This is a genomic window from Chryseobacterium phocaeense (assembly GCF_900169075.1).
GTDB classification, from domain to species: domain Bacteria; phylum Bacteroidota; class Bacteroidia; order Flavobacteriales; family Weeksellaceae; genus Chryseobacterium; species Chryseobacterium phocaeense.
In genome coordinates this window covers 3,286,168-3,343,838 of the sequence record NZ_LT827015.1, presented here as the reverse complement: position 1 = coordinate 3,343,838, position 57,671 = coordinate 3,286,168, and the positions used below count along the sequence as shown (strand labels likewise).

Here is a 57,671-nt window from a genome sequence, read left to right as displayed (position 1 = left end):
ATAACAGATAAAAGAACACTTGAGTTAAAAAAATCAAAGATTTTTGAATTTCCAAATAAAAAATATCCGGTATCATCTGTGTGAATCTGAGAAATGTGCGGTCAAAAAAAACAAAAATGCTTTCTATACATCGGTAGGAACGGGCTTTAGCCCATTTACTGAAAATAAAAACAATACCAATCGGCTTTAGCCAAAAACCTGTTATTCTTCAAAAATTACCTCCGGATCGCCTTCATTGTCTGATCAAACCCATACTGCCACTGTATTTCCATATCCTCTGTAAACTGCCTGTGGCTCTTGGGAAAAGAAAAATCTATTTCCAGCTTTTTCCAGTTGATTTCCTTTTTAAGGTAATGGCCTTTCAGATCTTCTTTGATATTTGAAGTGTCAATATGAATAGAAGCCGGAAGTTTCTCAATCTCTGAAAGTCTCTTGTTGCCGCTGAAACCCAGTACTGCACGGACCAATGCTTCTTCAGCTGAGCCGTACGACTGTTTTTTTTCGATGATGATTTCATCAGCAATATGCTGAGCCAGTTCAACAGGAATAAGATCAATAGCTCCTCCTGCAAAATATTTCCCCTCAAGAAAAACAGGTTCCACATAAAACATATCCGAAACGGAAATCCGGGTGCTTTCAAGCAGGGAAACATCTGTTCTAATCTCAATATTTTTTTCTACTGCTGAGTTTTTCAGGTTTTCAGATTGAAGTGTAATTTCTTCGGGAGTAATTTTCTCCGCCGTTTTTGAATCTGTAAAAATAATCTTCCGGTACAGTTTTCTGTCGTTCCTTTCCTGGCCTGCTTCTTTCGGATCAAAAAGGATTTCGGAACCGATGATCAGAGTAGGGATTCTTTCAGAAAATTGTACATTTTTTAACGAAGGAAAAACTTCAGTTAAATCCTGGGGCATTTCAACAAGATATCTGCTGAAAACGTCTTCGGCGAAGGGCGCATTTCTTTTGTCCAACAATTTTTTCAAAGTGAAAACACCTATGTTGGATAATTTTTTATGTCTTGTTAAAGTAGTATTCATTACAAACCTGAAATATTCCTCCGATTTCAGGTATTCTTTTCTGGAAACAGTATCTGGGAAAGCATTGATGACTGCTGCTGCAAATGCTCCGCCACAAGAGGCGATCAGTGCATCGGGCTTCCTGTCCATTTCCTCCAAAGCTGCAAACATCCCGAGATAGATCATCAGCCGGGTTCCGCCTCCTGAAAAAAGAACAGCTCTTTTAAATTTTTCGTTCATGATCTTACATTTTTAAAAGGAGAGGAAATATCCAGAAGAATAGTGGGGCATTAAAGATCAGGCTGTCCATTCGGTCAAGAAGGCCACCATGTCCGGGAAGAAGAGTTCCGGTATCTTTTATGTGGGCTTTTCTTTTCAGGTAAGACATGAAAACATCGCCGCAGAACCCTGACAGTCCAAGCAGGGTTCCTAAAACTGTATTGACAAGAATATCAGTCTTCAATAAAAAGAAACCCAGAATATTGCTTAATAGTATGGTGAGAAACACACCACCGATCAGTCCTTCCAAAGTCTTATTGGGACTGATCTGAGGGGTAATTTTATGCTTTCCGAAAAACTTACCGGAAAGGTATTGGAAAACATCGTTCAGTTCGGTCACAACAACAATGAAAACAATGGCATTCAAGCCTGAGACAGTTTCCCGGATGAATAATAAATGGGGGAATGCAAAAAGGCAGACCAGCAAAGCTATAATAATTCCATAAATCTGTTTTAACTGCGTTTTTAACAGAATAAAATATAGTAATATAAAGGCTGATATCGCACAGCTGTATAAAAAGTAATCTTCAATATTGAAAAAATGCAGCAGGAAAAACTGTGCAATTCCAATAAACAGGGAAGGAATTATTGTATTCGAACTTATTTTAAACAATTTTAAAAACTCTGAGAAGCCCTGAAAACTGATCCATGAAACAAAAATTTTCATAGCAAACGGATGTGAAATTCCTGCAGCAAAAACAATAATGATATAAATCCACGTTTTTACCCGCAGCGGAACATCTGCAAATTTATTTTCTTCAGGACTCATGCAGGGATTTTTTTAACCGGATATAAGTGCTGATGGTAAGCAGCAGGATGATTGCACTGAAAATATATTGTGATATTCCTGAAATATCTGCCCCGAAAAATACAGCAAGGCCATAAATTCCAAGAACGAGAGCCCGGTCGCTTTTTCCCATAGGTCCGTCATAACGGCGTTCTTTTCCTACAATTTTTCCCATCAGGCCTGCAAATTCATTGATGACACTCAGAATCATAAAAATAACGATCAGGTACAGGCTTTCCGGCTGGAATTTAAGGAGCGGAAAAAAGATGATCACATCAGAAACAATATCACCCACTTCATTGAGAACTTCTCCAAGTCTGCTGGTCTGGTTGAATTTCCTGGCCATCATCCCATCTAAGGCATTTAAAGCCATCCTAAGCAGAAGCCCTACCGGAAGACTCAGGAAAAACCACTTTGAAAGATCAGCATTCCAGAATAGTATTCCAATGATCACAGAAAGAGCAATTGAACCTACCGTAATCTGATTGGCCGTAATGTGGTTCCTGTGCAGAAATAATAAAACCGGGGTGAGCAGCTGCTGAAACCTGGGTTTTAATTTATATACCGAGATCATGATGGTTATCGCTTTTTATCATTGTTTATATCAAATATAGATAATTTTTTTAATCAGAATTGCACATTGGCGGAGAAGGGTTTTTCTATTTTCAAAATCTAAATAATTGCTTTGTATTTCTTTTTCCCCTAACTTTGCACAAACCTAATCTAATGAGTAAAAAGAATACAAAGTACATCTTTGTGACAGGAGGTGTAACTTCATCTTTGGGAAAAGGAATCGTGTCTGCTTCTCTGGGACTTTTGTTAAAATCACGTGGTTTTAACGTAACGATCCAAAAACTGGATCCTTATATCAACATCGACCCGGGAACACTGAATCCATATGAACACGGAGAATGCTATGTAACCGAAGATGGTGCAGAAACGGATCTGGATTTAGGTCACTACGAGCGTTATCTTGATGCTCCTACTTCCCAAAACAACAACGTTACTACAGGGAAAATCTATCAGACTGTTATTGAAAAAGAAAGAAAAGGAGATTTCTTAGGAAAAACAGTTCAGGTTATTCCTCATATCACCAATGAGATCAAGCGCAGAATCAAAATGCTTTCCAAGCAGAACTACGATATCATCATTACTGAGATCGGAGGAACTGTAGGGGATATTGAATCACTTCCATACATTGAAACAGTACGCCAGCTGAAGTGGGAACTGGGTGAGAAGAACTCTATGGTGATTCACCTTACGCTATTGCCTTATCTGGCTTCCAGCGGTGAGTTGAAAACAAAACCTTCGCAGCATTCGGTTCGTCAGTTGATGGAAAGCGGAATTATGGCAGATGTTTTAGTGTGCAGAACGGAACATAAGATCCCAAAAGATCAGAGAGCAAAACTGGCTCAGTTCTGTAATGTTCCATTAGATAATGTGATAGAATGTAAAGATCTTGAAACTATCTATGAAGTTCCAATCTATCTTCAGAAGCAGAATTTCGATGATGTGGTGCTGAAAGGTTTAGACCTTAAAAGCGATAAAGAAGCGGATATCAAAGAATGGAAAAGTTTCCTTAAAAAGTTCCAGAACCCTAAAAGAACGGTAGAAATTGCGTTGGTAGGAAAATATGTATCTCTTCAGGATTCCTATATTTCTATTGCTGAGTCGTTCAAACATGCCGGTGCAGACCTTGAAACAGAGGTGAAAGTAAGATGGGTGTACAGTGGAGATATCACTGCGGATAATATCAAAGATACCCTGAAAGGGGTAAACGGTATTCTGGTAGCACCCGGATTCGGAGACAGAGGGATTGAAGGAAAAGTACTTACGGCGCAATATGCAAGGGAGAATAAAATTCCAATGCTGGGAATCTGTCTGGGTATGCAGATCATGACGGTTGAATTTGCGAGAAATATTTTGGGACATACCAAAGCGAATTCAATGGAATTTGATACCGCAACCCCTGATCCTGTAATTTCATTGATGGAAGAGCAGAAGAATATTGTGGACAAAGGTGGAACCATGCGTCTTGGAGCATGGAAGTGTTCCCTTAAAAACGGGTCCAGATTAAACGAGATCTACGGAACTAAAAATATTACGGAAAGACACCGTCACCGTTATGAATTTAACAGTGATTATCTTCAGGAGTTTGAAAAGAACGGTTTCCTGGCCACGGGTACCAACCCTGAAACAGGTCTTGTAGAGGCGCTTGAGCTTCCTGGACACCCGTTCTATGTTGGGGTGCAGTATCACCCGGAATACAAAAGTACGGTAGCAACGCCGCATCCTCTTTTCAGAGCATTTATCAAGGCTTGCGAAACGAAATAAGGTAATTTACAACCATAAACGTCTTATCATAAACTCAGGCTGATTATTCTCAGCTTGAGTTTATTATATAGTAACATGGTAATGCATAGAGTTTTGATAAAAAAACAGTATTTTTGTCAGCTCAAATTACGGACACTGGTCCATATATTTTTAACAGGTAAAATTTTAATATAAAAATAAAATGCAACAAAACAAAGGAATCGATAAAAGTCAGATGATCAGTTTTGCCGTTTTATGTTTGGTTCTTTTCGGATTCATGTTCTATTTCCAGAACAAGCAGGCGAAGGAAGAGCAGGAAAAAGCTCAGCAACAGAAAACAGAGCAGGTAAAAAATGCTGTAAAACAGACTCAGGCAAGCAATATCAATCCAAATGTCACTCCGGGAGCTATTCAGACAGCCAGTTTGACCAACAAAGAACTGAATGTGGAATTCTCCAGTTTAGGAGGACAGGTTTCCAAAGTACAGCTTTCGGAATACAAAGCATATAATCATAAAACAGATAATGCAGACCTTCCGCTTTATCTGATCGATAAGAAAAACTCCAACTACGGTTTCCAGTTTAAAGACAAAACCGGAAAAGTAATCAATACCAAAGACCTGGTTTTTGCACCGGCTGTTAATGGTAATACGGTAACGATGACGGCCAACTATAACAGTGCTGTCATTCAGTTTGTCTATACATTGCTTCCAAAATATACCCTTGATTTTAAAGTAAGAACAAAAGGCTTGTCTGCGGTTACTGCAGATAACAAAGCAGACTTTATCTGGGATTACAGTGTAAGAAACCTTGAAAAAGGTAGAGCTCAGGAACAGTCTCACTCTGAATTCTCCTATGCTTTCAATAATTATAAAGATTATGATTATGATGGAAGAACGGATATGAGTGAGGAAAAAGAGACCCTGAACTGGATTGGGGTAAAGCAGCAGTTCTTCTCTTCCGTGATTGAAGCTAAAAACGGTTTCACACAGAGCAAAGGAAACCAGGAAACCATAGAAGAAGGGGAATATCTGAAGAAACTTAATTTTGAAGGATTCGTACAGATGACCGGAAGCGAGCTGAATCAGGATTTTACCTGGTATTTTATGCCGCTTGACTTACCTCTGTTAAAATCTTATGATAAAAACTTTGACGAAATTTTACCATTAGGATGGTCATTCATTGGATGGATGAACCGTTGGTTCTTCATGCCGATGTATAATATCATCGCAGAATGGGGACTTACTGCAGGTTGGGTAATTTTTCTAATGACGATCATTGTAAAACTGATTTTATCGCCGATTATGTATAAGCAGCATAAACTGAGTGCGATGATGAAAGTGATCCGTCCTGAGATAGATGAAGTAAATGCAAAGCTGAAGGATGCAGATCCAATGAAGAAACAGCAGGCTACGATGGAAATCTACCGTAAGGCGGGAGTAAACCAGATGGCAGGATGTCTGCCGGCATTGGTTCAGATTCCTATCTTCTATGCCTTGTTCCGTTTCTTCCCGAACTTTATTGACCTGAGAGGGAAAGGATTCTGGTTTGCAAAAGATTTAACGGCTTATGATGATTTGATTAAACTTCCGTTCAAAATTCCATTCCTGGGAGATCACTTAAGTGTTTTTGCATTGGCTTGTACGATTGTTATCTTGATTTATACCGTAATGACCTCAGGGAATATGCAGCAGCCTCAACAGGAGGGAATGCCTAATATGAAGGTGTTAATGTATATCTTCCCGATTACATTCCTGTTCTTCCTGAATACATCAGCATCCGGTCTTTCATGGTATTATTTTGTATCCAATGCGATCAACATTCTGATTATCCTTGTTATTAAATACTTAATCCTGGATGAAAAGAAAATCCATGCACAGATCCAGGCGAATAAAGAAAAGCCGAAAGCTGAAGGTAAGTTCCAGAAGAGAATGAGAGAAATGATGGAGAAGGCTCAGGAGCAGCAAAAGGTTCAGGAGCAGCAGAGAAAAAAGAAATAATTCAGAAATAATATATAAAAAGAGAAGCAAATTTTGCTTCTCTTTTTTATTTTGTCAACCCTGATTCCGTTAAGTCGCAGGAGTTAATCATATTTTAATCTGAAAGACTGCCGGTGGTGTTTTGTAGGACCATATTTTATTAAAGCCTGCTGGTGGGCTTTTGTGGCGTATCCAAAGTTGGTGTTCCAGCAATACTCAGGATGCTCTTCGTGAAGTTCTATCATTAATCTATCCCTGTAATTTTTTGCCAGAATAGAAGCTGCTGCAATAGACAGCACTTTTGAATCACCTTTGATGATGCATTGGTGAGGGATATAATTATAAGGATGAAATTTATTTCCGTCTACCAGAATCAGTTCAGGTATTATGGTTAATTGATCGAGAGCACGGTGCATGGCATGGATACTTGCATTAAGGATATTATGCTCGTCAATGAATGAGGGGGACAGTTCTGCAATGGCGTAATTTTTTACGTTGTCTTTGATATAACTGTCCAGGTCCATCCTTGTTTTAAATGTCAGCTTCTTGGAATCATTAACCAGATTTTGTTCAAAACTGTCATCCAGGATAACAGCTGCAGCAACTACAGGCCCGCTGAGGCAGCCTCTTCCCACTTCATCACATCCCGCTTCGATATACAGGTCTGTCCATTTGTGCAGTAAATCCATAGAATTCTTTAAATTATGCTATAAAAATACGGTAAAATTAGCAAAAGTTCATTTTCTTGAAAATATGTTCTTTTGATGGATATAATTGTTTTTATAAACATATTGTTTCCATATGAAGCAATAATTGTATTGTGTTTAAAATGGGGTATTTTTGGTATTTATTGATATATGTATTTTTTATTGAAGTATTTTTATGTATTTATGTTGTTTGTGTGAACTTATTCGTTAAATTAAATATTTTTAACGAAAAGTTTGGTGATTTTAAGAAAGTTTCACATATTTGCAATCGATAAAAAAAATAATCAATTTAAATATGAAGAAATTAACTACTAGTGTTTTAGCGGTCGTTCTTACTGCCTCTTTTGGGATGGTAAGTGCCCAAAATACGCAAGGTGATACTTTACAGGTTAATGACATCCGTGAGATTGTTGTTACAGGTGCACTCGGTCTTAAAAAAAGGCAGGATGCGGTTACATCTTCTAACCAGGTAGTGAATGCTGCCGAAATCACTCAGGCGAACAATCCAAACCCTGTTCTGGCTCTTACCGGAAAAGTTTCAGGACTTCAGATCAACACAACAAATACTTCTGTAAATTCTACGGCAAGAGTTGTTTTGAGAGGTCCAAGATCTATTTCGGGTAACAACCAGGCTTTGGTGGTTATTGATGGGGTGATCTCTACCATGGGGATCTACCAGAATTTACCTCCTGAGATTATAGAGAACGTCAACGTTATCAAAGGGATGCAGGGAGCAGCTCTTTACGGTGAAAAGGGTAGTAATGGTGTTTTAATTGTTACAACCAAAAGAGGATCCAGATCTGAAAAGCTGCAGTTTTCATTAACCAACTCAATTGATTTTTCTTCAGTATATAAACTTCCTTATTTCCAGGAACTGTATGGACAAGGGTGGCCTGGAGATGCTTTTGATATTACAGAGTATGGCGGAACAACCTGGACTCCTTACGAGAACTCGGCATGGGGGCCGGCTTATAACTCCGTATTGGGAGGGCAGGAATTGTTTGTAGGTCTTCCACAGGCTAACAACCAGTTTCTTAAAGATACTTTTTCTCCTAAAAAAGATCACGTAGCTAATTTCTTTAAAACAGGAATTCTAATTCAAAACGGGATTTCAGTTTCTGCCGGAGGATCTGATTCATATGTGTTTTTATCAGCCAACAGAACTCAGAATGATTTCGTTGTAGAAAATGATCAGCTTAAAAGAAATAACTTTATCTTAAAAGCAGGTAAGAAACTAGGAAAATTCAGAATCGATGGTAACGTTAATTACCTTGATCTGAGTACTTCGGAAACTTCTGCTGGTTTGTATGATCAGTTGCTTCAGACCCCAACGAACGTTGATATCAGAAAGTTCAGATACTCTCTTCCGGATGCGAGTCATTCAATTTATATCACAAACCCTTATTGGACCATCGATAATGAGAGATATAACAATAAGAGTAGAATATTTACAGGGCTAATTAATCTAGAATATAATTTAAATAAAAATATCTCCTTTACATACGCTGGAACAGTAGCATCAGGATCTTCTATTGCAGAAAGCCACCTGAATGCCTTTGCTTATGACAGAGTGTATTCAGGAACAGGAACTTATCTGGACGGACATTCTCCAAGTGATGGAGTTTTTGCCAGAGAGCCGATAGTTTCTAATTATTATAAATCCGTAGGTTCCACATTCAGATATTATGGAGATTTAATGGCTAATTTTGATTATGATCTTACGGATGATATCAATATGAAGCTTAACTTGGGGCATAATATTCAAGATAATACCAGCTCTACAACGCAGGTAGGAGGAACCAACCTAAAAATACCGGGATGGTATCATATTACCAACGTTCTGAATCCGGATCCGTTCTATAAACTTGATAACGGCAAAACACAGGTAAGATCTTACGCATGGTTTGCCAACCTGGATCTTGGTTATAAGGATTATTTATTCTTAAACTCTACATTCAGATATGAGAAAAGTTCACTGATCAGCTTAAATGCTAGAGATATTGATGGAAATGCATTGCCTTTTTCAAATAAAGGTTTTGCTTACTATTCAGTAGGGGGATCATTTATTCCTACAAAAGCATTTGAAAATATCAAAGGAAAAGTATTGAACTATGCTAAAGTGAGTTTATCATTCAGTAGAGTAGGTAACGTACAGACTATTCCTGTGTATGGTCTTGACCGTGTGGGGGCTTTCCCAACAGGATATCCTTTCGGTAATTTATCATCATCACTACCTACAGCTACATTCTACGCTCCGGACATTGAGCCTGAATTCTATAACTCTAAAGAAGCTGGTTTACAGTTAGGTTTCTTTAATGACCGTATTACTTTTGATGGGTCAGTATATAGAAATGATACCAGTAACCTGATCACATCGGTTACTACTTCTTCTGCTTCCGGAATCACTAGTATTCTTAATAATATTGGAGACAGCCGTAACGAAGGATTTGAATTGGACCTAGGTTTTACTCCGATCAAGACACAAAATTTTGAGTGGAAAATAAGAGGATCTTACTCTACATACAGAACAGAGATTCTTTCCTTGGCTGATGGTTCCAACGAAACTCCGTTGAACGTAATTTCAAGACCAACGGTAGGAATTTACGCAATAGTAGGAGAAGATTTCCCAATGATTAAAGGGACTAAATATCAAAGAGATCCTAACGGAAATATCATTGTTGATAGTAACGGGAATCCTTTAGCTACTTCTACTTTGGAAGTTTTAGGAAAAGTGAATCCTGATTACATCTTAGGTTTCAGTACTTCATTTAAGTTTAAAGGAATTACATTAAGCGCTGTTGCGGATTACAGAACTGGAAACAGCTTTGTACCACTTTCCAAAGAATTGCTGGCTTATGCAGGACACCTTGAGCAGACTGCAACCTTTGACAGAAGCCAGGGGTATGTAGTACCAAACTCAGTACAACTGGTGAACGGACAATATGTACCTAATACAACACCGGTAGGAGATGATGCTTCTTACTTTGGAACAAATGAATACTTTACCAATGGTAACTTCCGAAGAGTGGGTGAGGAACATGTAATTGATGGTACTGCGTTTAAAATAAGAGAAATTGCATTGAGCTATGATATTCCAAAATCTGTATTAAGAAGCACGTTTGTAAACTCATTAACCATAGGAGTGTATGCAAGAAATCCTATTGCGATTTATGCAAAGAGCAACAGGAACTATGCTGATCCGGAAACAGCTACAACCAGCGGAAATGGTGCCGGTCTAGCATCTACAGGACAGTATCCTACCATCAGAAACTTTGGTTTCAACTTAAACGTAACTTTCTAATTATTGAATAACATGAAAAAGAATAAATTTATAACAGCTTTGTCAATTGTGGCATTAAGTGTAGCGGCGACTTCCTGCTCAAACGATTATCTGGATGTCAATGATAACCCTAATGCGATACAGGCAGAAGCGATCACGCCGGACCTTATCCTTCCGGGAGCAGTGAGTACAGCTTACAGAACGCAAGCAAATACAATGGTACAGTTTGGAAATTTAATGATGAACAGCTGGGCCGGAAATACCTATAGCTTTGGAGGTGCGTTTTCCAGAGAATTTAATTTAGGATCCATAGACAATACTTTTTATACAGGTATCTGGGGGTTGTATCCTAGGATCGCCAACTTTGCTCAAATAGAAATCTATCCTAATGCTGATCATAAGCAGGATAATTATATTGCAATCGCAAAAGTTATGAAAGCCTATTATATGCAGTATATTGTTGACCTTTATGGCGATGCTCCTTATTCTGAAGCGTTCAAAGGAAGAGACAATATGACTCCGAAATATGATCAGGATTCAGAAATTTATAAAAAATTGATTACAAGCTTAGAAGAAGCAAACGCTATTATAGCGGCAGGAAATGCTAATGCTGAAGATCCGGGAGCTGCAGATATTGTTTTCCATGGCGATATGGAAAAATGGGAAAAATTATCCAATACCATTAAACTGAGAATGTTGGTTAGAATGTCTAAAGTTACTGGTGATCTGGCAACATACAGAGATGCTAAACTACAGACTCTTTCCGGTGCAGATTTTATCAATGAAGAGGTAGTGGTTAATCCTGGGTATACTGCTGCTAATGATGATCAAATGAATCCGTATATGTTAACGTGGGCTAGATTTTCTAGTGGAACTCAGGTTCAGAACTATGGGCTTATTGTAGCTTCCGAGCATATAGCAAACACTTTAGAAGGGAATGTAATATTAAATGATAGTAATTATTCTAAATTTACAGGATTGAAAGATCCTAGAAGAAGCAGATTATTTACTAACGTAACGTCTGTTGATTCTAACGGAAATGCATTTACAGGATTGAAAGGGATAAGACAGGGTGCGGTTCCTGGCCAGCCTGGAGCTCCTATCAGCAATACCAACACTTCAAAACTTGGTATTGGGAACTTTGCCGGATCTGCTGCTGTAGCTACCTGGAATGATGTTATTGATGTTAATAATACACGTGGGGGAGTATTGATGTCAAGTGCAGAAAGTAATTTTCTTCAGGCTGAAGCTGCTCTTAGATGGCCTTCTATCTTTGCATTTAGCCCACAAGCTAAATTTGAAGAAGCAATCAGATCTAATGCTGTTTGGTTAGGTGCAAATGCAGCTGCAACAACTACCTATATTGCGTCAGCTAATGCAAGACCTGGGTTAGGGTGGACAGGTTCTACTCAACAAAAGATTGAAGCGATTATGACGCAGAAGTGGATTGCTTTAACCAATGTGAATCCTACAGAAATGTTCATTGAGTATAACAGAACAGGATATCCATGGACGCCGTTGGCAGTTACAGCTCAGCAGGCTAATAAACCATACCGTTTGATTTATCCGTTCTCAGAATATGCAGCTAATGCAGCTAATGTTCCAAATATGTCAGCTGCTGATATTTTTGTTAAAAATCAGCTTACTCCTTTCTGGAACCAAAATTAATCCTACAGATTTTAATATATTTATTACCGCCTTCGGGCGGTTTTTTTATGTCAATACCTTTCAACTCGCGTTTTTAAGAAGAATAAAAATAATATGCATAGCATATTATTTTTTTCATTTGGAATCCTTATTTCTAATTTGGATCTATCATTTAATTGGTAATCAGTTCCTTATAGCTGTTTTGTGAGGGTTTTATGAAATCAGCATGATTTTCCTGAATTGAATAAAATAATATGTTAAAAAACGAATAATATGGTTTAATTTTTTCACATTATTTTGATTTAACGTTTATTTTAATCCAAATTACATTATTTGGTTGATTTTTAACATATTTTTAAGATTTTTTTTGTGTTTTTACCAAAGTTTTACAAATTTGTAGGGTTACATAAATAAAAATTAGATATGAAGAAATTAACAGCAGGTCTGCTTGTTTTGGTATTATCTTCATCCATTGCCGTAGTTCACGCACAGGAGAAGAAAGATACTTTAAAAACAAAAGAAATTGAGGGGGTAGTAGTAACCGCACTCGGAATTAAGAGGGAAAAGAAATCTCTTGGATATGCATCACAGGAAATCAAGGCAAGTGCTCTTTCCGACGGTACCACAAATACCGGTAACATTGCATCACAATTATCAGGAAAAGTGGCCGGTCTTAACGTTACTACCACCAACAATTTTGGAGGTTCGGCAAACTTACTGATAAGAGGGATTAAAACACTTGGAGGAGGAAATCCTCTAATTGTAATTGATGGTTCGCCCGTGAATAATATCTCTACACAGGAGAAAAATGTAGATTATGGGAATGCTTTGTCTGATATAAACCAGGAAGATATTGAGTCTATCAACGTTCTGAAAGGTGCAGCGGCCTCAGCTCTATATGGAGAAAGAGGTCTGAATGGAGTTATTGTAATAACCACTAAAAACGGAAAAGGAAAAGATGATGGATCCTGGGGAGTAACATTGTCATCTTCTATGCAGGTGGGCTTTATTGACAAATCTACATTTCCGGAATACCAGACACGCTATGGAGCCGGCTATTCACAAAAATTCGGAACGCAGGCCGCTGATGGTTTAAATAATGCCAACTTTAATGCTGATGCTTCCTGGGGACCAAAATTTGATCCCAATCTGTTGGTGTATCAATGGGACTCTTTTGACCCTACTTCACCTAACTATAAAAAAGCGACTCCTTGGGTAGCTGCTAAAAATGGGCCTATTGAATTTTTCAATAATCCTACTACATTTACCAATAGTATAACTTTAGAAAAAGGGCAGAAAGGAAAAAACATCAGTTTCACCTATGAAAATATGATGTCTGATGGTTTAATGCCTAATTCTGAGCTTACCAAAAATAATTTCTCTTTAAAGGTTAATTATGATCTGACTCCTAAGTTGCATTCTTCTTTCTATTCTACAATGACTCTGCAGGAAACTACAGGGAGAAGTATCACCGGGTATTCCAACAATACGGCAACAGGTTTCAGACAGTGGTGGCAAACCAACGTAGATGTTAAAGATCTGGAAAGAGCCTATTTTGCTAATGTTGATCCTGCTATTGCCAGTGCTGCCAATAATTATGGTAACGTGACATGGAATAGAAAAACAGCGGCAAACGGAGCACCGGCCTATTGGAATAACCCTTATTTCCAGGCTTATCAGAATTATACTTCTGATAGAAGATTCAGAAATTTCACCTACGGACAGTTGACTTATGATTTATTGGATAATATTTCAGTTACCGGAAAAGTTTCTTATGACAGGTCAAACCTTATCGCTGAAAACAGATTGGCTGTCGGATCTCTTCCACAGGCTTTCGGGCAATCAAATAACTCTATTGGTTCAGGCTATGCAAGACGTGATGTGTTAAGAACTGAAACGAATTATGACCTGATGGCTAATTATAAGTTCAATATTACAGACGATATCAATGTTTCCGGAGTAGTGGGTGGAAATATCCGCAGGAACTATGTAAATTCTATCTACGCTTCCACTGAAGGAGGATTGATTGTTGCGGGAATTTATGCGTTGTCTAATTCCAAAAAGACACCTTTAGCGCCGGATGAGATTGAATCTATTACGCAAACCAACTCAGGATACGTGACTGCTTCATTCGATTTCTTTAAAAAATTCTATCTTGATGGAACATGGAGAATAGATCAGAGTTCTACTTTACCTGCAGGAAACAATGTTTATAATTATCCTTCCATCACGGGAGCTGTAATTATGTCTGAAATACTGGATACTAAAAACTGGATGAATTTCTGGAAATTAAGAGCAAACTACGCCGAGGTAGGAGGTACTGCAGATCCTTACCAGTTGGCTAATAATTACAGATCAGCAGGAATCTTATCTGGTGTAGGAATATATAACCCGATTCTGACACAGTCTAATCCTAATCTGAAACCTCAAAGATCTAAAGAATTTGAAATAGGTACAGAAGCTCATTTCTTAAAAGACAGACTTACGATTGATGTTGCTTATTATAAAACTAAAACGATTGACCAGATTATTAACCTTCCGGTTTCTTCAGGGCTTGGGTACACCGCCAAAGTGATTAATGCCGGTAGAATTGATAATACCGGAGTTGAAGTACAGTTAGGTCTGGTGCCGATAAAATCAAAAGATTTCTCATGGAATATCGATGTGAACTGGTCAAAAAACAAAAATGAAGTGATCAGCCTTTATCCGGGAATTACCAATCTATTGCTGAATAGCTTCCAGGGTGGAGTTTCATTAAATGCAAGAGTGGGAGAAGCTTGGGGAACTTTGGTTGGAGCAGACTATACTTACCTGAATGGTCAAAAAGTGATCGATCCTAAGACCGGTAAATATCTTCAGAACGGAAACCAGATCATTGGTAATACAACACCGGACTGGATTGGAGGAATAAGAAACAGTATTAATTATAAAGGTTTCTCATTAAGCTTCCTGATTGATATGCGTAAAGGAGGGGATATATTCTCAACCGATATGTACTATGGTTTATCTTCAGGTTTATATAAAGAAACTGCGGAAGGAGATTACAGAGATAAAAATGTAATCATCCCGGGAGTTTTGCCGGATGGTTCTCCAAACAATATCTCTTTGTCACAGTTTGATAATGGATATTCTTACGGATATAAAACTCAACCTGCAAGAGAATTTGTTTATGACGGATCTTTCATTAAGCTGCGTGAAGCGAGTATCGGATATATGCTTCCTAAATCTTTACTGGAAGGAACTAAAATCTACGATGCTAAAATTTCCCTTGTAGGTAGAAATTTATGGATCATTCATAAAAATTTACCGTATGCCGATCCTGAAGCTATGGTAGGTGGAGGACTCAACTCTTATGGTTGGTCTATTGGTTCTATGCCGACTACGAGAGATTTCGGTGTTAACGTAACATTTAAATTCTAAATTAAATTAAAAATGAAAAATATTATAAAAATAGGCTTGGTATCTGCATGTGTTGGTTTAAGCTTAATCTCATGTCAAAGTGATCTAACTTCACTTAATGAAGATCCTAAGCACCCATCGGTACTGCCTTCTGAGAACTTATTAAGTACTGCGTTGTATCAGTCATCCTATTATATGGATAACCCTAATGTAAATTTCAATAATTACAGATTTTTTACGCAGCAGTGGGCTGAAACCCAGTATCCGGATGAGACGCAGTATAACCTGATTACCAGAAACCAGCCAAGGAACCACTTTAACAGAATGTATGTTTACAGTCTTAATAACCTGAGACAGGCAAAAGCCAATCTGAAAAGCGAAGTGGAGACTGAGGATGTAAGAGCAAATAAGCTGGCAACGCTGGAAATAGAAGAAATTTTTATTTGGGAAAACCTTGTGGATACGTACGGAGACATCCCTTATTCAGAAGCCTTCAAACCGGATGAGATTATCACTCCGAAGTATGACGATGCCAAAACAATTTATCTTGATTTAATTAAGAGAATCAATGATGTAATTGCAACCATTAAACCAAGTGTTAAAGGTTATTCCGGGGATTTGGTGTATGCAGGAGATATGGCAAAATGGACAAAATTTGCCAACTCTGTAAAATTAAGACTTGGGATGAACCTGGCTGATGTGGATCCTGTCTTATCAAAAGCTACTGTTGAATCTGCCATTGCCGGCGGTGTTATTTCTTCTGAAGCAGAAGCGTACAAGTTTAAATATGATGGGAATACATTTTCAAATCCTGTTTTTGACAATCTCGTAGCTTCCAATAGAAATGACTTTATACCGAGTGAAATAGTCGTTAATACGATGAAGAACTTATCAGACCCAAGGATGGATATGTGGTTTACAAAAGTGAACGGAGTTTATAAAGGTGGTGTTTTTGGAGAATTGAATGACCCTTATACTAACTTTTCGCAGCTGGGAGATTATTTCAGATCCGCTACCAGCGCATCTAACCTGTTAAGCTACGCAGAGGTAGCATTCCTTAAAGCTGAGGCGGCAGCCAGAAATTATTCTGTTGGAGGAACCGCGGAACAGCTTTATGCGGAAGCTGTTAAAGCATCAATGACTGAGAATGGAGTGAGTTCGGCAGCTGCAGCAGCCTACGTGATAGCTAATCCTTATAATGCTGCCAATTGGAAGCAGTCTATTGGAGTGCAGGCCTGGATCGCCATGTTTAATAAAGGTTTTGCCAGCTGGAATTTTACCAGACGTCTTGATAATCCTGTACTTATTAATCCTCCAAAATCTAATTTATCTTCTGTACCGTACAGAATGCCGTATTCTGACCAGGAGTACGTGCTGAATGGAGCAAATGTTAATGCAGCCGCCAGTAAAATTGGAGGTGATAAAGCAACAACAAAATTGTTCTGGGATAAATTTTAATAGGCTTATAGTTTAAGATTCGTACAAAAGCTGCCCAAGGGCGGCTTTTTTTTGTTTTTTTAGTAAAATATGGCCTCTACCTCTCTAAAATATCATATGCTTAGCATTGCTTATTGAAATTGACTATTTTAAAATTTTTCATTAAAACGTGAGTAATTGTTTTGATTATCAGTTGGTTAATGTGGTTTTTGTTAATATTTTATATAGAAAATATCAATTAAAATAAGTTGTGTTTTTCTGAAAAAAAATAATTATTAAATGATTTGTTTTTGTTAATTGTTTTGTTTTTAACTTAATTTGGTAATTTTTTTTATTTATTTTTTGAAATATAATGAATATTTGATATTTTTTTAAGATTTTGTTTTGTGTTTTTAAGAAAGTTTTACAAATTTGTACAGTCCACAAAATTAAAATTTGATATGAAGAAACTAACAACAAGTCTGCTTGTTTTGGTATTGTCCTCATCTGTTGCCATTGCCAATGCTCAACAGCAGAATGATACCGTAAAAACAAAAGAAATTGAGGGGGTAGTAGTAACTGCTCTCGGAATCAAAAGAGAAAAGAGATCTCTGGGTTATGCAACCCAGGAAGTGAAAGGGGATGCTGTCAATAAGAACCCCACCACTAACTTCTTAAATAACCTATCTGGTAAAGTAGCGGGGTTAGAAATCAAACAGAGTACCAACTTTGGTGGTTCTATCAATGTCGTTACGAGAGGATACAAATCTTTATTGGGTGATAACCAGGCACTTTTTGTGGTGGATGGTGTACCTATTATGAATAAAAATATCAACACTTCAAATCAGGCCACTGGTGGAGGAGGTTATGATTATGGAAACTCTGTATCTGATATCAACCCAAATGATATTGAAACCATTAACGTGCTTAAAGGAGCAGCTGCAACAGCTTTATATGGTTCCAGAGCGCAGAATGGTGCAATAATCATTACTACCAAAAGAGGTAAGAAAAATAAAGAAGGAATCGGAATGGAGTTCTCCTCTTCGATTACCATGTCTACAATAGATAAATCAACATTCCCGGAATATCAGACAGAATATGGACAAGGATATACCGGAAGAAGTTTCAGTGCAGCGCTGTATCAGGGAAGCCCGAGAGTAGCTTTTGGAAATGATGCTTCCTATGGTTCTCCTTATGATGGTTCAATGGTTTGGCAGTATGGAGCGTTCATTCCCGGCTCACCAACCGAAGGACAAAGAACACCATGGAAAATGGCTAAAAACGGGCCTATTGAGTTTTTCAATACGGGAGCAACTTATGTAAACAGTTTAGCATTTAGTGGAGGAAATGATCAGGCAACCTATCGTCTAAGTTATACCAACACAGATGCTTCCGATATCATGCCTAACAGTTCATTAAGCAAGAATAATTTTAGTGGAAATGCATCTTATAAGCTAACGGATAAATTAACTGCTAATTTATACGCCAATTATATTACTCAAAAGACCGTCGGAAGAAACAGTACCGGTTATAATGATAATATAATGACCAATTTCAGACAATGGTGGGCTACCAACGTAGATATTAAAGATCTGCAGCATCTGTATAATTCTTTCAGAAAGAATTATACATGGAACATGCAAAGTCCAACAAATTTGACCCCGGCTTTCTGGGATAATCCATATTTTCAGAGATATGAAAACTATCAGAATGACTCACGCGACAGATTCGCAGGAAACTTCAGCTTAAGCTATGACGTAAATAAAGACATTAACCTATTGGTAAGAATGGGTAGAGATGGATATACCATGATTACGGAAGATAGAAAGGCTGTTGGATCATATATTGGAAATGACTTTGGTTTAAACGGAACCGTTGACCAACCTTCAGGATATGCTACAAGTCAGTACAAGTTTTCTGAAACCAATTATGATTTCATTGGTACCTACAAGAAAAATATTACCGATGATTTTAATGTGAATGTATTATTAGGAGGGAATGTTAACGTACAAAAAACATATTCTAATCAACAATCAACTTCAGGGGGATTATATATTCCTGGAATTTATACAGTTGCCAACTCAAACTCTTCACCGGTTAGACCTTTAATTTCGGACGTTTCGAAATATGTTTACGGAGTTTTTGGTCAGATTTCCTTAGGGTATAAAAATACCTATTATTTGGAAGGAACATACAGAAGAGACCAGTCTACGGCGCTTCCTACGAATGATGCAGTATACTGGTATCCATCATTATCTGCCAGTGTTGTCTTCTCAAATTTACTGAAAGCAAACTGGCTGAACTTCGGTAAGATCAGGGCAGCATACGCAGAAGTAGGATCAGATACTGCAGCAGATCAGTTATTGAACAGATACTTCTCACAGCCTTCTTACGGAGATATCCCGATTTATGCATACAATACCACTTTGAGAAACTTTGAGCTTAAATCACAGGGGCTTAAAAATATAGAACTTGGTATTGAAGCAAGAATGTTTAACAACCGGGTAGGCTTTGATGTTGCCTGGTTCCAGAATAAAGCATTTGACCAGATATTACCGCTACCGGTTTCTTTCGCGAATGGTGCATTGGCTAAAACACAAAATGCCGGAGAGCTTACTACAAAAGGTTTTGAAGTATCCCTTAATGTAACGCCTATTAAAACAACCAATTTTTCCTGGGATCTGAGTTTAAACTGGTCTAATCCATGGACGAAAGTTACAGCACTTGCTCCTGGTATTGAGAATATTACAGTGGGTAGATCACAGGGAGGGGTTAGTATTAACGCGCCTCTTAATGGAGATTATGGTTCAATATGGACATCTGATTATGTATATGATTCAAACGGACAACGTATTGTTGGAGAAAACGGAGCTTATCTCGTAACAGATACTCCTACCTATAACCAGGGCAGCTTCCAGGCTGACTGGACTGCTGGTATGAATAACACCATCAATTATAAAAATTTATCATTAAGTTTCCTGATTGACTGGAGAAAAGGTGGAAAAGTATATTCTCTTGACCAGTTTTACGGCTATGGAACCGGGGTATATCCTGATTCAGTAGGGTATAACGATTTAGGAAATCCAATCAGAAATACTTTAGCCAACGGAGGAGGTGTGATTTTGCCGGGGGTAATGGAAAATCCAATGAGTCCGGGAACTTATATTCCGAATACAATCAGACTTGACAGATCACAATCCAGCCAGGTTTTAGGTACAGATCTTCCGGGAGCTGCTTATGTGTATGATGCAAGCTTCATCAAATTGAGAGAAGTAGCCATAACCTACAGATTCAGTAAAGAATTTTTTAATTCTAACTTTATACAGGGAATGTCTGTAAGTTTAATTGGGAATAACCTATGGATCATGCATAAAAACCTTCCTTACTCTGATCCGGAAGCAGGATTGTCTTCAGGAAATATTCAGGGATATCAGTCTGGTCCTATGCCGGCTACAAGAAACATTTCATTTAATGTAAAAATTAACTTCTAAAGAACATGAAAAAATATATAATAACATCAATATTAGCACTTTTGTTTGTAGGATGTTCAACGACTGACGATGTCAATCTGGATGACCATGCATTTTATAATACAACACAGGAGTCCCTGCTTACCTACGCACAGAAAGAGCTTAGTGATTATATGAACACGCCTAGTGTGAATGAAAATAACTTTAGGCTAACCATGCAATACTGGACGGAAACTATTTACGTAAATGAAAGTAACTATGACTTTACAAACAGAAATGTTTCTAACAATGTATGGACTGATAATTATGTGAATGTACTGAAAAATTTAGATCAGGCAGAGGGTATAATTAATGCTTATGTACCTGCTCCTTCAGAGCTTACTACATGGCCTGGTAAAAAGAAAAACCAGCTGGCTATAATTAGCATGATGAAAATCTACACCTATCAGGTTCTGGTAGATACGTTTGGTGATATACCTTACACTCAGGCATTAAATATAGACGCATATCCACTTCCGAAATATGATAAAGCTGCTGATATATATGCTGACTTAATTACTAAACTGAAAAAAAATATTTCAGATCTTGATTCGTCGCAAAAAGCCTTTGGTAGAGGCGATATCTTTTATTATGATCCTTCTCCGACTATCGATGGATCAGATATAGTTAAATGGGAACGTTTTGGAAATTCATTGCTTTTGAAATTAGGAATTGCATTAGCTGACGTTAATCCAGGTCTGGCCCAAACTACCGTAAATCAAGCTATAACAGGTGGTGTAATGACTTCATCAGGTGATAATTGCCAATTCAAATATTTAGGAGCTTCTCCAAATGAAAACCCTATGTTCCAGGAAACTGGTTCCAGAAATGACTTTATTGCTGGAAAGACCCTGGTTGATTTTATGAATACTAATAATGATGCAAGAATCAGTTCTTATTATACAGATATAGATGGAGATTATATCGGGCAGGTTATTGGAACCCCTGGAGAATTTGAGGAGTTCTCAAATGCAGGAGACTTCGCCTATACAGCTACTACACCTGGAATGATTCTGAGCTATACGGAAGTGCTATTCTATCGTGCTGAAGCTGCAGCAAGATGGGGCATTGGAGGCACTCCTGCTACATTATATGCTGATGCTATTACCTCATCTTTTACCCATTGGGGAGCTTCTGGTGCGGCTGCATATATTGCTGCACACCCATACAATGCTGCAAACTGGAAAAAATCCATTGGAGAGCAGGCTTGGGTTGCTATGTATAATCAGGCAATAACTTCATGGAATTTCTTCCGAAGACTAGATTATCCTCAATTGGTTGCCCCTTCAACAGCAATACCAAATGCAGATGGAAAAGTTCCGGTAAGACTTCAGTATCCTGCAGCAGAAGCTACTACAAACGGTAGTAATTATGCTGCTGCAAGTGCTGCAATTGGTGGAGATAAGCTAACCACAAAAATTTTCTGGGATATCAACTAAAAAATAGTTATTCATATTCAAATAACCGCCTTCGGGCGGTTTTTTTATTTCCGTATATTTGTACTTCAAAATTGTAAGAAAAAAGGCTATTTCCTGTAGTCTTAAAAATGAATAGATACACATGAATATAAAAGATACTATAGAAAAGAAACTTTCGGAGGTTATTCTGAATGTATATCAGCTGAAAGAAATTAATCTTGAAATTCAGGAAAACAAAACTGAATTTGAGGGCGATTTTACCATTGTGACCTTTCCGCTGGTAAAACAACTGAAGAAAAATCCGGAACGTATCGGTGTTGAATTAGGAGAAGCTTTAACGGAGCAGTCTGACCTGTTTGAAAGCTTTAATGTAGTAAAAGGTTTCCTTAACGTTAAGGTGAAAAATCAATTGTTTGTAGACAATTTCAGATCCGTAACGAATGATTTTGACACCATAGAAAAGAAGAATTCTACGGTCATGGTGGAATATTCTTCTCCAAACACCAATAAACCGCTTCACCTGGGACACATCAGAAATAATTTATTAGGATTTTCTGTAGCCCAGATCTTAAAAGAAGCAGGTTATGATGTAATTAAAACCCAGATCATCAATGATAGAGGGATTCACATCTGTAAGTCGATGCTGGCATGGGAGAAGTTCGGGCATGGAGAAACTCCGGAAATCACCCATACAAAAGGAGATAAGTTTGTAGGAAATTATTACGTAGAATTTGATAAAAACTACAAAAAAGAAATCGCTGAGCTTGTCGGTCAGGGACTAGAGGAGGAACAGGCTAAAAAAGAAGCCCCATTGATCAAAGAAGCACAGAAAATGCTTTTGGATTGGGAAAACGGAGACCAGAAAGTAAGAGATCTCTGGAACGAAATGAACTCATGGGTTTATAAAGGTTTTAATGAAACATACCAGAGACTTGGAGTGGATTTTGACCAGGTTCAGTATGAAAGCAATACTTATATTTTAGGAAAAGACCTGATCCAGGAGGGTCTGGATAAAGGTGTCCTGTACCAAAAAGAAGACGGTTCGGTTTGGTGTGACCTTACCGATGAAGGTCTGGATCAGAAATTATTGTTGCGTTCAGACGGTACTTCCGTTTATATGACCCAGGATCTGGGGACAGCTGTTGAACGTTTTAAAACAGGTAACGTTCAGAAACTGATCTATACCGTTGGAAACGAGCAGGACTATCACTTCCAGGTTTTATTTAATATTCTGAAAAAATTAGGCTATTCATGGGCAGATCAGTTATTCCATTTATCATATGGAATGGTAGAGCTTCCTGAAGGAAAAATGAAATCCCGTGAAGGAACGGTGGTGGATGCGGATGATCTGATGGCAGAAATGTATGAAACAGCTCGTTTGAAAACAGAGGAAATAGGTAGGCTCGAAGGATTTTCCGATGAAGCCAAAGCCGTATCTTATGAAATCATCGGCATGGGAGCATTGAAATACTTCATGCTGAAAGTAGATCCCAAGAAAAAAATGTTGTTTAATCCAAAGGAAAGTATTGAATTTAACGGAAACACGGGTCCGTTTATCCAATATACCTATGCACGTATCCAGTCTTTGCTGGCGAAAGCGGAATATAAATATGCAGAAGTTTCAGAGGTTGCTTTAAACCAATATGAAAAAGAACTGATCATGTTGTTGGCCAACTATAAAAATATTGTTGAGAAAGCTGCAGAAGCTTTAAGTCCTGCATTGGTGGCCAATTACGTGTATGATCTGGTGAAATCTTACAACTCATTTTATCAGAATCAACCGGTTCAGATTGTGAAACTTGAAGATGAAACTTTAAAACAATTCCGTCTGAATTTGTCAGATCTTACCGCCAGAACGGTGAAAAAGTCATTAGAACTGCTCGGCATCGGAACTGTAGACCGAATGTAAAAATAATAAGCCTCCTGAAATTTTGGGAGGTTTTTTTGTATGTAAAATGTAAAATGTAAAATGTAAAATGTAAAATGTAAAATGTAAAATGTAAAATGTAAAATGTAAAATGTAAAATGTAAAATGTAAAATGTAAAATGTAAAATGTAAAATGTATTAATGATAAACAACTTATTAATACGACTGGATCTCAAACTATTTACCCTAAATTAAACATCCCGTATCTCGAATCTCACACCTCGTATTAGGAAACCTCTTCATTCTTTCTCCTGCTATCCTCATACAGCTTTGCATCACTCCATTTTGCGTGTTTTGAAGGGCTGATGGTATACCCCTTTTTATAAGCATAGACTTTGGTAAATTCGGCACCGAAGAAAACCAGCATACAGGAATAATTGATCCACATCATAATTAAGATCACAGTTCCCGCCGTTCCAAAAGCAGAAGTAGGTTTTGCCGTTCCGAAATACAGGCTCAACAGAAATTTTCCCAGTGTAAACAGAATAGCAGTCAGAAATGCTCCTTTCCACACAGGTTTCCAGCTGACTTTTACATCCGGAAGGACTTTAAACATCAGCGCAAAAAGCAGCATCACGAATCCGAAACCTACTGCAAAATTCACAAATTCCAGCAATACATAGGTTTCCAGCCCAAAATATTGCGTAATCAATTTATTGAAAACACTGATCATGGAAGACAGGATCATGGTGATCATCAGCAGGAACCCGAGAATAAGGATCATTCCTAATGAATTGGCCCGGTCAAGAAGGAATTTAACGAAAGCCTTTTTAGGCGCCGACTGCACATCCCAAAGACTGTTTAAAGAATGCTGCAGCTGAAAAAACAGGGTTGTAGAACCGAAAACCAGAGAACCGATCCCCACAGCTTTCATAAAGATATTCTGTTTGTCAATCAGAGCTCCGGCAATCATATTTTCAATGCTTTTGGAGACTTCCGTTCCCATAATACCGCTGATCTGCCGGCTGATCTCCCCACGGATCGCTTCTTCACCGAAAAAATTTCCGGCGATCCAGATGATAATAATCAAAAGTCCCGGAATGGAAAAGATGGCATAATACGCTAAGCTAGCCGAGTCTTTTGACGCGGAAGAATCATTCCATTCAGTGAAAGTGTCTTTAAGAACTTCCCAGAAAAATTTAATATTATTAATCATATTAGAAAGGATATCCGATGGCTATATTTAAAACTAAATTATCTTTTCTCCAGCTTGAATCTCCAAAATTAATCCTGTCAAACGCCCACCGGTCTCCCTTTTCATAATAAGGAACCCGCAACGGCATGGCCAGATCCAGCCTTAAAATTAAAATAGAGAAATCAAGTCTCAGACCAACTCCGGCGCCCACTGCAATTTCATCCAGAAAATCTTTTGAAAATTTGGCTCCCGGTCTTTCTTTATCTTCATTGATCAGCCAGATATTTCCGGCATCAACAAAAGCCGCAACATTGAGGAATTTATAGATATTAGCCCGGTATTCGGCATTCAGCTCCAGTTTAATATCTCCGGACTGATCTATTAAAGTTCCTCTTTCAATATTCCGGGGATCAAAACTTCCCGGTCCTAAAGTTCTCGCTCGGAAAGCACGAATACTGTTGCTACCCCCAGCGAAAAACTGCTTGGAAAAAGGGATAAATTCAGAATTTCCATACGGATAGGCAATCCCGCCGATAAATCTGGTGGCCAGTGAAGTCTTCTCTGTAAATTTGTGATACAATCTGAAGTCATTTTCTATTCTGGCATATTGACTGAAAGGGATTCCGAAAATCTTTTTTTCCTTTCCTTTCTCAACATTGGCACCGGTTACAAGACCCGTGATATTTCCTGCTAAATCTAATGTTCCTTTATAATAAATAGTAGTTGGCTTGGAGAGCATGGTGTTGGTATACGTATAGGAATAAGTAGGCCCGAAAATAAGCTGTTTCTGAACAACTCTTCTCATCGCATCGCTCTTAGCCGCTAGTGATTCATATAATGGTGTAACATTGGTAGGAGAAACTAAGGTAACATCAAGAACCTTCAGTTCGTGCTCCTTTCTCACATTCTCTTTCCACAGATAGCCAAATGATGCACTGAACGTATTAAGAGTATAATATTCTGTCCGGTTCTGGAATTCAAATCCCAGATTGATGTTTGTTCTCGGAACAAAAGCACTCGAAGAATTGAAACGAAAAGGCGCTACAATCCTTGGAATCGAAAGCTGAACATTACTTCCCGCACGGAACAGATTCTTGGCATTTTCCTGCCCGCCCATCTGAAAATCAAACGCTCCGTAAATAGATGCCTTAAACTGCTCTGCTCCCCTAAAGAAATTCCGGTGGGTCCAGTTCAGGTTTAATTCGCTTCCGGCATAATTGGCGGAATTGGTTCTTCCCAAGGCTTCCAGCCTGAGCGACTGGATTTGTCTTGGGGTCAGTAAATAGTACGCATCAAAATGATTATTTAATGAATCTGAAACAATGAATTCATTTTTTACAAATTTGAAAACTCCTAAACTTATCAGCCGGTTAAGGGTAAGATTATGATTGGATCGGTTGTATAAATCCCCTTTCTTAAAATACAAAGCCCTGTCAAAAATCTTTGGTTTGAATTTATGCTGCGGGTCAATCACATAAATGTCGTTATAAGCATACTTGGAAAGCGAGTCCGGATTCATCGGAACGTTATATTTTCCTCTTTTTACGTCCTGAATATTATAATTCGGAAATACGATCACCTTATCTATGCTGAACTGCTTGGTGGCCAGATCGGGAATATCATCTTTTAATTTTACGTTAAGCTCTACCTTATGGTTTTTACTCACCGTACTGTCCGCCTGAACAAGGATATTGTCCGGACTGAAATAGTAGAATCCTCTTTCTTTCAGACCGTTATCGATACGCTCTCTTTCGTTTTTAATAACGTCAAGGTCAAAAGGTTTTCCTGATTTAAGCAGTGTTTTACCGGTTAAATCCTGGATTTCTTTATTCACCAGCGAGGAATCCTGCTGGAACTTAACATTACTCACCAGATATCTTGATCCGGGTCTCAGGGTATAAATAACCTGAGCCTTTTTATTTTTGGAAACGGTGTCGTAGGTGGCTTTTGCATTGAAATAGCCCTTGTTTTCAGAATAGTTTTCAATGATCTGTCTGTTAAATTCGCGGTCTACATCTCCCAGCAAAACAGGTTTTTCGCCAACTTTGTATTTCAGCCAGTAATTAAAACCTTTTTCTTTTTTCGGTTCTTTGGCAATATTATAGAAATAGAGTTTGGGGCGCAAACCTAAAATAGAAGAATTGGGTTTGGGAACCAGATTTTCCTCAAGTGCTGTTTTAAGCTCATTTTTTTCTTTTTTCGGAAGACTGTCGTTTAGAATTTTTACTTCCGCTCCTGTGTAAAGCATCTGGCCTTCCTTCAGGTATTTCGTATTGCTGCAAGAAAAACTGACAGCGGCAAATCCTGAAGCGAACACATATTTCCAATATATATTAAATCTACTTTTCATTATTTAAATTCTACCATCTCGTTATTCTTGTTTTCTTTTTTACGTCTTTCTTTCTTGGATTTCTGAAAGATCTCCCGGAATTTATCATAGTCAAGCGTGATGATAAATCCTAGTCCTGTTTCTATAATCTGTCCCTGAAGCGCTACCTGGTATTCATCCTTACGGTACGCTCTCAGCATATATCTTCCGTCTTTTGACAGGTTGTAATCTATCGTTACATTTCCTGCAATATTGGTTGTGTTTTCATTTTGACGGGCTTCCCCTTCCAGGGCAAAATTACTTCCCACAGAAACCTTCAGGCGGTCGTTCAGTAATTTTTTGCTGATGCCAACATTAAGGTCTGTTCTGGTGTTTTTTTCACCGCTGGAATAATCTTCAGAAGAATCAAGACCTAAGTCAATATCTACACCCTTGATCAGTCCGGAAGCCAGATTGTTCAGCTGCTGAGAAAGGATTTTACTCACACTCTGTCTGGCCATAGACTCAGCAGACATCCCTGCACCGGATTCAAACGGATTCTCCCCAATGAAACGGTTTAGTAAAAGAAGCGCAAAAACCTGCTTATTCATTTCAGATTCCTGGGTTCTGAGCTGGGTTAGTTTCTGGTCAACAATATCTGTTACTGTAGACGAAACTGAATTGTTCTTTTCATCCGTGGTAATATCAAAAGTGATCTGTGGTTTCAGAAGTTCACCTTTCATTTTCAGTAAAGTATTGAAAGGAATTCTCTGTTTAAACTGGTTCATTACGGAAGCGTCCTCACCGCTTACCTGCTGTTCCACAAGGTCAATAGGAGGAGCCTCGGTTTTATAAACAGCCGTAATATCCATGGTCGCAGCTGTAGGTTCCCCGGTCCAAGTTATGGTACTTCCTTTCTGAATATCGAATTTACGTTTCAGGACACTCACTGAAAGCTCATAAGAACCTTTTTCAACTTCATACACGCCCACAAGGGTTGTTTTTCCTGAAGGATCTATTCCTCCCGTCAGTTCTGCTTCTCCCTGAAGTTTTACAAAATCACCGTTGGCTTTATCAATTACAATGGATAATTTAGCTTCCTTGCTGACTTCAATATTCACACTCACATCCATTCCCTTGAAACGGCTTTCGGCTTTCAGGGAATCTGCTTTGATGGTTTTATTCAGAACCACCTGATCCTGATCGATAAACTCAACAATTCCGTCTCTTTCCTGTAATGAAGGGCTGGATTGAGGAAGAACAAAAGTGAAATCCGTTTTATCGGAAACCGCCAGTCTGCCGTCAACTTTCGGTAAGTCCAGGTTTCCTCGGATGTGTAGCCCTGCATCAATAGCAAGGATTCCATACATCATGGCTTCATTGGATTTTTCGGAATTGACCACCTTGAAATCTTTGGCATTCACATCCAGATTAAAGGCGAAGTCCCTGTAAGTCTGTGTCAGTACCTGCCCGTTGATCACAAGGGAATTTCCGTCTTTGTCATTAATTTTAAACCTGTCAAACTCAATCCCTCGGCTGGTGAAGTCAATTTCATCATTCAGTTTTCTGAAATCACTGCCTGTTTTGGCAATTTCCAGGCCTGCATCATTGAACTTTACCTTACCTAAAATATTAGGTTTATCGGTAGTTCCGGTGATCTTTAAATTTCCTGAAATATATCCTTCCGTATTGGTGATGGCATTCATGGAGAATCCCTGTATACTCTTCATCTGAAGCTGGTTGATCGCCATATTCAGATCAAATGTGCTCGAAGAAGTATTGTAATCCCCAAGGATTTTCACATCATTATTATTCCCGGAAAGGGCAACATCGGCATTTAAGATATTCTGTGAAGTATTATTAACTTTTACCGCAAGATTTCCGACAGGGTTTCCATAGACGATAAGATCTGAAATGTTCAGGTCGGAAGTGAAGGTCAGGTTTTTGGTCACATCCCTGAGCTGTGCGGTTCCGTTAATGGTTCCTTTTGCCAGCACCGTATCTTTTTTGATCAGTTCTGTAATGGTCTCAATTTTAAAATCTTTTAGCGAAACATTTAAAGGGCTACCTGGGCTTTCGGTTTCAGACTGAAGGGAAATTTCACTTCCTGCATTAGACAGGATAAAATTATCGGCCAGAATTCCTTTGCTGCTGATCTGTATTTTATTGTTTTCGGCCACGTTCCAGTCCGAATAATTTAGTTTTAAGCCATTCGGGTTCAGTGAGATTTCAGTGATGTCATTCAGTGATTTTGCATTTCCTGCAATCAGGAACTGTGTGGCATCTTTATCATCTTTCGTGGTAACGTTATAATTGATGATATTGTCTGCAACATCCCCGGTTATGGCAATTTTTTTCAGGGTAAAGCTGGAGCTCCTTAAAGCACCGGCGTTCAAACTGTACTGCAGTGCCTGGTTTTCATTGGTGACTTTTAAAGCAATACTTTCTAACGAATTTTCACCATATAGGAGTTGCGGGATCTGTCCGTCGATCTCTATTTTCTGGGAATCCGCATCGTAATTTCCGGTTAAGTTAATGGTTTCAAAGGTTTTCAGGTCCGGAACAAATTTCCTGATCAGGTCATCATTTTTAATCTTCGCATTGAAGGTAAAATACTGCCCGGGATCTATTTTCTGCGCCTTGGCAGGCTTCTGAAACTGGTAATACTGGTTGATGGTCTGCGTTAATGCTCCGAATATCTGCGTCAGTTTATATTTCCCTTTTAAAGAGACATCTGCAATCTGGGAGTTGAAAATAATCTGAGTGGAGTCCTGGGTGGAAGAAGCTTTCAGATTCACTTCCTGTACCGGATATACTTCTTTTGTATCGGAAAACGCGAAATCCTTAAGGTTCAGATAACCGTTCAGGGCATCCGGATTAAGGCTTGAAAAATCCCCGTCGATTTTTCCTGCAATGATCATGGGTTTCTCGTAGAATCCAAGTTTATTCACATCAAGCTTGATCACCTCACCGTTGATTTTTACAGTAGGATTTTTTTCATTGTAAACACCTGAAGCTGTTAAATTCAGATTTGCGTTCGGATCTTTTGAATTAAGAACAATATGGTAAACTCCTTTGTTGATTTTTCCCGTCAAATCCATATTCTGGTAACGGTAGCCTTTGTAAACTGCGGATGCCACATGGCCTTTGAGATCTGCATTGGCATTTTTGAAATCAAAACTTTGTCCTTTGGCTGAAATCTGTGCCGTAATGGGACCTATGTCTTTATTTTTAATGATTTTTCCCATCTGAATCGCCTGGAGATTGGCCTTTACGTCATACAACTCGCGGTTTTTTCTGCTCATATCCACATCGGCAACAATTGCTGCATTTCCGAGGGTAGAGTAGAGGTTAAGGTCTGTTTTCACTAGCTTGGTGGTTCCTTTTGCATTTCCTTTGATGCTGAAATGCGAAGGCAGGGCAATATTGGACGGAATCGTATTTTTCGGAACAAGATTGTACACTGTTTTAGCTTCCGCAGAGAATTCCCCGATCCGCAGATCATAGTACAGATTCTCAGGTTTCATAGCGCTTTTGATCCTTCCGGATGCAGCCACTCTCAGCTGATCCAGACCTGATACTTTAAGATCTTTGATCAGTAGGTCATTCACCAGTCCCTGGACGTTCGCATTGACGTTCAAAACGGCGTTTGGATATTTATTGAACGGAACCGTATTTCTTAGGGTAGGAACAATATTTAAAATGTCCGCGAAACCAATTTTGGAATCTTTAATATTCGCTGAAATCTTTACAGCGCCTGGATTTGAGGTCAGCTGGTCAATGGATTCGTAATTTAAAACCACCTCATCACGGATCAGCGTTTTTGGGGTCTGAAGGTACAGGTCTTTTAAATAAGCCTGCTTTTCGGCATACACAAAATCCGTATTGAATTTCTGGATATCCAGGCCTCGCCCTTCCTTAATTTCTGCTGAATTGACCGTTCCCGCAAAGGTATTGTTCTCCATTTTGAAATTTCTTACTTCCACGTTCATTCTGGAGAAATTCATGTGGTTGAAATCCATTCCCTGTCGGGTCGGAGCGATGGCCGTGTTGTTATAAACGGCTTTTACATCGTTCAGGACAAGCTTGCCAAGGATGACTTTCATCGCTTTATCCTGGTCCGAAACTTTGGAAACTTCAGTCTCTTTCTGGTCTTTTGGGTTGGCGTTTTGTGCGGGAAGATAAAGATTGGCATTAATATCTGCGCCGGAAAGAAAAACAGTGGAAACATTATAAGCGTTATGCTCCAGATCCAGTTTGTTGACTTTGGTGCTTAATTCTTTAAACAATACCTTCGCAAAAGTTTTGGTATTATCATCGCCGTAATCAATATCGAAATTTGTGAGTTTTATGCCTCTCAGGCCAATATTCATCGGCTTTTTATCATTCAATGAATCTACCTTTTTTTCTACTTTTTTTGAAACCTCTTCAAGAAGATCCTGCTTTAATTTTAATTTGAGCCCGTCAAGATTTATGTCGTTAACGGCATAGGTATTTTTACTGAGATCAAACTTTTTTACGCGGGTATCAAATGATTTGAAATACAATTGAATGTCGTTCCTGGACTGCTGGTCGTTGAAGGTAACGCCAATATCTTTTAAATTAATTTTATCCAGGGAAATAATGAACGGTTTGGAAGGACTTTCCTCTTTGTCGCTTGTTGCAAATGCATTGATGATATAATCGAAATTAAAAGTCCCGTTGGGTTTCCGTACCACATTGGCCCGGGCGCCTTCAAGGTCTACAGAAGTAATATCTGCTGTGGAATTGATCAGCTTCAGCATATTTAAGCCTACATCCAATTTTTTAACGGCAAGAAGCGTATCCACATCCTGTCCTTTAAGATAAAGGTTTTCCATCACCAGGCTGTTGGGAAATCCTATATACACTCTTTCCAGGCTTACTTGGGTCTTGATTTTTTTTTCAAGATATACAACCAGTTTGTCCTTGATGAAATTTTGAACGGCAGGGAGCCTCAGGCTCAGAATCAGCAGGGTAAGAAAAACCAATATTGAAATAAAGGTTATTGCAATACGCCTCAGCAGTTTTCTTTTGTTGATTTTAATTTTCAAATGCGATTAGGTTTCTAACAAAGATAAGAATACTATTTTATTAGCTCTTTGTTGTGGTATCCTAGTGCTACAGCAAAAATCCTGCCTTGGCTGTCCGGTTTATGGAATTTAGTTGAGTAGTTGTCAAGTGAATAGTTGATGAAGACAACCAAGGTTCGGATTTGTTTCTTTAAAAAGCCCCCTTTTTATGGTCATTTTTTAACGTTGAAAAGGTGTTAGCAAATGAAATTCAAATGTTGGTTTAGGTAAAGGGGGCAAGGAATATATGGAGATAATAAATTTCGTTAATGTACGTGAGTTATGGGATAAGCAGCTGAAAGATGGGCGCTGGAATCATACTGGACCTCAATATCTTCCTTCTTCCAGGTTCAAACTTCCTGACCTCATCAATTATTCCCGTTTTCCCATTTCACTTCTTCTCCCTGAGGAGCCGCACCACCCTGAGCAGGGGTGATAGGCGAAGTTTCCCGGTTAATATGGTAGATGTAAGCCGCAATTTTTTCAGCATCTTTTCCTGTAATGGTTCCGTCTTTAATAAATGGGCGCATCGTGGGATTATTCGGTGAACCGTTTTCAAGCATCCAGAACACATTTTTAAACAGACTTTTTTCTTTGATATTGATCCAGTGCGTATCCGTGAGGTTCGGGCCTATGCCGCCTTTCCCGCCGTCACCGTGACAGGTGACACAGTTGGTTTTGAACAGTTCCTGACCTTCAGCGATGTTGTCTGCACTGTATTTTGCTGTTTCCAGATCGATCTTGGGAGCACTTTTTTCATATTCCGCGATGGATGCAAGCATGGTTTTCACTTCTTTGTCATATTCAGCTTCAGGGTGGGCGTATTCTGTGAAGGCAAATGCGGTGAGATAAACTACACAGAATATACATCCGAACCAGAACAGACCAATCCACCACTTCGGAAGCGAGTTGTCCAGCTCCGTAATTCCGTCAAAACCGTGATCGATCAGAATATCTTTTTCTTCGGTAGCAGACTGTTTTTTGAACGCTGAATTCCATAGCTTTTGGTAATATGGTGTATTTTTTTCAATTAAATAGGCTTTCTTTTCCTCTTCGGATAGTCTGCTGAAATTTTCATTTTCAACCAGATCCCCGATAGAGTTCATGATCATCAGAAGAATCACAGCAATTACCAGCAGCGCCCAGAAAAAGGGTGAAGAAAAATAACCGGAATCTGCGGCGAACATCTCAAAAGCCATAATCGTTAAGCCTATCGTTGTTGCGATATATATTGAAACGGGTGTTCTCTTTTTCATTGCAGTACAATTTTATAGGTTACTCAGCACTTGCGGTCTGGATCTGTGTAGTTTTAATATCGGTTCCCAGTCTCTGAAGATAGGCGATCATGGCTACAATTTCTCTTTGCTCAAGCGGAACATACGTTGCTCCTTTTGCCGTTCTTTCTTTTTCCATCTGATCTCTCACATCTCCCGCTTCAGCATAGATTCTTTTTACAATTGCTTTGGATTGGTTATCTGCCCATTTTCCAGCAGAATCTATTTCCGCTTTTGAATAAGGAACATCAAAAGAATTTTTCATCAGTTTCATCTTGTCCACCATCTGGCTCCGGTCCAGTTTATTGGTGATCAGCCATGGGAAACGGGGCATAATAGAGCCTGCAGAAGTGATTCTTGGATTGTACATATGCTTAAAGTGCCATGAATCCGGGTTTCTGCCTCCTTCTCTGTGAAGATCAGGTCCGGTTCGTTTTGAACCCCATAAGAATGGCCGGTCGTACACAAATTCTCCCGCTTTGGAATACTGTCCGTTCTTGCCTTCAAATCTTACCACCTCATCACGGAAAGGCCGGATCATCTGGGAGTGACAGGAATTACAGCCTTCACGGATATAGAGGTCTCTTCCTTCCAGCTCAAGCGGTGTATAAGGTTTTACGGCCGTGATTTCCGGAACACTCTGTTTAAGGGAGAGGGTAGGAACAATTTCTATCAGTCCGCCTATAGCAACCGTGATAAAAGCCAGTATGGAAAGTAATTTAGGGGTTCTTTCCAGCCAGAGGTGTACGCCTTCGCCTTCTTTTCTTCCGGTACCGATATCTGCCAGTGCCGGTGCTTCTGCAGGAACATTTTTCTGGAATGAACCTGATCTTACGGTTTTAATCACATTCACCACCATCAGAATAGCTCCGGACAGATAAAGAATGCCGCCTAAGAATCTCATTTTAAAGTATGGAATGATTGCAGTAACCGTATCCAGCCAGTTTTTCCACAGCAGGGTTCCGTCCGGGTTGAACTGTTTCCACATCAGTCCCTGCGTGAATCCTGAAATATACATTGGAACCGCATAGAAGATAATCCCCAGTGTTCCCAGCCAGAAGTGCCAGTTGGCTAATTTTTTAGACCATAACGGTGTTCTCCACATAATCGGAATAAGGTAATACACCACTCCAAAAGCCATAAAACCATTCCATCCAAGCGCACCTAAATGTACGTGCCCAATTACCCAATCCGTGTAGTGCCCGATTTTATTTAAAGATTTTGTAGCCAGTAACGGACCTTCAAAAGTAGCCATACCGTAACAGGTGATTGCTACCACAAAGAACTTAAGGATCGGGTTTTCCCGTACTTTATCCCAGGCTCCTCTAAGCGTAAGAAGTCCGTTCAGCATTCCTCCCCATGAAGGGGCAATCAGCATGATAGAGAATCCTGTTCCCACGGCCTGAGCCCATGCCGGAAGCGCTGTATACTGAAGGTGGTGAGGGCCCGCCCACAGGTATACGAAAATCAGCGACCAAAAGTGAATAATGGATAATTTATAAGAGAATACGGGACGCTGTGCCGCTTTCGGCATGAAATAATACATCAGACCCAGTACCGGAGTGGTCAGTACGAATGCTACGGCATTGTGGCCATACCACCATTGTACAAGAGCATCTTTTACACCGGCATATACGGAATAGGATTTCCAGCTTGTGAATGATAAGGGAACCTCAAGGTTATTAAAGATATGCAGCATCGCTACGGCAATCCAGGTGGCAATATAAAACCAGATAGCGACATAGAGGTGTCTTACCCTTCTTTTGGCAATGGTTCCGAACATATTGATTCCGAAAACAACCCATGAGAAGGTGATCAGGATATCGATAGGCCATTCGTGTTCTGCATATTCTTTGGAAGTGTTGATTCCCATCAGGAAGGTGATCACTACGGCAACAATCATCAACTGCCAGGTCCAGAAATGGATCCAGGAAAGCGTATCGCTGTACATTCTTGTTTTTAAAAGTCTCTGCATGCTGTAATAGGCACCACAGAAGAAGGAATTACATACGAAAGCAAAAATTACGGCACTTGTATGAAGCATTCTGATCCTTCCGAATCCCATAGCTCCCTGGGTATTGATCAGGCCCTGGATATTTCCGCTTCTCAGACTCTGGATGGTGGTATCATCTGTCCCGAATAAAAACTCCGGAAGCTCAGGGTAGAAAAGCATCAGCGCCGCCGAAAGTCCCAGCAGGAAACCGACTAAGCCGAATACGATAGTAGCATACAGGAATGCTCTGACAATATTATTGTCATAATTGAATTTTTGCGTCTCCATAATTCCAATAGTGTTGTACCGAAGTGATATTTATCTTCTGAAATCACCTGATCTGTGTGAAACAATAAATATCATGTAACGTGTATAATGTTTTGCCAAAGGTATTTATTAACTTTGTGTAAGGCTAGTAGCTATCCTTCTAAAGTATACCGAAAACTACTAAAACAAAAAAGATGAAAGTATGTGGTCAAAATATCAGGAAAATCCGTAGAAGCAGAGACCTGACCCAGGAGTATATGGCTTTTGAAATGGGCATTTCCCAAAAGGCCTATTCGGATATTGAAAATTCCAAGGTTAAAATTAATCTGGAGATACTGACTAAGATCTCGGATATTCTGGATATTAAGCCTTCCGACATCTGCAGTATTTCGCACAAATGCGGAAATGATGCGTCTGAAGACAAATATCAATCACTTTTGGAGTATATGAAAAAGAACAATATTTCTATTCCGGAGGAGTTTTTGTAGAGAAATCATTCCTTTTTATTTTTTAATCCTTTACTGTTGAATGTCTTAAAAGTTCTTACCGTTCTGCGGGCGTGAAATATCTCTAAAGTTTTATATATTTAGCGCATAATTTTATGTATGAACAGCGAACAGAATACGGAGCCTAAAGACGGGGCTCTGGTAAGAGGATTAACCAACAGACATATTCAACTTATTGCCCTTGGAGGGGCTATCGGAACCGGGCTGTTTCTCGGGATCGGACCTGCAGCAGTTTTAGCCGGGCCATCCGTGATTCTGGGGTATGCATTAGCAGGAATTATTGCATTTTTTATTATGCGTCAGCTTGGCGAAATGGTTGTTCAGGAGCCTGTTTCCGGAAGTTTCAGTCATTTTGCGTATAAATATTGGGGAAGTTTTCCTGGTTTTGCTTCAGGATGGAATTACTGGATCCTCTACATCCTGGTCAGCATGGCCGAACTCACCGCCATTGGTCATTATATCCATTTCTGGTGGCCGGAAATCCCGCTCTGGGTTTCCAGCTTGTTCTTTTTTATTGTTATCAATGCCTTAAATCTGGCATCTGTAAAAGTATACGGAGAAACGGAATTCTGGTTTTCCATTATTAAAGTGGTGGCGATTATCGGAATGATTGTCTTTGGGATCTATTTATTACTGAGTGGTACCGGCGGAGATAAGGCCAGCATTCAGAATTTATGGAATGACGGCGGATTTTTCCCCAAAGGATTTTTTAATAAAAGTGAAAGCGGCTATTCCGGTCTTTTTGCTGCCATGGCGATGATTATGTTCTCTTTCGGAGGATTGGAATTAATAGGGATTACCGCTGCAGAAGCCAAAAATCCTGAAAAGACCATTCCAAAAGCGACCAATCAGGTGATCTACAGAATTTTAATTTTCTATGTAGGAGCTTTGGTTATTCTGTTTTCACTGAGCCCGTGGAGGGAGATTACAGAAGGAACCAGCCCGTTTGTGATGGTTTTTCAGAATCTGAACGGATTTACATTAAATATTTTTGGCAACACCATTCATTTCAACGTACTGATTGCAAATATCCTGAATCTGATTGTTCTGACAGCAGCTTTGTCCGTTTACAACAGCAGTGTTTACAGCAACAGCAGAATGCTTTTCGGACTGGCACAGCAGGGGAATGCCCCGAAATTTTTAAAGAAACTGAATAAAAACAGTGTTCCTACCAATGCAATTCTGGTATCATCCTGTTTTGCCGGAATCTGTATTATCATTAATAAACTGGTTCCTGAAAAAGCATTTGAATATCTAATGGCGCTGGTGGTTTCCACCTTAATTATCAACTGGCTGATGATCTGCTACACTCATTTAAAATTCAGAAAAGAAAAAGACCGCCAAGGAGTGAAGACGGGATTCCCTTCCATATTTTATCCGGTTTCAAATTATATCTGTATTATTTTCTTACTGACTATTCTGGTATTGATGAGTATTACCGGCATGGAAATCCAGGTGATTTTAATTCCGGTATGGCTGGTCTTCCTGTTTGTGATGTTTAAATTATATAAGGCAAAATAATTAACAGAACAAACCTGTTTCAATTATATAAAGGATGGATTTTTATCCGTCCTTTTTTTTCAATCTGCAGGGCACTTTTGCTGTGATCCATTAAAATGCTTTATCTTTAGGTGATAAATCTTTCCGGAAACGTGCACATCCATTTTAATGAAATTCAGAAGATCGTTGACCATATCGAAGAACACTTCGACCGGGAGATTACGGCTGATGAAATAGAATGCCTGTCACAATATTCTTACCGGAATTTTCAACGGATTTTTTTTAAGATTTTTAATGAAACCATTTCGGGCTTTCAAAAGAGGCTCCGGCTTGAAAAGTCTTATAAAAAACTGATTTATACCACAGATAAAATCTCTGATATTGCCTGGGAAGTGGGCTATCTCAATATCCAGTCCTTTTCAAAAGCATTTAAAAAACAATACCAGCTGTCCCCAGCAGAAGCCAGAAAGCAGAAACAGGAGATTTTTAACGCATTTATAGATTCGAAAACTTCCGATTTCCGGTACGAAATAAAATACAAGGATGCGGTTTCCGTATACGGGACGTTTATCAAAGCTAAAGATTATAACAATCATGAAATTAATGATTTGTGGGATGTCATTGAGCATGAAAACCGCGATCCCTTTTCTGCTTACGGGATCATACGTGATCAGCCTCTAATTACGAGCGGTTCCCACTGTAGGTATGGAGCGACTATTTCAAAAGAAGGTTCAGGCCTGCGGAAAATGGATATTTTTGGAGGAAAATACATCAGATTTGCTCATTACGGAAGTTTTGATACTATTCTGGAAACCTACCGTTCTTTTTATCGTTTCTGGCTTACGCAGCCGGATCTTTTACTTGATAATTCGGATGTTATTGAAGAATATCTGCAGGCCGATACCGGAGAAAATATTACCTACATCTACTTTCCGCTGTATTCTTAAGGATGTCCTTTTAGGACAAGTTTTGCTTTTTTGATGCTCTAACTTTGCACCAGTTAAAACATCCGGATCACGGAATTGCTACCGCAGATAAAAAAAAGTAGAATGAAAAAATATGCATTTCCCTTTATGGTATTCGTTTCATCGTATGCGAAATCTCAATTATCCTTACAGGCTTATGGCGGAAATAAGGAAGCTGAGGTCTTGGGGATTTTCGATAAGGATTTTAAGAACCGGTGGAATTATTTTGCGTCAGGAACGGTTTCATATGACTATTCGGCAGGAAAAGTAAGCCCGGCGGTTTATCAGAGTCTTAATTATTATGTTGGTAACAATTAGGGAATTTCCGGAGGAGTCCACATTTCATATGAAGAGGTGATGCCCTCGTTAGGTTTCGCATATATAAAAGAAACCGGAGCCTTTGGTATCAATATATTTCCGGCAATTACCTATTCTTTTGATACCGGAGCGTCCGGATTGGGACTTTATTCGCTGCTGGAATATACTCCAAAACTGAATGAAAAACTTAATTTTTACAGCATGGTGATGGTGGAATCCGATTTTAGTTTCAGGAAACATCAGGCCAGCAGTGAGGTCATCCGTTTAGGAGTAGAAAACAGTAAAAAAATGCAGTTCGGGATCGGGGGCAATATGTACCAGATCGGAAACACTTTTGAAACCGAATTTAATTTCGGCTTGTTTATTGGGAAAAAATTTTAATGATATGAATAAATTATTCACACTTATCCTCTTATTTAATATGACATTTGGTATGGCACAGACTTATCATTTCCCGGAGGAATCTTCAACTCATGAAGGAACCTGGCTTCAGTGGCCTCATCACTACCAGTTCGGGACAGAATACAGAAAAAGAATAGAGCAGACGTGGGTTGAGATGGCCCGTGAGCTTCAATCCGGAGAAAAAGTACACATCATTGCTTATGATGCGGCAGAAAAGAAAAGGATTACTGATCTTTTGGAGAAAAATAAGATCCCTTTGAAAAATGTGGATTTCAGAATTTATCCTACCGACGATGTCTGGATCAGGGATAGCGGCCCTATTTTCGTGAAGGATGATAAAGGACGTGTATTGATTGAAAACTGGGGATTTAATGCCTGGGGAGGAAAATTCGACTCAAAATACTGTGATAAAATTCCTGCCCGTATCGGAAAAGACCTGGGTATTAAAGTCATAGATCTGAATGAAGAAATGGTGAATGAGGGAGGTGCTGTGGAAACCGATGGGAACGGCGTTCTGATGGCCTGTAAAAGTTCGGTGATCAGTCAGAAAAAAGGTTCTACCAGAACAAAAGGTATCACACAGCAGGAAGCAGAAGAAATGTTTAAGCAATATTACGGAGTTTCTAAAGTAATCTGGCTGGATGGTGCTACCGGGCTGGATGTAACCGATATGCATATTGACGGGTTTGTAAAATTCATGAATCACAATACCATGATCACCATGGACGAGGACGGGCTTTTTGATATGGGACTTTCTGAAAAAGATATCAATACACTCTACGAAGCTACCAATGCAAATGGAAAAGAATATCAAAAAGTATATCTGCCGGCCACCAAAAACAAAGTGAAAACCGCGTATGGAAAACAGCTGGATTATAAAGGTTCTTACATCAACTTTTATGTAGCCAATACCGTAGTCCTAGTTCCGAATTATGGAGATCCCAATGATAAGATTGCCAATAAAATGATCCAGGAGTATTATCCGGATAGAAAAGTGGTAGGAATAGACGTCAGAAATTTATATGAAAACGGCGGAATGATCCATTGCGTGACGCAGCAGCAGCCCGCAGGGAATATCTTAAAATCTGAAGATTAAAAACGGACACAATAATTAAAAGAGTAAGGCTGCCATTCATGGCAGCCTTACTTATGTTGATATCAAAAATTGATTATTTTTTGATGGCTTTTACTGTTTTTACACTACCGTTATTCATTTTAAGGGTGATAAAATACATTCCTTGTTTTAAATCACCAAGATAGAGTGATGCAGAAGGTTTTTCAATTGTTTTAACCAGTCTTCCTGAAGTATCTGTAACGCTAAGTGATTTTACTTCGGATACATCCGAAATGGTAATACGATCTGTGAACGGGTTAGGAGCAATGCTGATCTTTTTAGAGTTATCAGCCACTTCATGAGTAGACAGCTGAGTACTGTCATACGCTGAAACCTGGAATTCTCCGCTGGTTTCGCCCGAATCATATTTCGCTACACTTACATACAGGGTTTCGCCTGGAGTCTGTCCGGTTAATGAGATCAGGGAGAAAAGTCCATCACCTCCGTCATCATTACACTCAATTTCTGTTAAAGATCCACAGCTTCCACCATAGATGGAAAGGGTAGTATCTCCAAATTCAGATCCGTTAACTTCTCTCGTTTCTATACTGATGTTTCCGCTTGCCGGAACCACTACACTAAACCATACATTATCCACAGCATCTGTGTTGCAGGATGGTGCTGCACCGTCTGTACTGGCATCAACATTGGTCACAGTAATTGTTCCTGAATCAAAATCCGTTCCTACTGTTAATGGGGTAGCCCCTGAACAGTTATCGTTGGCAATGGGTACAAACTCATACGCTGAAATCTGGAATTCTCCATTATCGATATAAGAGGCATATTTCCATACACTTACGTAAAGCGTTGCTCCCGGAGTCTGCCCGGTTAATGATACCGCTGAGAATCCTCCGTCACCATTACATCCAACTTCTGTTAAAGAACCACAGGTTCCACTATACACAGTAATTGATGAATCATCAAATAAAGATCCGCTGACTTCTCTGGTTTCTATCTTAAGATTTCCACTTGCCGGAACCACTACACTAAACCATACATTGTCTGCTGCGTCATTATTACAGCTCGGCTCTGTGCCATCTGTACTGGCATCTACGTTGGTGGAAGTAATGGCTCCTGAATCGAAATCAGCTCCTACCGTTAACGGAGTAGCCCCTGAACAGGCATCATTGGCAATGGGTACAAACTCATACGCTGAAATCTGGAATTCTCCATTATCGATATAAGAGGCATATTTCCATACACTTACGTAAAGTGTTGCTCCCGGAGTCTGTCCTGTTAAGGTTACCGCTGAAAATCCTCCGTCACCATAACAGCCAACTTCTGTTAAAGAACCACAGGTACCACTATATACCGTGATAGATGAATCATCAAATGCAGACCCGGAAAATTCTCTGGTTTCTATCTTAAGATTTCCGCTTGCGGGAACCGTTACGCTAAACCATACATTCTCCACCGCGTCAGAATTACAACTTGGCTCTGTTCCGTCGGTAGTGGCACCTAAATTTGTGGAATTAATTGCTCCCGAAGTGAAATCTGAACCTACCGTTAATGCAACAGCTCCTGAGCAATTATCATTAGCAGGCGGTAAAGGATCATATGCTGAAATCTGGAATTCCCCGTTATCTGTATCGGCATCATATTTAGATACACTTACGTATAAGGTAGCTCCCGGCGTTTGTCCGGTTAATGAGATCATTGAGAAAGTGCCGGTACCCCCGTCATCATCACAATCAATCTCATTTAAAGAACTACAGGTTCCATCGTACACGGTGAGTATTGAATCATCAAATAAAGATCCGGAAAGCTCACGGGTTTCTATCTTAAGATTTCCGCTGGCTGGAACTGTTACACTAAACCAAACATTATCGGCAGCCTCATCATTACATGATGACTGTGAGTCAGTAGTTGCTCCCACATTGGTGGAAGTAACCACACCGGTGGCGAAATCCGTGCCTACAGCGAGCACTGTTGCTCCTGTACAATCGTCATTTTGTGCAAATGCCAACGTAGTCGCAAACAATGACAAACAAAATAATAGTTTTTTCATAATATTCTTTAAAAAGTTTTTGGCGTATATGTATGGATGGCAACTATTATTTTACAGCTCTTCAGATAGGATAGTTTTATTTTTTTTCTGAGGTGAAATAGTAGTTTTTATCCATTTTTCATTTGTGTTATTTTTTTTAGTAAATATATGATTTTATTTAAATTTTACTCATATAATTTACCGTTTAGTGTGTTAAAATTAATATATCCGATGGTTTTTTGTTAAACGTTGTTTTGTTTTTAAAGAGTGCTTTGTACAGGTTTTTGCTTTTGATTTAGTTTTAAGAAATTAATCAATTCATTTTAGTTTTTTTATTGATTAATTTAATTAATTCATATTCTGAGACATTGGAAAAAAAGAAAGGTGACCGAAATGTAGATTTATTTAAACCTGCTGTTCTATAGGTTTTTCATCCAGATATAAATGTCATCGTCTGATGCAATATTGAGTTTCTTTCTCAGTCTGTTTTTTCTGGTTTGTATGGATTGGGGCTGTACAAATGTATAGGTGGCTATTTCCTTTGATGAGAAATTAAGAAATAACAGAGCACAGAAACGCAATTCACTTTCCACCAGTTTAGGCTCAATTTGTAATAGTTTTGGAAAAAAATCAGGGTATACCTCCTGAAATCTGGTGAGGAACTCAGAATCATTGTTTTTAGCCAGCTGCACAACTTCGTCAAAAGCAGTGTTAAGCTTTTGGTTAAGCTCTTTATTTTCTTTGTTTTTTGAGTGTAAGAGTTTATTCTTACTCTTTATTCTCTCTACAGTAAATACCACAAACAAAAGTAAGCTTAAACTTCCTAGAATTATAGCATACAGTAAATACCTGTTTTTTTCCTGCAATGGTTTTTGTTTCTCCTGAACAAGAAGCTGGACCGTTTCCTTTAAATTAGCAGCCTCTGCTTCTCTCATATTCTCACTTAGTTTGGTAAATTTATTCCGGTATTCTTTTTCATCGGCAGTCTTTCCCACTTTGTCATAAGCTTCAGCAATCAGGGCATAAAGTTCCACTAATTTCCTGTTGTTTTTTGCTTTTTCAGCCAGTTCTATTCCTTTCTTATAATTGCTGATAGCAGAGTCATAGTTTTTCCTGGCGTAGTTTATTTGTCCCTGAAGCTTAAATATAATAAACTCATTATAGCCTAGATCTACCGGCAATGCTTTTCCTAATCCAACATAATATTCGGTGGAATCAACTTTTTTTTCACGAAATTTCACTCCCGCTAAATTCAGCAATGCTACTTTCAGATTGACACCAAGACAGCAGTTTTTTATTTTTTCTCCCTTGATCTCTTCTATTGCCTTTTTCCCATAATAGGTAGCCGAATCATAGCGCTTTTTCTCAGTATAATTTGTAGCCAAATCTATCAGAGCTAACGTTTTAATATACTTTCTGGTGGAATCTATTTTTACGTTTTCGGATAATTTGATGTTTTGTTTCAGTTTACTTATGGCTTCATCATACATTTTAATTCCAAAATAGTTATTACTATATAAAGTATTTGCACTAATCTGATTAAATTCGTCTGCATACACATTATCATTTTCTGATTCCATTGATTTCAAATAATGGATACTTTTTTTGTACTGATTGATCCTGTTATAAGCATAAGCAAGATTAAGACTTGATTTGGTGCAGCCCTGAGAATACCTAATAGCTTTTGATTCCTTAAGAATAGAAAGATTGGCGGTAATAAACTGCTCTGTTTTTCCCGAAATTACAAGCTGCTCTGCCTTTTTTAATTTTTCTTCAATGTTTTCAGGTGTTGTTTTTTGTTGTGCGAACAATAAAAAAGGAAAAAATAAAAGAATAATTCTCATTATAATCTGTTTATATATAATGAATCAAATATATCAAATTGTTGATAATTAAGCTATAAATTTAATTTTTTTATGAAAATTGTATTAAAAATATTAGTGTTTGCTGAAAATTATTATGTTGTAAAAAGATGCTTTTAATAGGTATGTAAACTGGTTTTAATGCGCAAAAACATAGAGAAGGTTAATTTTGCAGATAATTACACAGTTAGAAAAGGAAAATTGTGGAAATAAAAAAGGGACAAATCAAAAGAAAAGATTTGTCCCAATACGTAGACCCACAGGGATTCGAACCCCAGATGACTGAACCAAAATCAGTAGTGTTACCGCTACACCATGGGTCTGTTTTATTTTGGTGGTGCAAATTTACATAATTTTTCCTTACTCACAAGGATCTGACGTAAAAAAGTAAGCGGTTTTCTCAGTGAAACTGTCTAAAAGGCTAATTACTTTTAAGTTAAGTTTTCACTGAATTTTAAATCAGGTATTTTTTCAGCCCCTCCATAATCCCTTGCCACAGCGTATTGAAAAAACTTTTATTGGGATCACGTTCTTTGTCAACCTCTACATGGTCCGGTTCACCTTTAGAGTCATTTTTTACAAAAATATTAGCGATAGCGGTGAGCAGTTTTCTTTCCTTACCTGTATTTTTATTCATGAAATTAACATGCATATCGGTGTATTTAAAATAAAAATTTCCTCCGATTTTTTTGCTGTTCCCTTTGTAATCAAATTTCAGATAATTAATCTTTCCGTCCAGACTCACGTTGAGGTAAGGCCGTACAAACAGGTTGGCATTTTCCACAGAAAGGTCTCTGATGGTTCCATTGATTGCATAATCATCATTTTTATTCGCTACATCAAACTGCCAGTGAACGTCTGTTGCGGCATCCCCGAAAAATTTAAAATCAGAATCTACCTTGACCAGTGTAGGTTTACCCTTCATTTTCGCACTGTTTACATTCACAATTTTTGCATTGAAATGGTCAAACGTAATTTTCCCGGGAATCTGTGCCTTTTCTGCAATCTCTTCATACGTCAGTTTTGAGTTTTTTACATCAATCTGTTTTACATACAGCGGAAATTTCACATCACGAAGTTTTTTGCTGAACATATACCGGATTCCGATGTCATCAGGCGGGGCAAGATCATGGTAAATATTACAGTCTACACCGTCAAAAATAATATGATCCAGATTGATGCTGGTTTTGTCCCCGATCACAGAATTCTGATCAACAATATTGATGGATTTCACTTTAATCGTATACAAATCTTCTTCTACTGCAATCATCTTGTTGAGCCGGTCTCTGGAATATTTCGGAAGAAAAGCGAAATGGTTGATGTGGGTTGTTTTTCCGGTGTTTTTTACATCACCAATTTTCAGGTTATAGTATTTTCCTCCATCGATGTCTATGGTTTTGGCCGTAACCAAACGATCTTTTACATGAAAAGGAATCGATTCCTTCAGGATATTTCTGTTAGAGGTTACCGAATTGAGTTTCACATTAAAATTCCCGACCTTCAGTTTCCGGCTGCCGTTCTTTTCCTGGCTGAAAGTACCGTTGATAAGATTCAGGGCTCCAAGATTGACCAATAGATCCGGTGGTTGATTTTTGGTCTTGCCGGCTGTTTTCTTTTTATTGCCAGCGGCTATGATGTTGATGTCCGGAGAGTACACATTAATTTCACCAAATTTAAGCTGTAACTGCTGTCCCACAAATTTTGAAGCATTGTTCAGGATTTCTATTTTCTTGGTTTTAATGTTGAAAACGTCTTTCGTACTGCTTTTTCCAATAGCATTCAATTGTGCATCACTGATGAAAATATCCGAATTATCCGAACTGATTTTTTTAATGCTTACCGCCTGCAAAGGATCCGTCTTGAAATAAATATTTTCAAATTCAATATTGTGGGTAGAAAAAGCAAATGGTATTTTTTCTTTCACGGTATTTTTGTCAAAAACAATATCCTGCAGACCCACATGGAAGTTATCCACAGAAGCCGTTTTTGTTTTATTCTGCTGCTGAACAAGAACCGAGCCCTGCTGCAGGTCAAGATTCTTGATGCCTATTTTCAGATTGACTTCTTTAGGATTTTCCTTAACGGTTTTCTTATCCGTAGACGTTACAATCAGTTGGGGTTTGCTGAATTTTGCATTTTCTACAATAAGGGAATCTTTGTCAATGGTGAAATTTTCGGCGGTAAGTTCATTGATCTTCAGGTCAAAAATATTTTTTGCATTATACAAAGCCGGATTTTCAACAGGTTTTAAGTGGAATCCTGAAATATGAAGCTGTTTGTTTTTGGCATCGATTTTACCCGCAGAAATCCTGTAGAGCTCATTAACGGTAATCAGGACATCATGGGCATCGATTTTAAAATCTTTAAAAGCAACCGGAATTTTAGATACATCCTTGCTCTGATGAATTTCAGTAAGGTTTATATTGACATTTTTTCCTTTGAAAAGGTCCTTCTTATTATTTCCTTTAACCGAAATATTGCCATTGGTAACCAAAATGTTCTCAATGGTAAAATCTGTTTTCTTTTGTGTGGAATCTTTTTTCTTTTTGGATTTCCCGGATACGATCTGTAGATTCGGGTCAATCAGTTTCACATGGCCAACTTTGTAGGATTTATTAAAAACGGCGTTCCATATGCCGATATTTCCGATTTCCAGGGCTTTGATATTGCCGGAAATCTGGGTAATGGCAGGATCATTTTTCTGCTTTGTCATGATACTGATAGAGCGGGCTGAAATATTACCCTTCAGCAGATTAAGGTCAAAGTCTTTTAAACTGATCTGGTAAGGTGTTTTCTCATTGATTAAATCCGGGAGCTTATGTTTAAGATAAATATTCAGCAGAAATGGGAAAGCAAGTCCCAGAAGACATAATGCTCCCAAAGTGAACAGAATCATCTTTTTTCTCTTTTGTGTTTTTGGACGCTCTAATTTTTTTTTCATGTTAGTGGTGTTTTGGAAGATTAAGAGTGAATTTTGCAATGCACATCCTTTAGGTTTTTCAAATTTTATTCCATAAGTTAAAAGCCTTGATTATTTCGTATATTTAAATAAAGTTGCGCTCGGAAAAACGTTAATATCAGCGGATTTCAGGGTAGCTGTTTAAAAATGTGGTACTTAGAAATAAGATGACGGCACTTTTTTTGCCACAGTTTTTCAGGCCCGCATATTCCTGAAATATCTCTAAAACATATAAAAGAGTATCGGGTTAGCTTAATTAATGACCAAAACAAATATGAAAAAAAAATTAGTCCTGCTGTTATTATTGGGGTATATCAGCATTTTCTCACAGTCGAAAATTATGGTTAAAAGTTCTGCAAACCAGCAGCCTGTTTCCGGTGCAATCATTTCCTGCAACAACAGAGAGATTGGTAGAACAGATGGGTCAGGAGTTTTGAATTTCAGAACCAAATGCAGAAAGGTACAGGTTTCTTCACATGGATTCAATGACGAGGATGCTGTTGTCGATAAGGTGATGGAAGTTTTCCTGACCAAATCCGATCCTAATACCAAAAACATTCAGACCATTGTTCTGGAAGATAAAAGTGATCCGAGAGCATTGGAAATCCTAAGAAAAGTGAATGAAAACTATGAGCAGAATTCACCAAAAAGTTTGGAATCCTATTCGTTCAAATCTTACGAGAAGATTTCCCTGGATTTTGATGAAGACAGTATCAATGCCTATAACGCCTATATTGCTAACCGGATAGATTCGCTTAAAAGACTTCCGCAGCGCCCTATGAAAGCGGCAGAGGTCAAGGATTCTGTAGAGTCTGTGAACCTTATGAAACTTTTAGGGGAGAGTAAGATCTTTTTATGGGAAAGGGCTTCTCAAAACCTGTATTCAAAAAAATATGGCGAAAAAATCAATATTTTAGATAATAAAGTAGCCGGTATAAAAGATCCGATTTATGAACTCATGGCCTTCCGTTCCAACAAAAATCAGATTCCAAAAGAAATCCGTGAAGAAAACAGAAATCTCTATCGCTTCTTCCTTACTGATTCTATTGAAATTGAAGGACGGCAGAACTATATCATCCGTTTCAGGCAGGTAGATTATAAGCAGCCTGTAAAGCAGAGAAAATTCAATGGGTATCTGTATGTAGATAAGGAGACCTATGCCCTGAAAAAAATTGAAAGCAACAGCAAAATTAAAAGTGAAGGCAGTATTACCAGCATCTGGAAGCCGGTACAAAACAAATGGTTTCTCGTAAAAGAAAATTACAAGCTGAAAATGGGGTCAACTACTTTTGATGATGATGAAAAGAAGGATAAAGATCAGAGCAAAGAAGAAAAAGAAAAAGATAAGCAGAACCGCCAAAGATTCGGCAGCTATGCTTTTGTCACAGCAGATTATTTTGATTTCAAAACGCCCATTGAAGAAAATCCGGAAGAGTTTAAAGGCTATACCATCGGGGTGAAAAATTCGGATGGAAAGCTGATCGACCAGTACCGTACCGAAAATCTGACCGGCCGTGAAGCTGCAACGTATACTAAAATTGACAGTTTAAGCAATAAATACAAACTTAATCAAAAAGCGAAAGCGCTCGCAGGATTGCTTAAAGGGAAAATAAGGTTAGGTATGGTGGATTTTGATCTTGCCAGGATCATTGGATATAATAAATATGAACATTTCAGGTTTGGGGCTGGTGCCAAACTGAATGAGAATTTCAACAATTACATCTCTCCGGATGCATATTTTGCGTATGGTATTTACGATAAAAAGCTTAAATATGGTGCAGGAGTAGACATCCGCACCTCATTGGAAAAAAATTCTTTCTTCCGTGTTGAATATTTTAATGACGTGATGGCTGCAGGCCGTTTTTCCGAAAATTTATGGAATTTCAGAATGAAAATCATGAACGCTGGAGTGGCGATAAATAATGGAGTTTTCTATGGCTATGAAGGTTTTAAGGTGAGCTATGAAAATGATATCACCAATGGATTAACCATCAATGTTGCTGCCAAAAAAACACAGGAAGAATCGAAGTTTGACTATAATTTTAAAGGCCTCGGGAATAATTTTGACTTCACCTCATCAGTAATTACATTAAAATACTCCCCCAACTCAAAGAATATCATGACACCCGGTGGGAAGTATACCTACGAACAGAACCTTCCGGAACTCTACCTGAATTATGAGCAAGGCTATAAAACATTGGGCGGTGATTTTAATTTCAGCAGGTTTGATGCGCTTTTTGTCCATAACTTTAAGACAAAACTTGGGGTAACGGGAGTGAGATTGTACGGAGGACTGATCACAGGTGATGCGCCTGTCTGGAAGAATTTTACCATGAATGGATTGGGCAACGGAAGAGGAGGCCTGAATTTTAATCTGACTTCTTATCTGGGTTTTGCCACAATGGAAGGTGGAAGATATTACAACGATAAGTTCGTTGGTGCATATCTTACGCACAGGTTACCGTGGTATTTCAAAAGTTTCGGGAAGAACGTATCCAGCTTTGACCTGATCTACAGAGGAACCATCGGGGATATGAAAAATCCGGAATTCCACCAGTTCGAATTCAAAAAACTGGATCATTTATATAACGAAGTGGGTCTTGAATGGAACAACTTCTTATCGTCGCAGTTTAATTTAGGCTTTTTCTACAGGGTAGGCTATTACAATACACCTAAATTCAAAGATAATTTTGCGATTCAGTTTAAATTTAAACTCTTAGGATTTTAAAACAAAAACCATCCTTAAAAAAGGATGGTTTGTAGACCCACAGGGAGTGTAATTCCTTAATCAATTTAAATTCATTTTATTTTAATTTATAGTGTTTAAATATTTAAATTATTGTTATTCAGTATTTAATTTGTTTTTTTTATTCTTTACGTAGTTAAATAAAGTAAGATGTATTTAAGGTAAAAAAGCATATTATTGTCTAAAAATTGACTAAATTTGTTTTCTAAAAGATTTAAGTAGAGATTATGGCTACGGTAAAATTTATTATTCAGTCAAAGAAACAAAGTGCAGTAATCTATGTCCGCTTTTCGATAGGCAGCAATCAGGTTTATAAACGAAAAACCCGCGAAACAGTGAATCCAGAAAACTGGAATGCTAAAAAAGGCATGGTAGTGCAGAGGACGGCGTTAACCAGAGAGGCACTACAGAATCAAACTGAACAGATCAATACCTTAACAAAACTGGAATCATTTATTTTAGAACAGTATAGGAAAAGAAATGAAACTGAAATTATAGGTGGAGAATGGTTGGCTGAAATTATTGATGCTTACTATTCCGGAGGGCGCAAAATTGAAAAGCTTGATTTTATAGAAAACTATTTGGAACATTATAAGACTGATATTTTGCCCTTTAGAAAATATAAGGGAAAGCCAATTACAAAAGGAACCAGACAAAAGCATTTAACGATTGTTGATAAGTTCCAGGAATTTTTAAAGACAGAAAAAACTAGGCTTAAAGTTTCAGATTATAATATTTCTGCTGGAAACAGGTTTGTTATCTTTCTTCGGGGGCAGCATCTGAGTGATAATACAGTTGGGAAGTATTTGAAATATACCAAGACAATTTTCAAAGATGCCAAAATAGATAATATTGAGGTCCATGACCAGTTGAGCGAAATAAAAGGATTTACTGTTGATACTCCCACTCCGTATTTAAAGCCGGAAGAACTGCAAAGAATACAAGAATTATTAATAGTCAATGAAAAGCTGGAACAAACGCGTGACTGGCTGATTATTGGTTGTTATACCGGGCAAAGAGCATCGGATTTGTTTAGAATGACCCCTGAAAAAATTGTCTCGATCAATGGCAAAGAATTCATCAATTTAAGCCAAAAGAAAACCAAAACTCCTGTCTTGGTTCCTATTCATGTGGAAGTAAAGAAAATCCTTGACAAAAGGAAGGGATCTTTTCCAGCACAGTTTTCAACAAATCTGGAGAGTGCAAAGACTATTTTTAATGAGAATCTGAAAAAAATATCTAAGCTGGCAGCTATAGATCGCGCTGAATATGGAAGAGTATATGATGAGGTTGAAAAACACTATGTCTTTGGAAGCTATCCTCTCCACGATTTAATCTCATCACATATTTGTAGAAGAACCTTCGCAACCATGTATTATAGTAAGATTCCTACTGCTATTATCATGAGTGTTACAGGCCACAAGACCGAAACTGAATTTTTAGGATATATCGGAATTGATAACAGTACCCTTTCAGAGCAGATGTATTCCTATTGGCAGCAATTAGATCATAATGAAAACAAAGACGATCTAGCGATCAAAAATGTGAATTAATGATGATCGATAAGATAATCCTATAAATACATTTGGAATTTTGAACAGGAAAATTTAGATTTTTCTGCTAATATTTTAATTACACCGTATTTTTAGAGTCAATAAATATTTATGTGAATAATAAAAATGCGGTTCACACAGACACACAAGGTGAACACAAGAGCTTTAAAAGAACTGTATTAGATTTCTGTAGTAATAAAAGGCACTTCAAACCATTATAGGTAAAAAGAATCAATGAATTTACTTTAAAAATAGGGACTACGTAATTACAATCTTACCTGTTTTCCTATTCCAGAATTTTTGAAAATATAATTAATAGAATCAGTTGCTGAATTTATGCATATCTAGCGTATCTCGCTATCTGTTTGCATGTGAGAAAGCTTATAGAGCATTAAATTTATATTTGAACACTTTTAAATATTCTCAAAATCATTATATTTTGTCAATTACTTACGTCCAATATTCCATATAAATATTATATAATTTGTATACAAAAAGAAATCTTCAATTTATGAATGAACTGGAAGATCAATATTTAAAGAATGTGCTTTATAATAAATCACTTAAAAACCTTCCTGATGAAGAGTGGAAACCTATTGAAGGTTTTGAGAATTATGAAATCTCGAACTATGGGCGGGTAAAAAGATGTAAGCGTTGGTTTCAATCTCCTCTGGGGTACAGATACATGTTGGAAGAATTGATTTTACAACCACTTTTCTCTAAAAATTTCAATAATTATCTCCAAAGCTATACTTATAATTTACAATGTAAACTTTCACGAAACGGTAAAGCTCATACAAAGTCTTTAGGCCGTATTGTGTATTATCATTTTATTGAAGAATTTGATTTGGAAGATCGTACTGTCGTTATTATACCCAAGGATAATAATAGACTTCATATGCATTGTAATAATCTGGAGAAAATTTCAGTAAAAGAAGAAAGCCTTAGAATGTATCATTCAAACAGGGCTAAAAATATACACGTCATATATCTGCAACCTGTTAGCCAATATAATTTAGAAGGTGTACTAATCAATCAATTTGATAGTATTTATGCTGCCGAAAAAGAACTTGGCATTTCCTGCGAAAGAATTATAAATGTAATCAATAAAATATTTTTAACAGCCGGAGCATTTCGGTGGTTTTTGCAAAGCGATCCACCAAGTAAGGAAGAGTTTCTGATAAATGGAATAAAAGCTACATCTGGAAAGTTGTTTAATGAAGCACTCTGGAAAAACCTTGGGAGACCCAGGATTAATAAAAACAATCCACCGCCATGTATGAACCTATCTGTAGAGAATCTTCCCGGTGAATATTGGAAGCCAATCCCTATAATAGGTTTTGAAGACCAATATGTAATATCTAATAAAGGAAGAGTGAAACGACTAAGTGGATGGTCTTTCTCTGGAAAAAAAAGAATAGTGAAAGAACATATCCTCTTTCAATTTAATATCAATAGAAAAAATACTCCCTGCTATCTATATTGTGAATTGAATAATAAGGGTAAGATTATTAAAGCAATTGTAGGGCGATTACTTTATTATTGCTTTGTAGAACCTTTTGATCTCAATGATGAAACACTGATTGTAATTAATAAAAATGAGCCACTATGGGATATGGATTTTTCAAAACTTTTATTATGCAAGAGTTTTTTTACTGAGAAAAAAAGGATTAAATAATAATTTAATAGTGAATTATTATTACAAGACAATAAAGGGATTGTTCATAAAGTAGAAGGCTGCTTTAAAATATATTTCTTCTTTCTGTGAATTTAATAATTCAGTTTCAAAAATATTTTTATCTTCGCAACAATAATTTTAACGAAACAAGCGTAAGCTTCTATCAATGGTATTAGAAAACTAGGAATCTTCTTAAAAGACCAAATTTGATAGGCTTACGCCCATGTCCTATATTGGGCACGGGCGGAGTCTTTCTGGTCTTTGGGTATCCTAGTACCTCTAATACGGATTGACTTTTGCTCCGTGCCTTTCCTTATATAAAAACAGTATAAAAAATAAATATTTTGAAAATTTATCGCGTTTGCGATCATTCGCGATAAAATACGACATGCTTTGTCGCACCCCTGTAATAGCTTTGCATTACAGAAAAATAGAGTATAAACATTTAAAAAACAACACATTATGAAAACACTTTGTTTATCGGGATAAAGAGCTAGCTCTATACATAACCGTTATAATTTACGGTTTCTTATCTGAGAATCAGAATATAATCTTTAAATTCGCGCAAAAAATAACAATTATGAAAAAAAATTACTTAGGTGCACTGGTCTTGTGTGCATTTCTGGGAGTATCAGCCCAGGAAACAGAGGTAGCATGGCAACGGGATATTAAATCCGGCACTCAGGATTTCCTAAGCCAGGTCACAACAACCATAGATGGTCAGTATTTAATTACGGGAAGCAGCATCCAATCACGTAGCAGCTCTGCTACAACTTCTCCTTCTACAGGCTCAGGAGCCAAGAAACAAAATTGTGGTTATGACTTCCACCTCGTGAAGCTTAACCAGCAGGGAGAAGATGTCTGGGAAAAATATTTCTCAGGAAATAACCATGACTATCTGTCTGCCTCCGTAAACACTCAGGATGGAGGAAATCTTCTTGCAGGAACTTCATATTCAGGAAAAGGTCTGGATAAAAAGGAAGATTCCAAGGGAGGATCAGATATTTGGCTCATCAGACTAAATGAATTTGGGGATGAATTATGGCAGAAAACCTTGGGAAGCTCTTCTTCTGAGGAAGCCCGTGCCGTAGTACAGACTACAGACATGGGATTCTTTGTAGCAGGAAATGTTCAGGGCTCTACTAAAGGCTACGGATCTAAAGATGCCCTGATTATTAAACTGGATAAAGATGCAAAGGAGCTTTCTCAACTTATTTTAGGAGGAAAGGGATTAGATGAGGTAGAGAAAATGATTCCTTCTAAGGATGGAGGTGTTTTGGTTGGGATGTACTCCAGAAGTGGCCTGGGCGGATCAAAGAAAACAGACAACTATGGTGAAGGGGATTTTTGGGTCATCAAGATTTCAAAGGATAATAAGGTAGAATGGGAAAAGAACTTCGGAGGAAAAGGAGATGACCATCTAAGAACATTAGCCTTAACATCCAACGGATTTTTAATCGGTGGCGAATCCAGGTCGGAACGATCAGGGAATAAAACCATAGGAATAGAAGAAGGAACAGACCTGTGGCTAATTTCATTGAACGAAAGAGGTGAAGAAATCTGGCAAAAATCTTACAATTTCGGAAACAGAGATATTCTGATGGGAGCAAGTGTTCTGCATTCCGCAGATGATAAAACTTCAAAAGGAGTTTTGTTAGGTGGCTACACTCAGGCAGAAGGAAGGATTGAAGCAGAGGATGAAACCTTCTGGATGCTGTATTTAGATAAGGATGGTAATGAGAAGTGGAGAAAACATGTAAAAGGAGAATCCAGAAAAAGAGAAGAGAGGCTTTCAGATATTAAGCTGAACCGGGATGGATCTATTATTCTGGCCGGAACCAGCGCAGAAGAATTAGGAAAGGAAAACTGGAAGATTGTGAAACTTGGAGACAGCCAGATTAATAAGCTGATTGAAAAACAAGACATAAAAATCTATCCAAACCCGGTTTCAGATTTTGCTTATGTAGAAATCGGCTTTGAATTCAAGGAAGCTGATATTCTATTATACGACATGGGCGGAAGGCAGCTTCAGAGCTTGAAGACTAAGAATAAGGTGACGAAGATAAATAGCCAGAATTTAGTTCAGGGGGCTTATCTGGTGACGATAAAGACGGATACAAATAAAACGGCAACTGCAAAATTAATTAAGAAATAAATTATGATGAAAAGAAAGATTACATTTATAACAACCTTAATTTTATCGTTTGTTAAATTATACGCTCAAGCAGATAAAAATAGAGCCTACTATTTTAATGATTTTCCTAAAACTCCTTCAACTCAGACTTTTCAACGTTATGGTGAAATACAAAACTCAGAATATATCGGAGCAAATTCACCTTCTATTCCATTGTATAACGTGGAGGAAGGAGACATTAACATTCCTTTAAATCTAAATTATATTTCAGGCAATGGTATCAAAGTTCGTGATGAAGCTTCCCATGTAGGATTAGGTTGGGGAATTCCAATGGCAACAATAACACAGTATGTTTCCGGAGGGTTTGATGACTTCAGTGAGTACAATAAATTAAAATTAGATTTTTTATATGACAGTACTCCGCCCTTTACAAGAAATAATTTTGAAGCTTGTGAAAATTCGGCTATCCCTTCTCAGTATCTTAATCAATTGGGGTATGATAAATATACTTATTATAAGTCAATGAAAGCAATGCTTCCTATTGGAGGATATTTTAAAAATTATAACCATGGACTCACCGAGTATGATACTGCCCCCGATATTTTTATATGCAATTTATTTGGAGAGAAAATAGAATTCATAACTAAGAATTTTAAGACCAATCTCTATCCGAATTTGAGTTTCGCTCCTACATTTGAAAGCATTAATAAAAGAGGATATAAAATAGAGTATAATACATCTGATTTATTTATTATTACAAGCCCTGCAGGGATTAGATACTACTTCAGTAAAGCTGAAGAATTTGGAGTTGCTTCAATAAATTCTAATGGAACAACCACTATGTCAAATGTACAGGGAAGAAATTATGTTGTGACTAAAATCATCGATAAAAATAATAGGACAGTTACTATTAATTATAAGGAGAGCTTAGAACCGGGTTCAATACCGGCTTATGCACAGCACATGAATCTCTCATTAGCTTCTAATTACTATACACACAATGACAGCCTCTTTCCTGCCAATACTTACTATAGTGGTGCTTGTAAACCGACAAATGGATACGGAGGGGAATACAATGGCTCGTTTAACGGACCGAATTATTCAAGCGTACCCTATTTGACTTCACAAACTGTTGGAGAATACTTAATTCCAGTAGGTTTTCACTTGGGATATTATACAAAAAACGTTTTGCTGGTACAAGATATTAGCGGGGATTTTGGTACGGTAAGTTTTGAATATTCCGAAAGGGAAGACTGGTCAAAAAATAGCAAGCTTGATAAAATAGTAGTTAAAAATAATATAGCTCAAATAGCCCAAAAGATTGATTTTAATTACTCATATTTTACGGCGCAGAATACTAAAACTGTACGTTCCGAAGCCGGGAATTTAAATATTCCGGCGACCGCTTTTCCCATTACCGATGTTAATCGTTTTAACAAAAGATTAAAACTCAATGCCATTGTAATAAATGATGTTGATCACTATTCTTTTAAATATAATGCTGTGTTACTTCCGGAAAAAGACTCCTTTGCCGTTGACTATTGGGGGTATTTTAATGGAAATCTGGAAAACAAAACCCTTTTTCCAAATCCTCTGGACTTTAATTTTACGCTGAACGGAGGAACAAATGTCCCTTTAAATGATAAAAATAATAATGAAAGAAAAGCTAATCTGGAGTTTGCAAAAGCGGGGATTTTGGAAAAAATAACATATCCAACTACAGGATATGCAAAGTTTGATTACGAGCTTAATAGTGCCGACAATCTCTTTGTTAATGAGTATCCGTCAGCAATTACTAATGGTAATGGCATACGATTAAAGAAACAAATAAATTATGACTCTAACGATAATATATTAACGCAAACTATATTTGAATATGAGGGCGGTAAATCTCATAACCCATTGGATCTTTTTAAGAAAACAACCACAAGGCTTATTTCCGGAGTGAACGGTAGTTATAATAGTTTTACTACATACAATTTTACAACCCTTTCCCTTCTTGCCGTTTCAGATAATACTTCGTCTCCACTTTCAGCAGGAAATATGGTTGCTTATTCTTCTGTAACGAAGAAGGAGGTGGATAATAATAACACTTCTAAGGGGAAAACAGTAACCTATTATTATAATAATCCTGAAACTGAATATCAATTCAAAGATGATAAAGTGCCAGTATATTTCCCTAAAATTAAATCTAAGGATAATCCAGA

Annotated in this window: 32 protein-coding genes and 1 tRNA gene (1 of these 33 running past the window's edge); 20 read left to right on the top strand and 13 right to left on the bottom strand. The window is 38.0% G+C overall.

The features are described 5' to 3' along the window. Positions 1-215: 215 nt before the first annotated feature. The 3 genes from B7E04_RS21820 to B7E04_RS21810 are packed head-to-tail and all read right to left on the bottom strand — an operon-like array spanning position 216 to position 2,653. Positions 216-1,253, bottom strand: a complete 1,038-nt coding sequence (locus B7E04_RS21820) for a patatin-like phospholipase family protein (protein ID WP_080780602.1) — start codon at positions 1,251-1,253, stop codon at positions 216-218. A gap of 4 nt (positions 1,254-1,257) precedes the next feature. Beyond that, complete coding sequence (locus B7E04_RS21815; protein ID WP_080780601.1) at positions 1,258-2,061, bottom strand: phosphatidate cytidylyltransferase; 804 nt, start codon at positions 2,059-2,061, stop codon at positions 1,258-1,260. Beyond that, positions 2,051-2,653: a CDP-alcohol phosphatidyltransferase family protein gene (locus tag B7E04_RS21810; protein ID WP_080780600.1), complete on the bottom strand. Its 603-nt coding sequence runs from the start codon at positions 2,651-2,653 to the stop codon at positions 2,051-2,053. Before B7E04_RS21810 ends, B7E04_RS21815 begins: the two co-directional genes overlap by 11 nt. Positions 2,654-2,805: 152 nt before the next feature. Here B7E04_RS21810 and B7E04_RS21805 point away from each other — a divergent pair, with 152 nt between their 5' ends. Together B7E04_RS21805 and yidC are read left to right on the top strand one after the other, a co-directional pair. After that, complete coding sequence (locus B7E04_RS21805) at positions 2,806-4,413, top strand: CTP synthase (protein WP_080780599.1); 1,608 nt, start codon at positions 2,806-2,808, stop codon at positions 4,411-4,413. A 181-nt stretch (positions 4,414-4,594) separates the two neighbouring features. After that, the gene (gene yidC / locus B7E04_RS21800) at positions 4,595-6,391 is read left to right on the top strand and encodes a membrane protein insertase YidC (protein ID WP_080780598.1); all 1,797 of its coding nucleotides are present in this window, start codon (positions 4,595-4,597) and stop codon (positions 6,389-6,391) included. An 83-nt stretch (positions 6,392-6,474) separates the two neighbouring features. On the opposite strand, the gene B7E04_RS21795 is transcribed toward yidC, so the two are convergent. Next, on the bottom strand, positions 6,475-7,059 hold the full coding sequence (locus tag B7E04_RS21795; protein ID WP_062649939.1) for a ribonuclease HII: 585 nt from the start codon (positions 7,057-7,059) through the stop codon (positions 6,475-6,477). Between the two features lie 313 nt (positions 7,060-7,372). Here B7E04_RS21795 and B7E04_RS21790 point away from each other — a divergent pair, with 313 nt between their 5' ends. The 7 genes from B7E04_RS21790 (at position 7,373) to argS (ending at position 23,655) form a co-directional block, all read left to right on the top strand. After that, positions 7,373-10,378, top strand: a complete 3,006-nt coding sequence (locus tag B7E04_RS21790) for a SusC/RagA family TonB-linked outer membrane protein (RefSeq protein ID WP_080780597.1) — start codon at positions 7,373-7,375, stop codon at positions 10,376-10,378. Between the two features lie 12 nt (positions 10,379-10,390). Continuing rightward, positions 10,391-12,025, top strand: a complete 1,635-nt coding sequence (locus tag B7E04_RS21785; RefSeq protein ID WP_080780596.1) for a SusD/RagB family nutrient-binding outer membrane lipoprotein — start codon at positions 10,391-10,393, stop codon at positions 12,023-12,025. 402 nt (positions 12,026-12,427) lie between these two features. Further along, positions 12,428-15,424 (top strand): SusC/RagA family TonB-linked outer membrane protein, encoded by a 2,997-nt coding sequence (locus B7E04_RS21780; RefSeq protein ID WP_080780595.1) that lies wholly within the window; start codon positions 12,428-12,430, stop codon positions 15,422-15,424. Positions 15,425-15,436: 12 nt separating this feature from the next. Then, complete coding sequence (locus B7E04_RS21775; protein WP_080780594.1) at positions 15,437-16,861, top strand: SusD/RagB family nutrient-binding outer membrane lipoprotein; 1,425 nt, start codon at positions 15,437-15,439, stop codon at positions 16,859-16,861. Between the two features lie 419 nt (positions 16,862-17,280). Next, on the top strand, positions 17,281-20,310 hold the full coding sequence (locus tag B7E04_RS21770; RefSeq protein ID WP_080780775.1) for a SusC/RagA family TonB-linked outer membrane protein: 3,030 nt from the start codon (positions 17,281-17,283) through the stop codon (positions 20,308-20,310). 5 nt (positions 20,311-20,315) lie between these two features. After that, complete coding sequence (locus B7E04_RS21765) at positions 20,316-21,767, top strand: SusD/RagB family nutrient-binding outer membrane lipoprotein (protein WP_080780593.1); 1,452 nt, start codon at positions 20,316-20,318, stop codon at positions 21,765-21,767. A gap of 121 nt (positions 21,768-21,888) precedes the next feature. Beyond that, positions 21,889-23,655, top strand: coding sequence for an arginine--tRNA ligase (gene argS, locus B7E04_RS21760; protein WP_080780592.1), 1,767 nt, complete (start codon positions 21,889-21,891; stop codon positions 23,653-23,655). Positions 23,656-23,899: 244 nt separating this feature from the next. On the opposite strand, the gene B7E04_RS21755 is transcribed toward argS, so the two are convergent. The 5 genes from B7E04_RS21755 to ccoN form a co-directional block, all read right to left on the bottom strand. Beyond that, positions 23,900-24,829 carry a YihY/virulence factor BrkB family protein gene (locus B7E04_RS21755; RefSeq protein WP_080780591.1) on the bottom strand — a complete coding sequence of 310 codons (930 nt, stop codon included), beginning with the start codon at positions 24,827-24,829 and terminating at the stop codon, positions 23,900-23,902. Between the two features lies 1 nt (position 24,830). Then, positions 24,831-27,158: a translocation and assembly module lipoprotein TamL gene (gene tamL, locus B7E04_RS21750; protein ID WP_080780590.1), complete on the bottom strand. Its 2,328-nt coding sequence runs from the start codon at positions 27,156-27,158 to the stop codon at positions 24,831-24,833. Then, positions 27,158-32,188: a translocation/assembly module TamB domain-containing protein gene (locus B7E04_RS21745; protein ID WP_080780589.1), complete on the bottom strand. Its 5,031-nt coding sequence runs from the start codon at positions 32,186-32,188 to the stop codon at positions 27,158-27,160. Before B7E04_RS21745 ends, tamL begins: the two co-directional genes overlap by 1 nt. 386 nt (positions 32,189-32,574) lie before the next feature. Continuing rightward, positions 32,575-33,462: a cbb3-type cytochrome c oxidase N-terminal domain-containing protein gene (locus B7E04_RS21740; protein WP_080780588.1), complete on the bottom strand. Its 888-nt coding sequence runs from the start codon at positions 33,460-33,462 to the stop codon at positions 32,575-32,577. A gap of 19 nt (positions 33,463-33,481) precedes the next feature. Next, positions 33,482-35,761 (bottom strand): cytochrome-c oxidase, cbb3-type subunit I, encoded by a 2,280-nt coding sequence (ccoN, locus tag B7E04_RS21735; protein ID WP_080780587.1) that lies wholly within the window; start codon positions 35,759-35,761, stop codon positions 33,482-33,484. A gap of 173 nt (positions 35,762-35,934) precedes the next feature. Between ccoN and B7E04_RS21730 the strand changes: the two genes are divergently transcribed. The 6 genes from B7E04_RS21730 to B7E04_RS21705 all read left to right on the top strand — a co-directional run bounded on the left by B7E04_RS21730 (position 35,935) and on the right by B7E04_RS21705 (position 40,527). After that, positions 35,935-36,228, top strand: a complete 294-nt coding sequence (locus B7E04_RS21730) for a helix-turn-helix domain-containing protein (protein WP_080780586.1) — start codon at positions 35,935-35,937, stop codon at positions 36,226-36,228. 117 nt (positions 36,229-36,345) lie between these two features. Beyond that, positions 36,346-37,767: an amino acid permease gene (locus tag B7E04_RS21725; protein ID WP_080780585.1), complete on the top strand. Its 1,422-nt coding sequence runs from the start codon at positions 36,346-36,348 to the stop codon at positions 37,765-37,767. 110 nt (positions 37,768-37,877) lie between these two features. After that, positions 37,878-38,693 (top strand): AraC family transcriptional regulator, encoded by an 816-nt coding sequence (locus B7E04_RS21720; protein WP_228440023.1) that lies wholly within the window; start codon positions 37,878-37,880, stop codon positions 38,691-38,693. Positions 38,694-38,795: 102 nt separating this feature from the next. After that, positions 38,796-39,029 (top strand): hypothetical protein, encoded by a 234-nt coding sequence (locus tag B7E04_RS21715; protein ID WP_080780584.1) that lies wholly within the window; start codon positions 38,796-38,798, stop codon positions 39,027-39,029. A gap of 39 nt (positions 39,030-39,068) precedes the next feature. Then, positions 39,069-39,410, top strand: coding sequence for a hypothetical protein (locus B7E04_RS21710; RefSeq protein ID WP_080780583.1), 342 nt, complete (start codon positions 39,069-39,071; stop codon positions 39,408-39,410). 4 nt (positions 39,411-39,414) lie between these two features. Beyond that, positions 39,415-40,527 carry an agmatine deiminase family protein gene (locus B7E04_RS21705; RefSeq protein WP_080780773.1) on the top strand — a complete coding sequence of 371 codons (1,113 nt, stop codon included), beginning with the start codon at positions 39,415-39,417 and terminating at the stop codon, positions 40,525-40,527. Positions 40,528-40,600: 73 nt separating this feature from the next. Here B7E04_RS21705 and B7E04_RS21700 read toward each other — a convergent pair whose 3' ends face one another. The 4 genes from B7E04_RS21700 to B7E04_RS21685 form a co-directional block, all read right to left on the bottom strand. Further along, on the bottom strand, positions 40,601-42,553 hold the full coding sequence (locus B7E04_RS21700) for a T9SS type A sorting domain-containing protein (protein WP_080780582.1): 1,953 nt from the start codon (positions 42,551-42,553) through the stop codon (positions 40,601-40,603). A 398-nt stretch (positions 42,554-42,951) separates the two neighbouring features. Continuing rightward, complete coding sequence (locus tag B7E04_RS21695) at positions 42,952-44,376, bottom strand: tetratricopeptide repeat protein (RefSeq protein ID WP_080780581.1); 1,425 nt, start codon at positions 44,374-44,376, stop codon at positions 42,952-42,954. Between the two features lie 270 nt (positions 44,377-44,646). Further along, positions 44,647-44,717 (bottom strand) — tRNA-Gln (locus B7E04_RS21690). Between the two features lie 131 nt (positions 44,718-44,848). Further along, complete coding sequence (locus B7E04_RS21685; RefSeq protein WP_080780580.1) at positions 44,849-47,335, bottom strand: hypothetical protein; 2,487 nt, start codon at positions 47,333-47,335, stop codon at positions 44,849-44,851. A gap of 292 nt (positions 47,336-47,627) precedes the next feature. Here B7E04_RS21685 and B7E04_RS21680 point away from each other — a divergent pair, with 292 nt between their 5' ends. The 5 genes from B7E04_RS21680 to B7E04_RS21660 form a co-directional block, all read left to right on the top strand. Further along, complete coding sequence (locus B7E04_RS21680) at positions 47,628-50,081, top strand: DUF5686 family protein (protein WP_080780772.1); 2,454 nt, start codon at positions 47,628-47,630, stop codon at positions 50,079-50,081. 245 nt (positions 50,082-50,326) lie between these two features. Then, positions 50,327-51,652: a site-specific integrase gene (locus B7E04_RS21675; protein WP_080780579.1), complete on the top strand. Its 1,326-nt coding sequence runs from the start codon at positions 50,327-50,329 to the stop codon at positions 51,650-51,652. 511 nt (positions 51,653-52,163) lie between these two features. Beyond that, entirely contained in the window at positions 52,164-53,330 is a 1,167-nt protein-coding gene (locus tag B7E04_RS21670) for an NUMOD4 domain-containing protein (protein WP_080780578.1), read from the top strand. Positions 53,331-53,910: 580 nt separating this feature from the next. Further along, a complete protein-coding gene (locus B7E04_RS21665; RefSeq protein WP_080780577.1) occupies positions 53,911-55,485 on the top strand; it encodes a T9SS type A sorting domain-containing protein in 1,575 nt (524 codons plus the stop codon). A gap of 3 nt (positions 55,486-55,488) precedes the next feature. After that, positions 55,489-57,671, top strand: partial view of a DUF5977 domain-containing protein gene (locus B7E04_RS21660; RefSeq protein WP_139785470.1) — the 5' portion only. The gene runs 1,558 nt beyond the window's last position; only the first 2,183 of its 3,741 coding nucleotides appear in the window; the start codon lies at positions 55,489-55,491; its stop codon lies beyond the right edge, outside the window.

Coding starts and splice junctions, on each gene's coding strand:
- B7E04_RS21820 (WP_080780602.1), bottom strand. CDS start 1,253: ATGAACGAAAAATTTAAAAGAGCTGTTCTTTTTTCAGGAGGCGGAACC.
- B7E04_RS21815 (WP_080780601.1), bottom strand. CDS start 2,061: ATGAGTCCTGAAGAAAATAAATTTGCAGATGTTCCGCTGCGGGTAAAA.
- B7E04_RS21810 (WP_080780600.1), bottom strand. CDS start 2,653: ATGATCTCGGTATATAAATTAAAACCCAGGTTTCAGCAGCTGCTCACC.
- B7E04_RS21805 (WP_080780599.1), top strand. CDS start 2,806: ATGAGTAAAAAGAATACAAAGTACATCTTTGTGACAGGAGGTGTAACT.
- yidC (WP_080780598.1), top strand. CDS start 4,595: ATGCAACAAAACAAAGGAATCGATAAAAGTCAGATGATCAGTTTTGCC.
- B7E04_RS21795 (WP_062649939.1), bottom strand. CDS start 7,059: ATGGATTTACTGCACAAATGGACAGACCTGTATATCGAAGCGGGATGT.
- B7E04_RS21790 (WP_080780597.1), top strand. CDS start 7,373: ATGAAGAAATTAACTACTAGTGTTTTAGCGGTCGTTCTTACTGCCTCT.
- B7E04_RS21785 (WP_080780596.1), top strand. CDS start 10,391: ATGAAAAAGAATAAATTTATAACAGCTTTGTCAATTGTGGCATTAAGT.
- B7E04_RS21780 (WP_080780595.1), top strand. CDS start 12,428: ATGAAGAAATTAACAGCAGGTCTGCTTGTTTTGGTATTATCTTCATCC.
- B7E04_RS21775 (WP_080780594.1), top strand. CDS start 15,437: ATGAAAAATATTATAAAAATAGGCTTGGTATCTGCATGTGTTGGTTTA.
- B7E04_RS21770 (WP_080780775.1), top strand. CDS start 17,281: ATGAAGAAACTAACAACAAGTCTGCTTGTTTTGGTATTGTCCTCATCT.
- B7E04_RS21765 (WP_080780593.1), top strand. CDS start 20,316: ATGAAAAAATATATAATAACATCAATATTAGCACTTTTGTTTGTAGGA.
- argS (WP_080780592.1), top strand. CDS start 21,889: ATGAATATAAAAGATACTATAGAAAAGAAACTTTCGGAGGTTATTCTG.
- B7E04_RS21755 (WP_080780591.1), bottom strand. CDS start 24,829: ATGATTAATAATATTAAATTTTTCTGGGAAGTTCTTAAAGACACTTTC.
- tamL (WP_080780590.1), bottom strand. CDS start 27,158: ATGAAAAGTAGATTTAATATATATTGGAAATATGTGTTCGCTTCAGGA.
- B7E04_RS21740 (WP_080780588.1), bottom strand. CDS start 33,462: ATGAAAAAGAGAACACCCGTTTCAATATATATCGCAACAACGATAGGC.
- ccoN (WP_080780587.1), bottom strand. CDS start 35,761: ATGGAGACGCAAAAATTCAATTATGACAATAATATTGTCAGAGCATTC.
- B7E04_RS21730 (WP_080780586.1), top strand. CDS start 35,935: ATGAAAGTATGTGGTCAAAATATCAGGAAAATCCGTAGAAGCAGAGAC.
- B7E04_RS21725 (WP_080780585.1), top strand. CDS start 36,346: ATGAACAGCGAACAGAATACGGAGCCTAAAGACGGGGCTCTGGTAAGA.
- B7E04_RS21715 (WP_080780584.1), top strand. CDS start 38,796: ATGAAAAAATATGCATTTCCCTTTATGGTATTCGTTTCATCGTATGCG.
- B7E04_RS21710 (WP_080780583.1), top strand. CDS start 39,069: ATGCCCTCGTTAGGTTTCGCATATATAAAAGAAACCGGAGCCTTTGGT.
- B7E04_RS21705 (WP_080780773.1), top strand. CDS start 39,415: ATGAATAAATTATTCACACTTATCCTCTTATTTAATATGACATTTGGT.
- B7E04_RS21700 (WP_080780582.1), bottom strand. CDS start 42,553: ATGAAAAAACTATTATTTTGTTTGTCATTGTTTGCGACTACGTTGGCA.
- B7E04_RS21695 (WP_080780581.1), bottom strand. CDS start 44,376: ATGAGAATTATTCTTTTATTTTTTCCTTTTTTATTGTTCGCACAACAA.
- B7E04_RS21685 (WP_080780580.1), bottom strand. CDS start 47,335: ATGAAAAAAAAATTAGAGCGTCCAAAAACACAAAAGAGAAAAAAGATG.
- B7E04_RS21680 (WP_080780772.1), top strand. CDS start 47,628: ATGAAAAAAAAATTAGTCCTGCTGTTATTATTGGGGTATATCAGCATT.
- B7E04_RS21675 (WP_080780579.1), top strand. CDS start 50,327: ATGGCTACGGTAAAATTTATTATTCAGTCAAAGAAACAAAGTGCAGTA.
- B7E04_RS21670 (WP_080780578.1), top strand. CDS start 52,164: ATGAATGAACTGGAAGATCAATATTTAAAGAATGTGCTTTATAATAAA.
- B7E04_RS21665 (WP_080780577.1), top strand. CDS start 53,911: ATGAAAAAAAATTACTTAGGTGCACTGGTCTTGTGTGCATTTCTGGGA.